This window comes from Saccharopolyspora sp. 6M (assembly GCF_020176775.1).
GTDB classification, from domain to species: Bacteria; Actinomycetota; Actinomycetes; order Mycobacteriales; family Pseudonocardiaceae; genus Saccharopolyspora_C; species Saccharopolyspora_C gregorii.
This window is the reverse complement of record NZ_JAIUJZ010000021.1, coordinates 59993-116025: the sequence shown is the minus strand read 5'-3', so window position 1 is coordinate 116025 and position 56033 is coordinate 59993. Positions and strand designations below refer to the sequence as shown.

Annotated in this window: 59 protein-coding genes (1 of these 59 cut by a window edge); 35 read left to right on the top strand and 24 right to left on the bottom strand. The window is 73.0% G+C overall.

The features are described from left to right. Both LCD31_RS04035 and LCD31_RS04030 read left to right on the top strand, forming a co-directional pair. A protein-coding gene (locus LCD31_RS04035) for an iron ABC transporter permease (RefSeq protein ID WP_224956075.1) crosses the window boundary here: on the top strand, nt 1–910 show its 3' portion. Its footprint begins 689 nt before the window's first position; only the last 910 of its 1599 coding nucleotides appear in the window; its start codon lies beyond the left edge, outside the window; its stop codon occupies nt 908–910. Further along, on the top strand, nt 910–1947 hold the full coding sequence (locus LCD31_RS04030) for an ABC transporter ATP-binding protein (protein WP_224956074.1): 1038 nt from the start codon (nt 910–912) through the stop codon (nt 1945–1947). Before LCD31_RS04035 ends, LCD31_RS04030 begins: the two co-directional genes overlap by 1 nt. A 96-nt stretch (nt 1948–2043) precedes the next feature. On the opposite strand, the gene LCD31_RS04025 is transcribed toward LCD31_RS04030, so the two are convergent. The 3 genes from LCD31_RS04025 to LCD31_RS04015 are packed head-to-tail and all read right to left on the bottom strand — an operon-like array spanning nt 2044 to nt 5014. Next, nucleotides 2044–2907: an ABC transporter permease gene (locus LCD31_RS04025; RefSeq protein WP_224956073.1), complete on the bottom strand. Its 864-nt coding sequence runs from the start codon at nt 2905–2907 to the stop codon at nt 2044–2046. Then, nucleotides 2904–3881 (bottom strand): ABC transporter ATP-binding protein, encoded by a 978-nt coding sequence (locus LCD31_RS04020; protein ID WP_224956072.1) that lies wholly within the window; start codon nt 3879–3881, stop codon nt 2904–2906. The genes LCD31_RS04025 and LCD31_RS04020 overlap by 4 nt, the downstream gene beginning before the upstream one ends. Continuing rightward, a complete protein-coding gene (locus LCD31_RS04015) occupies nt 3881–5014 on the bottom strand; it encodes an outer membrane lipoprotein carrier protein LolA (protein WP_224956071.1) in 1134 nt (377 codons plus the stop codon). Before LCD31_RS04015 ends, LCD31_RS04020 begins: the two co-directional genes overlap by 1 nt. A gap of 139 nt (nt 5015–5153) precedes the next feature. Between LCD31_RS04015 and LCD31_RS04010 the strand changes: the two genes are divergently transcribed. The 3 genes from LCD31_RS04010 to LCD31_RS29465 all read left to right on the top strand — a co-directional run bounded on the left by LCD31_RS04010 (nt 5154) and on the right by LCD31_RS29465 (nt 8264). Next, nucleotides 5154–5897, top strand: a complete 744-nt coding sequence (locus tag LCD31_RS04010; protein WP_224956070.1) for a response regulator transcription factor — start codon at nt 5154–5156, stop codon at nt 5895–5897. Further along, nucleotides 5894–7282 (top strand): cell wall metabolism sensor histidine kinase WalK, encoded by a 1389-nt coding sequence (locus LCD31_RS04005; RefSeq protein ID WP_224956069.1) that lies wholly within the window; start codon nt 5894–5896, stop codon nt 7280–7282. The genes LCD31_RS04010 and LCD31_RS04005 overlap by 4 nt, the downstream gene beginning before the upstream one ends. 142 nt (nt 7283–7424) lie before the next feature. Continuing rightward, entirely contained in the window at nt 7425–8264 is an 840-nt protein-coding gene (locus LCD31_RS29465) for an NUDIX domain-containing protein (protein WP_308015819.1), read from the top strand. Between the two features lie 244 nt (nt 8265–8508). Here the strand turns inward: LCD31_RS29465 and trpS are convergent, their stop codons facing one another. After that, on the bottom strand, nt 8509–9474 hold the full coding sequence (trpS, locus tag LCD31_RS03995) for a tryptophan--tRNA ligase (protein WP_224956068.1): 966 nt from the start codon (nt 9472–9474) through the stop codon (nt 8509–8511). A gap of 310 nt (nt 9475–9784) precedes the next feature. On the opposite strand from trpS, the gene LCD31_RS03990 reads away from it, so the two are divergent. Next, entirely contained in the window at nt 9785–10108 is a 324-nt protein-coding gene (locus LCD31_RS03990; RefSeq protein ID WP_224956067.1) for a YciI family protein, read from the top strand. Nucleotides 10109–10154: 46 nt separating this feature from the next. Here LCD31_RS03990 and LCD31_RS03985 read toward each other — a convergent pair whose 3' ends face one another. Then, nucleotides 10155–10325 (bottom strand): hypothetical protein, encoded by a 171-nt coding sequence (locus LCD31_RS03985; protein WP_224956066.1) that lies wholly within the window; start codon nt 10323–10325, stop codon nt 10155–10157. A gap of 397 nt (nt 10326–10722) precedes the next feature. On the opposite strand from LCD31_RS03985, the gene typA reads away from it, so the two are divergent. The 8 genes from typA to dapC all read left to right on the top strand — a co-directional run bounded on the left by typA (nt 10723) and on the right by dapC (nt 19163). Continuing rightward, nucleotides 10723–12648, top strand: a complete 1926-nt coding sequence (typA, locus tag LCD31_RS03980) for a translational GTPase TypA (RefSeq protein ID WP_224956065.1) — start codon at nt 10723–10725, stop codon at nt 12646–12648. A 148-nt stretch (nt 12649–12796) separates the two neighbouring features. Then, nucleotides 12797–14530: an ABC transporter family substrate-binding protein gene (locus LCD31_RS03975; protein ID WP_224956064.1), complete on the top strand. Its 1734-nt coding sequence runs from the start codon at nt 12797–12799 to the stop codon at nt 14528–14530. Nucleotides 14531–14563: 33 nt separating this feature from the next. Beyond that, nucleotides 14564–15163, top strand: a complete 600-nt coding sequence (locus LCD31_RS03970; RefSeq protein ID WP_224956063.1) for a hypothetical protein — start codon at nt 14564–14566, stop codon at nt 15161–15163. A gap of 126 nt (nt 15164–15289) precedes the next feature. After that, nucleotides 15290–16201: an N-acetyl-1-D-myo-inositol-2-amino-2-deoxy-alpha-D-glucopyranoside deacetylase gene (gene mshB / locus LCD31_RS03965; RefSeq protein WP_224956062.1), complete on the top strand. Its 912-nt coding sequence runs from the start codon at nt 15290–15292 to the stop codon at nt 16199–16201. Then, nucleotides 16198–16563: a hypothetical protein gene (locus tag LCD31_RS03960; RefSeq protein ID WP_224956061.1), complete on the top strand. Its 366-nt coding sequence runs from the start codon at nt 16198–16200 to the stop codon at nt 16561–16563. The genes mshB and LCD31_RS03960 overlap by 4 nt, the downstream gene beginning before the upstream one ends. 10 nt (nt 16564–16573) lie before the next feature. Beyond that, nucleotides 16574–17575, top strand: a complete 1002-nt coding sequence (locus LCD31_RS03955) for a hypothetical protein (protein ID WP_224956060.1) — start codon at nt 16574–16576, stop codon at nt 17573–17575. 167 nt (nt 17576–17742) lie between these two features. Further along, the gene (fdxA, locus tag LCD31_RS03950) at nt 17743–18063 is read left to right on the top strand and encodes a ferredoxin (protein ID WP_224956059.1); all 321 of its coding nucleotides are present in this window, start codon (nt 17743–17745) and stop codon (nt 18061–18063) included. Further along, nucleotides 18060–19163: a succinyldiaminopimelate transaminase gene (gene dapC / locus LCD31_RS03945; protein WP_224956058.1), complete on the top strand. Its 1104-nt coding sequence runs from the start codon at nt 18060–18062 to the stop codon at nt 19161–19163. The genes fdxA and dapC overlap by 4 nt, the downstream gene beginning before the upstream one ends. Before the next feature lie 35 nt (nt 19164–19198). Here the strand turns inward: dapC and LCD31_RS03940 are convergent, their stop codons facing one another. Together LCD31_RS03940 and dapD are read right to left on the bottom strand one after the other, a co-directional pair. Continuing rightward, nucleotides 19199–20116, bottom strand: coding sequence for a CHAD domain-containing protein (locus LCD31_RS03940; protein ID WP_224956057.1), 918 nt, complete (start codon nt 20114–20116; stop codon nt 19199–19201). A 66-nt stretch (nt 20117–20182) separates the two neighbouring features. Then, nucleotides 20183–21169 carry a 2,3,4,5-tetrahydropyridine-2,6-dicarboxylate N-succinyltransferase gene (gene dapD / locus LCD31_RS03935; protein ID WP_224956056.1) on the bottom strand — a complete coding sequence of 329 codons (987 nt, stop codon included), beginning with the start codon at nt 21167–21169 and terminating at the stop codon, nt 20183–20185. 196 nt (nt 21170–21365) lie between these two features. Here dapD and dapE point away from each other — a divergent pair, with 196 nt between their 5' ends. Then, a complete protein-coding gene (gene dapE / locus LCD31_RS03930; RefSeq protein WP_224956055.1) occupies nt 21366–22442 on the top strand; it encodes a succinyl-diaminopimelate desuccinylase in 1077 nt (358 codons plus the stop codon). On the opposite strand, the gene LCD31_RS03925 is transcribed toward dapE, so the two are convergent. After that, nucleotides 22423–23337, bottom strand: coding sequence for a slipin family protein (locus LCD31_RS03925; protein ID WP_224956054.1), 915 nt, complete (start codon nt 23335–23337; stop codon nt 22423–22425). The two genes, dapE and LCD31_RS03925, sit on opposite strands and share 20 nt — an antisense overlap. Before the next feature lie 202 nt (nt 23338–23539). Here LCD31_RS03925 and LCD31_RS03920 point away from each other — a divergent pair, with 202 nt between their 5' ends. Genes LCD31_RS03920 through folP form a run of 3 tightly spaced genes read left to right on the top strand, consistent with a single transcriptional unit; the run spans nt 23540 to nt 25811 of the window. Next, nucleotides 23540–24316 (top strand): TIGR00730 family Rossman fold protein, encoded by a 777-nt coding sequence (locus LCD31_RS03920; RefSeq protein ID WP_224956053.1) that lies wholly within the window; start codon nt 23540–23542, stop codon nt 24314–24316. Continuing rightward, nucleotides 24313–24876 (top strand): TIGR00730 family Rossman fold protein, encoded by a 564-nt coding sequence (locus tag LCD31_RS03915; protein WP_224956052.1) that lies wholly within the window; start codon nt 24313–24315, stop codon nt 24874–24876. The genes LCD31_RS03920 and LCD31_RS03915 overlap by 4 nt, the downstream gene beginning before the upstream one ends. A 56-nt stretch (nt 24877–24932) precedes the next feature. After that, entirely contained in the window at nt 24933–25811 is an 879-nt protein-coding gene (gene folP, locus LCD31_RS03910; RefSeq protein ID WP_224956051.1) for a dihydropteroate synthase, read from the top strand. A gap of 92 nt (nt 25812–25903) precedes the next feature. On the opposite strand, the gene LCD31_RS03905 is transcribed toward folP, so the two are convergent. Continuing rightward, complete coding sequence (locus LCD31_RS03905) at nt 25904–26269, bottom strand: hypothetical protein (RefSeq protein WP_224956050.1); 366 nt, start codon at nt 26267–26269, stop codon at nt 25904–25906. Between the two features lie 341 nt (nt 26270–26610). Between LCD31_RS03905 and LCD31_RS03900 the strand changes: the two genes are divergently transcribed. The 3 genes from LCD31_RS03900 (at nt 26611) to LCD31_RS03890 (ending at nt 27870) form a co-directional block, all read left to right on the top strand. Beyond that, nucleotides 26611–26961, top strand: coding sequence for a PadR family transcriptional regulator (locus LCD31_RS03900; protein ID WP_224956049.1), 351 nt, complete (start codon nt 26611–26613; stop codon nt 26959–26961). Between the two features lie 106 nt (nt 26962–27067). Further along, on the top strand, nt 27068–27409 hold the full coding sequence (locus LCD31_RS03895; RefSeq protein ID WP_224956048.1) for a DivIVA domain-containing protein: 342 nt from the start codon (nt 27068–27070) through the stop codon (nt 27407–27409). Between the two features lie 5 nt (nt 27410–27414). Continuing rightward, nucleotides 27415–27870, top strand: coding sequence for an SRPBCC family protein (locus LCD31_RS03890; RefSeq protein ID WP_224956047.1), 456 nt, complete (start codon nt 27415–27417; stop codon nt 27868–27870). Between the two features lie 43 nt (nt 27871–27913). Here LCD31_RS03890 and LCD31_RS03885 read toward each other — a convergent pair whose 3' ends face one another. Next, the gene (locus tag LCD31_RS03885) at nt 27914–28702 is read right to left on the bottom strand and encodes an enoyl-CoA hydratase-related protein (protein WP_224956046.1); all 789 of its coding nucleotides are present in this window, start codon (nt 28700–28702) and stop codon (nt 27914–27916) included. Between the two features lie 375 nt (nt 28703–29077). Between LCD31_RS03885 and LCD31_RS03880 the strand changes: the two genes are divergently transcribed. Both LCD31_RS03880 and LCD31_RS03875 read left to right on the top strand, forming a co-directional pair. Then, nucleotides 29078–29245 (top strand): DUF3117 domain-containing protein, encoded by a 168-nt coding sequence (locus LCD31_RS03880; protein ID WP_009949794.1) that lies wholly within the window; start codon nt 29078–29080, stop codon nt 29243–29245. Between the two features lie 112 nt (nt 29246–29357). Then, on the top strand, nt 29358–30956 hold the full coding sequence (locus LCD31_RS03875) for a M17 family metallopeptidase (protein ID WP_224956045.1): 1599 nt from the start codon (nt 29358–29360) through the stop codon (nt 30954–30956). A gap of 58 nt (nt 30957–31014) precedes the next feature. Here the strand turns inward: LCD31_RS03875 and LCD31_RS03870 are convergent, their stop codons facing one another. After that, a complete protein-coding gene (locus tag LCD31_RS03870) occupies nt 31015–31932 on the bottom strand; it encodes a LysR family transcriptional regulator (RefSeq protein WP_224956044.1) in 918 nt (305 codons plus the stop codon). 63 nt (nt 31933–31995) lie between these two features. On the opposite strand from LCD31_RS03870, the gene LCD31_RS03865 reads away from it, so the two are divergent. Continuing rightward, nucleotides 31996–33222 carry an MFS transporter gene (locus tag LCD31_RS03865; RefSeq protein WP_224956043.1) on the top strand — a complete coding sequence of 409 codons (1227 nt, stop codon included), beginning with the start codon at nt 31996–31998 and terminating at the stop codon, nt 33220–33222. Here LCD31_RS03865 and tatB read toward each other — a convergent pair. From tatB to sigE, 4 genes are all read right to left on the bottom strand, one after another. Then, nucleotides 33201–33614, bottom strand: coding sequence for a Sec-independent protein translocase protein TatB (gene tatB, locus LCD31_RS03860; RefSeq protein WP_224956042.1), 414 nt, complete (start codon nt 33612–33614; stop codon nt 33201–33203). The genes LCD31_RS03865 and tatB overlap by 22 nt on opposite strands. 104 nt (nt 33615–33718) lie before the next feature. Then, entirely contained in the window at nt 33719–35362 is a 1644-nt protein-coding gene (locus tag LCD31_RS03855) for a S1C family serine protease (protein WP_224956041.1), read from the bottom strand. A 139-nt stretch (nt 35363–35501) separates the two neighbouring features. After that, entirely contained in the window at nt 35502–36254 is a 753-nt protein-coding gene (locus LCD31_RS03850; RefSeq protein ID WP_224956040.1) for a zf-HC2 domain-containing protein, read from the bottom strand. Then, nucleotides 36251–36838, bottom strand: a complete 588-nt coding sequence (gene sigE / locus LCD31_RS03845; RefSeq protein WP_224956039.1) for an RNA polymerase sigma factor SigE — start codon at nt 36836–36838, stop codon at nt 36251–36253. The genes LCD31_RS03850 and sigE overlap by 4 nt, the downstream gene beginning before the upstream one ends. 336 nt (nt 36839–37174) lie before the next feature. Here sigE and LCD31_RS03840 point away from each other — a divergent pair, with 336 nt between their 5' ends. Then, entirely contained in the window at nt 37175–37801 is a 627-nt protein-coding gene (locus LCD31_RS03840) for a class I SAM-dependent methyltransferase (RefSeq protein WP_224956038.1), read from the top strand. Nucleotides 37802–37885: 84 nt separating this feature from the next. Here the strand turns inward: LCD31_RS03840 and LCD31_RS03835 are convergent, their stop codons facing one another. Beyond that, a complete protein-coding gene (locus LCD31_RS03835; protein WP_224956037.1) occupies nt 37886–39022 on the bottom strand; it encodes an Mrp/NBP35 family ATP-binding protein in 1137 nt (378 codons plus the stop codon). A 277-nt stretch (nt 39023–39299) separates the two neighbouring features. On the opposite strand from LCD31_RS03835, the gene LCD31_RS03830 reads away from it, so the two are divergent. Beyond that, nucleotides 39300–39791, top strand: a complete 492-nt coding sequence (locus LCD31_RS03830; RefSeq protein WP_224956036.1) for a MarR family winged helix-turn-helix transcriptional regulator — start codon at nt 39300–39302, stop codon at nt 39789–39791. A 22-nt stretch (nt 39792–39813) separates the two neighbouring features. Here LCD31_RS03830 and LCD31_RS03825 read toward each other — a convergent pair whose 3' ends face one another. Both LCD31_RS03825 and LCD31_RS03820 read right to left on the bottom strand, forming a co-directional pair. Beyond that, the gene (locus LCD31_RS03825) at nt 39814–40338 is read right to left on the bottom strand and encodes a DUF1003 domain-containing protein (protein WP_224956035.1); all 525 of its coding nucleotides are present in this window, start codon (nt 40336–40338) and stop codon (nt 39814–39816) included. Beyond that, nucleotides 40331–41626, bottom strand: coding sequence for a magnesium transporter MgtE N-terminal domain-containing protein (locus LCD31_RS03820; protein ID WP_224956034.1), 1296 nt, complete (start codon nt 41624–41626; stop codon nt 40331–40333). Before LCD31_RS03820 ends, LCD31_RS03825 begins: the two co-directional genes overlap by 8 nt. A 102-nt stretch (nt 41627–41728) precedes the next feature. Between LCD31_RS03820 and LCD31_RS03815 the strand changes: the two genes are divergently transcribed. The 4 genes from LCD31_RS03815 to LCD31_RS03800 all read left to right on the top strand — a co-directional run bounded on the left by LCD31_RS03815 (nt 41729) and on the right by LCD31_RS03800 (nt 48153). Then, entirely contained in the window at nt 41729–42703 is a 975-nt protein-coding gene (locus LCD31_RS03815) for a CoA ester lyase (protein ID WP_255617149.1), read from the top strand. Between the two features lie 134 nt (nt 42704–42837). Next, on the top strand, nt 42838–46527 hold the full coding sequence (locus LCD31_RS03810) for a patatin-like protein (protein WP_224956032.1): 3690 nt from the start codon (nt 42838–42840) through the stop codon (nt 46525–46527). Nucleotides 46528–46535: 8 nt separating this feature from the next. Further along, entirely contained in the window at nt 46536–47546 is a 1011-nt protein-coding gene (locus LCD31_RS03805; RefSeq protein ID WP_224956031.1) for a CPBP family intramembrane glutamic endopeptidase, read from the top strand. Nucleotides 47547–47625: 79 nt separating this feature from the next. Next, nucleotides 47626–48153, top strand: coding sequence for a general stress protein (locus tag LCD31_RS03800; RefSeq protein ID WP_224956030.1), 528 nt, complete (start codon nt 47626–47628; stop codon nt 48151–48153). 61 nt (nt 48154–48214) lie between these two features. On the opposite strand, the gene LCD31_RS03795 is transcribed toward LCD31_RS03800, so the two are convergent. Continuing rightward, the gene (locus tag LCD31_RS03795) at nt 48215–48475 is read right to left on the bottom strand and encodes a Txe/YoeB family addiction module toxin (RefSeq protein WP_224956029.1); all 261 of its coding nucleotides are present in this window, start codon (nt 48473–48475) and stop codon (nt 48215–48217) included. After that, the gene (locus LCD31_RS03790; RefSeq protein ID WP_224956028.1) at nt 48472–48723 is read right to left on the bottom strand and encodes a type II toxin-antitoxin system Phd/YefM family antitoxin; all 252 of its coding nucleotides are present in this window, start codon (nt 48721–48723) and stop codon (nt 48472–48474) included. The genes LCD31_RS03795 and LCD31_RS03790 overlap by 4 nt, the downstream gene beginning before the upstream one ends. A 230-nt stretch (nt 48724–48953) precedes the next feature. Here LCD31_RS03790 and LCD31_RS03785 point away from each other — a divergent pair, with 230 nt between their 5' ends. The 3 genes from LCD31_RS03785 to LCD31_RS03775 are packed head-to-tail and all read left to right on the top strand — an operon-like array spanning nt 48954 to nt 51945. Beyond that, the gene (locus LCD31_RS03785) at nt 48954–50225 is read left to right on the top strand and encodes an ABC transporter substrate-binding protein (protein ID WP_224956027.1); all 1272 of its coding nucleotides are present in this window, start codon (nt 48954–48956) and stop codon (nt 50223–50225) included. A gap of 47 nt (nt 50226–50272) precedes the next feature. Further along, entirely contained in the window at nt 50273–51118 is an 846-nt protein-coding gene (locus tag LCD31_RS03780; protein WP_304612886.1) for a carbohydrate ABC transporter permease, read from the top strand. Then, on the top strand, nt 51115–51945 hold the full coding sequence (locus LCD31_RS03775; protein ID WP_224956025.1) for a carbohydrate ABC transporter permease: 831 nt from the start codon (nt 51115–51117) through the stop codon (nt 51943–51945). The genes LCD31_RS03780 and LCD31_RS03775 overlap by 4 nt, the downstream gene beginning before the upstream one ends. 50 nt (nt 51946–51995) lie before the next feature. On the opposite strand, the gene LCD31_RS03770 is transcribed toward LCD31_RS03775, so the two are convergent. The 4 genes from LCD31_RS03770 to LCD31_RS03755 form a co-directional block, all read right to left on the bottom strand. Continuing rightward, complete coding sequence (locus LCD31_RS03770) at nt 51996–52484, bottom strand: CAP domain-containing protein (protein ID WP_224956024.1); 489 nt, start codon at nt 52482–52484, stop codon at nt 51996–51998. Nucleotides 52485–52820: 336 nt separating this feature from the next. Further along, nucleotides 52821–53000, bottom strand: a complete 180-nt coding sequence (locus LCD31_RS03765) for a hypothetical protein (RefSeq protein WP_224956023.1) — start codon at nt 52998–53000, stop codon at nt 52821–52823. A gap of 145 nt (nt 53001–53145) precedes the next feature. Then, the gene (gene corA, locus LCD31_RS03760) at nt 53146–54225 is read right to left on the bottom strand and encodes a magnesium/cobalt transporter CorA (protein WP_224956022.1); all 1080 of its coding nucleotides are present in this window, start codon (nt 54223–54225) and stop codon (nt 53146–53148) included. A gap of 367 nt (nt 54226–54592) precedes the next feature. After that, complete coding sequence (locus tag LCD31_RS03755) at nt 54593–55030, bottom strand: NUDIX hydrolase (protein ID WP_224956021.1); 438 nt, start codon at nt 55028–55030, stop codon at nt 54593–54595. A 144-nt stretch (nt 55031–55174) separates the two neighbouring features. Between LCD31_RS03755 and LCD31_RS03750 the strand changes: the two genes are divergently transcribed. Beyond that, nucleotides 55175–55336, top strand: coding sequence for a hypothetical protein (locus LCD31_RS03750; RefSeq protein WP_224956020.1), 162 nt, complete (start codon nt 55175–55177; stop codon nt 55334–55336). 21 nt (nt 55337–55357) lie between these two features. Continuing rightward, nucleotides 55358–55927 carry a PH domain-containing protein gene (locus LCD31_RS03745; RefSeq protein WP_224956019.1) on the top strand — a complete coding sequence of 190 codons (570 nt, stop codon included), beginning with the start codon at nt 55358–55360 and terminating at the stop codon, nt 55925–55927. Nucleotides 55928–56033: the final 106 nt, after the last annotated feature.

Here is a 56033-nt window from a genome sequence, read left to right as displayed (position 1 = left end):
GCTGGTCGCCGTCGTCGCCGCCCTGCTCGTGGCCACCATCGCGCGCCGCCGTCGGGAGACCGCGCTGCGGCTGCGCGCGCCCGCGACCACCGCCCGGCCGCCGCAAGGCGCCGAGTGGTGGATCGTCGGGCTCGCCGGTGCGGTGCTGTGCGGGCTGCTCGCGCCGATCGTCTCCCTGCTGGCGCGGTCGGTGTCCACCAGGGACGGGTGGGGGCTCGCGGGCTACCGCGCGCTGCTGGGCACCGGGCAGCCCGGGACCCTGGAGGTCACCGGGCTCGAAGCCGCGCTGAACTCGGTGCGCACCGCGGTCGACGCCACCTGGATGGCGCTGCTGCTCGGGCTGCTCGCCTCGTTCGTGCTCGTCGCCGTGCGCCGCAGGTTCGTCGCGGAGAGCCTCGACCTCGCGCTGATGCTGCCGCTGGGGGTGTCCGCGGTGACGGTCGGCTTCGGCTACCTGATCACGCTCGGCTCGCTGCCCGGCGAGCTGCGCACCTCGCCGCTGCTCGTGCCGTTCGCGCAGGCCCTGGTGGTGACACCGCTGGTGATCCGCACCGTGCTGCCGGTGCTGCGGGCCATCGACGACCGGCTGCGGCAGGCCGCGGCGACGCTCGGCGCCGGGCCGTGGCGGGTGCGGCGCGAGATCGACTTCCCGCTCGCGGTGCGTTCCGTGCTGGCCGCCGCCGGGTTCGGGTTCGTCGTGGCGCTCGGGGAGTTCGGCGCCACCAGCTTCCTCGCCAGGCCCGATGCGCCGACGCTGCCGGTGGCCATTGCGCGGCTGCTCGGCAGGCCGGGCGAACTCAACTCGCAACTCGCCTACGCCGCCTGCGCGCTGCTGATGGTCGTCACCGTGCTCGGCGTGGTGCTCATCGAGCGGCTGCGGGTGGGCACCGACGCCGTGGAGGACTTCTGATGGGGCTGGAAGTGCAAGGGCTCACCGTCCGCTTCGGCGGCACCACGGTGGTGCGCGACGTGCGGCTCTCCGTGCTGGACGGCGAAGTGCTGGCGCTGCTCGGACCGTCCGGCTGCGGGAAGTCGACCCTGCTGCGAGCGGTCGCCGGGCTCGAACGGCCCACCGCGGGCGAGGTGCGGTGGAACGGGCGGGACCTCGCCTCGGTGCCGGTGCACCACCGCCGGTTCGGGCTGGTCTTCCAGGACGGGCAGCTGTTCCCGCACCGGAACGTGGCGGGCAACGTGGCGTTCGGGCCGCGGATGCGCGGCGTCGGCGGTGCGGAGCGAACGGCGCGCGTCGCCGAGCTGCTGGAGCTGGTCGGGCTGGCCGGCTACGAGGACCGCCGGGTCACCGACCTGTCCGGAGGCGAGGCGCAGCGGGTCGCGCTGGCCCGCGCGCTCGCCGCCGATCCGGAGCTCCTGCTGCTGGACGAACCGCTCTCCGCGCTGGACCGGATGCTGCGGGAACGGCTCGCGGTGGACCTGGCGGCGCTGCTCGGCCGCGGCGACTCGACCGCACTCGTCGTCACGCACGACCACGACGAGGCGTTCACCCTCGCCGACCGGGTCGCCGTGATGTCCCGCGGCACGATCTTGCAAGCCGACACTCCCGACCTGTTGTGGCGGCACCCGGCGGACGAGGAGGTGGCCGCGTTCCTCGGCTGCACCACGTTCCTGCCCGCGGAGGTCCGCGACGGCGTGGCGACGTGCGCGCTGGGCACCGTCGACGTGACCGCGAAGGACGGTCCGGCGCGGCTCGGGCTGCGCGCCGCCGGAGTTCGCGCCCGGGGCACCCGGCCCGGAAATCCCGGTGCGACGGGCCCGCTGGGGGAGGTGCGGGAACGGGTGCACCGGCACGACCACGTCCGGCTCGCGGTCGCCGTACCGGAACTCGGTCAGGTGGAGGCCGTCGCGCACATCGCCGACGCCCCCGCGGTCGGCGACGAGGTCGGACTGCGCCTCGACCCCGACGGCGTCGCGCTCGTCGGTGGCGACTGACCGAGCCGGGTCGCCCCGGCCTCGCGCGCCCGATGGGGTACGCGCACCGGCGCGGTGGTCCCCGGTCGTGGACCCACCGTGCCGGCCCCGCCCGGGTCAGACGTCCCGGGTGACCATGCGCAGCACCGTCGCCGAGAGGCCGATGGCCAGGTAGCACCCTGCGCGCAGCAGTCCCGTGGACAACGTGTCCGTGAAGATCGGATCCCGCAGCACGTCGATCACGGCCGACCAGTCGGTGGTGATCAGCAGCGGACGCATCCACTCCAGCGAAGGCACGGTCCCCAGCACGCCGAACACGATCAGCCCCGCCATCGTCCCGGTCATCACCACCAGCGGGTGCTCGGTCAACGAGGACAGCGCCAATGCCACCGCCCCGACCGCAGCCATCTGCGCCGCGCACCACAGCACCGCCAGCAGGATGCGCACCAGCGCCGCCCCGATCGACAGCGTGGTGCCGGACAACGTCACCAGGCCGTCACCGCCGACGATGATCAAACCGGTGAGCAGGCCGCTGACCGCCAGCACGAGCACCGACAGCAGCACCATCAGCAGCACGCCCGCCGCTTTCACCCCCACCAAGCGGACCCGGCCGATCGGCGCGATCAGCAGCCCTCGCAGCGTGCCGTGCGAAGCCTCGCCCGCGATCGCGTCCGCCGCGACCATCGCCACCACCAGCGGCAGCAGCATCGTCTGCGCCAGCACGATGCTCGCCACCGGCAGCACCAGCCCGTTGCCCGCGACCGCGCTCAACACCGACGGCCCGCCACCACCACCGGGCCCGCCGGTCAACGCGATGCCCACGCCGATCAGCACTGGCAGCCCCGCCAGCATCAGCAGTGCGAGCAGGTTCCGCGGTCGCCGCAGCACCCAGCGGAACTCCGCGAACAGCACCCGCCCCAGCGGTGCTGAGCGGCGCGCCTTCGGCGCCTCGGCCACCTCGGCCGGTGCGGTGGCGGTCATGATTCCTCCTCGGTGAGCCGGGCGAACAGGTCTTCCAGGCCCGCACGTCCGCGTCGTGCCTCGTGCACCCCGACTTCGGCGCGGACCAGCGTCGCCACCACTTCTGGAGCGTCCACTTCGGACAGCTCCACGCGCAGCGCGCCCTGCTCCGCCCGGGCGGAGATCCCGCTGTCCCGCAGCGCGTCCAGCCCGGCATCGAGGTCCGGGGTGGAGATCATCAGGTGCGGTCCGCCCGATTCCAGCAGGCTCGCCAGCTCGCCTTGCGCGACCAGCGTGCCCCGGTGCAGCACCGCCACGTGAGTGCAGGTCGCCTCCACCTCGGACAGCAGGTGCGAGGACACCAGCACGGTCGTGCCGACGGCGTGCAGCTCGGCGATGATCTGGCGGATCTCCCTGGTGCCCGCCGGGTCCAGCCCGTTGGTGGGCTCGTCGAGCACCACCAGTTCCCGCGGCACCAGCAGGGCCGCGGCCAACCCCAGCCGTTGCTTCATGCCCAGCGAGTAGCCGCGGAACCGGCGGCCCGCGGCGGCCGTCAGCCCGACGCGGTGCAGCGCTCCGTCCACCGCCGCCCGGATGTCGGCACCCGCCAGGTCGGGCTCCATCGCGGCGCACCGCAGCAGGTTCTCCCGGCCGGACAGGAACGGGTGGAAGCCCGGTCCCTCGACGAGCGCCCCGACGCGGGGCAGCACCCGGTCAGCTTCGTCCGGCAGCGCGCGACCCAGCAGTTCGACCGAGCCCGCCGTGGGCCTGATCAAGCCCAGCAGCATCCGGATCGTGGTGGTCTTGCCGGATCCGTTCGGCCCCAGCACCCCGACCACCGCGCCGCGGGGAACGGCGAGGTCGATGCCCGCGACGGCCACGGTGTCGCCGTAGGTCTTGCGCAGGCCGGAGGTCCGCGCGGCGTACACCTCGACCGCGGGGGGGGCGGACGTGGCCGCCCCCGCCTGCTCGGCCTGTTCGGCCACTCCGGTCATCACGGAGTCCCGACCGCGGTGGTGAGCACCTGCTCGGGAACCGCACCGGCCGCGACGCGGCCGTCGGAGGTGACCAGGGCGGACCCGACCTTCGTGCTGATCAGCCAGCCGTCGCCCCACGGTCCGCTGACCGGCTTGCCCAGCTGCTGCGCCAGCGCCTGCGGGTTCGCCCGCTCACCACCGCGCTGCCCGTCCTCGCCGCGCGGCGACTCGGCCCGCTCCGGCTGCTGCGGCAGGTGCGCGACGAGCACCGTGTCCCAGCCGTCGCCGACGACGGTCGGGTGCTGCCCGGCGTGCTCCGGACGGCCCTCCGGCCGGGCTTCCCGGCGGTGCCGATCCCCGGCCGGGGCCTCTTCGACCTTCGTGCCGGCCGGTGGGGTGAAGCGGAACATCGCCGGGTCCGGCTGGGACAGGTCCAGTTCGGAGAACCCGGCGCGCAGCGCCGGTTCGTCCGAGCCGTTGGTCAGCACGGTGACCTCCAGCGGCGAGCGGGTCTCCGCGTCCACCGCCAGCCGGACCTCCCGCAGCACGGTGCGCTCGGTCGGCTTCGGTGTCAGCACGAGCTCGTAGGCGTCCCGGCCCGCGACGGTCGCGGTGCCGTCCACGGCGACGTCGCTGGTCTGCCGCAGCTGTTCGACGATGCTCCGGGAGAGCGCCGCCGGGTCCTGGTCCGCCGCACCGCGGCCGTGGCCGAGCGGGCCGCGAGCATCCTCGTCCCCCGCGTTCGCGGGCTTGGTGGCCCGGGTCGCGGTGCGGGATTCCGAGTCCCACTTCCACAGCGCGGTCCCGTCGTCGACGACGGTCACCTCGCCGGAGGACGAGGGCAGCGCGGCGCGCTTGTGCCCCTGCCCGTCGTTCCACACCCGGAGCGTGCTGGTCCCGTCGCCCAACATCGAGCCGGCGCCGCCGTCGACGCCGGGCAGCGCCGGGAGGCCGAGCGCGTTGTCCACCCGCACCGTTCCGGTCAGCGCCGGGGTAGTCGAGGTCAGCACCGATTCCACCAGCGCTTCGGGCGCGACCGGCGGCAGCTGCGGGTCCTCGTCCGCGCCGGCAGGCAGGCTCAGCGCGGTGAGGCCGAGCAACCCGGCCAGCCCGCCCGCCGACGCGGCGACTACGACGTTCCTGCGTTTCATGCGGTCCTCCTGGTGATCCGATCCGCTGCCCCGAGCGTGATCCCGCGCAGCTGAGATGGTCCTGAGAGCGGTCCGATCGAGCTGAGAAGGATCTCAGGGGTGGCTGCGCGCGGTGGTGCGGCGACGGCATGCTGAGCAGATGCAGCCGCGGGTGTTGGTGGTCGACGACGAACCGGGAGTCCGGACCGCGCTGCGGCGCGGCCTGACCGCCGAGGGCATGGAGGTCGCGGTCGCGGTCGAGGGAGTGGAGGCGTTGCGGCTCGCCGCCACCGGGTCCTTCGACGTCGTGGTGCTGGACGTGATGCTCCCCGGCCTGTCCGGGTACCGCGTGCTGGAGCGCCTGCGCGGCCAGGGGATCACGACCCCGGTCCTGCTGCTGTCCGCGAAGGACGGCGAGGTCGATCAAGCCGACGGGCTGGACCTCGGTGCCGACGGCTACTTGGTCAAGCCGTTCTCCTTCCTGGTGCTGACCGCGCAGGTCCGGGCCCTGGCACGTCGCGGCGAGAGCTCCGCGCGGCACGCCAGGTTGCGCGTGGGCGAGCTGGAGATCGACCGCGATGCCCGTGAGGTGAGCTGGGCCGGATCACCGGTGGCGCTCTCCCCGCGCGAGTACGGGTTGCTGGTCGCGCTGGCGAGCCGTCCGGGCACCGTGGTGCCCAAGGAGGACCTGCTGCGCCAGGTGTGGGGCGCGGACCAGTTCGTCACCCGCAACGTGGTCGAGGTCTACGTCGGTTACCTGCGGCGCAAGCTCACCGCGGCGGGCGCCGGGCACCTGGTGCGCACGGTCCGCGGCCACGGTTACCAGGTCAGCGTCGAACCGGACCAGGACGAGGTCGCCGCCGCCGAACCGACGAAGCCACGCGGTGGGGACGGCTCCCGGTGAACTGGTCGACCCTGCGGCGGCTGCGGACGTGGTGGTCGCGCCGCACCCTCCGGTTCCGGACCAGCGCGGTCGCGACGGCGGTGGCCCTCGTCGGGTTCGGCGTGCTCGCGCACTTCGGCGTCGGCTTGATGAGCTGGCTGCTCGTCGAATCCGTGGACGCGGAGTTGAACGGCAAGGTCGAGGTCGCGGCGCGGCAGGTCGCCACCGGGACACCGCCGCGCGAGGTGGCGGGCGGTGAGGTCCGGGTGCTGGACACCTCGGGCGTCCCGGTCGATTCCCTGCCGGACCCGCGGCTGGGGCGGTCGAACATCAGCGAGCTCAAGAGCGGCGAGGGCGTCGTCGAGTGGTCCGCGGACGGCCCGGCCCGTGGCCTCTACCGCTGGGTCGGGACCGTGGTGCCCGACCCAGCGGGCGATCCGCGGCTGGTGCTGGGCGGCGCGCACCTGATCGGCCATTCCGACACGGTGCGCTCGGCGGGCCGCGCCCTGGCGCTCGGCTCGATCATCGCCGCGGGTGCTGTCGGCGTCGCGACCTGGTTGGTGGTGCGCCGGTCGCTGCGCCCGGTGGAGCGGATGCGGGTGGCCGCGGTGCGGTTGCCGGAGGGGCGTCGACTGCCGGTGCCGGCGGCCGACGACGAGCTGCGCGCGCTCGCGGAAGCGCTCAACGAGATGCTGGCCCGCCGCGACGGCGACACGGAGTGGCTGCGCCGGTTCACCGGCGATGCCGCGCACGAGCTGCGCAACCCGGTCGCCTCGATCCGGGCGCAGGCCGAGGTCGCCGTGGTGCACCCCGACCCGGAGCTCGCGCAGGAGACCCTCCAGGACATCGCCGCCGAGGCGCAGCGGATGTCGGAGCTGGTGGACGGACTGCTCGCGCTGGCCAGGGCCGAGTCCGGTTCCCAGCCGCCGCAGCAGCCGATCGAGCTCGGCAGCGCCGTGCGCGCGGCCGCCGACCGGGCCAACCTGCGGGGCGGCCGACCCCGGGTCCAGGTCACCGCGCCCACCGGGAGCGTCGTGATCCTCGCCGGTGCCGCCGAGGTGGCCACCGTGCTGGACAACGTGATCGGGAACGCGCTGCGGCACGCGCGGGCGCTGGTCCGGGTGTCGTTGCTCCCGGCGGCCGAGAGCGTCCGGCTGGTCGTGGACGACGACGGGCCGGGGATCCCCGCCGAGCACCGGACGCGGGTGTTCGACCGGTTCCACCGGGTGCAGCCGGACCGGGCCCGCCGCACCGGCGGCGCCGGGCTGGGACTGGCTCTGGTGGCCGAAGCCGTGCGCGGCCGGGGCGGTTCGGTGCACGCGGCGGAGTCGCCCGAAGGCGGTGCCCGCATCGAGATCCGCTGGCCGCTGCCCGGCCCGCTGCGCCCCGCGCCCCGCGGGGGTTGAGACCGTCGCGAGCGCGCCGCGCAGCCGACGGGCGACCGCGCGCAGCCGGTGGAACGCGCCCGGGGCTCGGGCGCGGGACGCCTCCCGGAACGGGAACCACCCCGGGGACCGGTCCGCGCGGCGTGCGGCAGGATGTCCCCACGTGTCGGTGTTGCGAAGCACAGGTCTGGTGGCGGCCCCGCTGCGAACGGTCGGGGCGGCGTTGCGCCACACCCGCACCGCGGAGGAGGGCCTGCGGCAGCTGGGCATCCAGGGCCGGGCGCTGACGCCCGCCGCCGAACTCCTCGTCCCGGGGGACGACCTCGCCTTCCGGTGGACGAAGTTCCCGGCGGCACGGCTGCGCACCCGCATCGTGCGGGCCGACGCGGATCGGTTGGAATCGGTGCTCATCGCTGGTCCTCTCCAGGAGTTGCGGCACGAAACGGTGCTGGCCGAAGCCGGTGGCCACACGCTGCTGACCGACTCGCTGCGCTGGACGACGCCGTTCGGCGCGCTCGGGCGGCTGGTCGACGTGGCGCTGGCCCGTCGCGTGGTGCTGGCGGTGCTGGCGCGCCGGATGCGCGCGGTCGGTGCGCTCGCCGAGTCCTGGGCGGCGCGGCCGGTCGGGGTGGGGACGGCGATCACGCGGCGGGGGCGGCTGCTCGTGCAGCAGCGCCGGTTCCCCGCGCGGGACGCCGGTCGGTGGGAACTGCCCGGTGGCCGGGTGGAGCCGGGGGAGAGCGAGCAGGACGCGGTCGTCCGGGAGTGCAAGGAGGAGCTGGACGTGGAGGTGGTGCCGACCGGACGCGTCGGCACCGACGTGCCGCTGCGCGGCGGGATGCTGCTGCGGGTGCACACCGCGGAACTGGCCGACCCCGGCGTCGAGCCGCGGGCGGTGGAGCACCGGGCGGTGCGCTGGGCGACCCGGTCCGAACTGGGCGGGCTGGACTGGCTCGAAGCCGACCAGGTGCTGGCGCACTCGCTGCGCGAGCTGCCGCTGTGAGGTCTCGGCCGCCGCGTCGGAAGCCGTTCCGGCCGTGGTGTGCGTTCGCTGCGTTCATGCAGCAAGATTGCCGCGTTCGACCACCTGTTCGCCACGTTTCCAGCCCGAATTACTCGAACTGGTGAACGAACGCCCGGGCGGAGGCGATTCGGCGGTGCGGGTCGAGAACCCAGGTCAGGGGCCCGTGGGGCGCGCGGCGCCCGATCCCGGGCCCCCGGCCTCGGCTCGTTCGATCAGGGGACGTTCAACGCAACCCGGCGACCCGCATCGCGGCATCCAGCCGCGGCCGGGCGCGCTCGGCCGCGCGGGCGGCGCCCTTCTCCCGCACCCGGTCCAGCTCGGCGGGGTCGTCCAGCAGCTCGCGGGCGCCGTCCCGGACCGGCCGCAGCAGTTCGACCACCGCCTCCGCCACGGTGTCCTTGAGCTGGGCGTACGTGCTCGCGGCCGAGGTCGCCGCGTACGGGCTGCCACCGGTGCAGGCGGCGAGGATCTCCAGCAGGTTCGCCACCGCGGGCTGCTCGTCCGGGTCGTAGCGGACCGAGGCCCGGTCGTCGGTGACGGCGCGGCGGAACTTGCGGCGCACCACGTCCGGTTCGTCCAGCACGAACACGACGCCCGCCTGCTGCTGCGCGGACTTCGCCATCTTGCGGGCCGGATCGGACAGGTCCCGGACCGAGGCGGCCGTCTTCGGCACCACGGCGCGCGGGACGACGAACACCTCCCCGCGGCCGCCGTTGAACCGCCTGGCCAGCGTGCGCGCCAGTTCGACGTGCTGGTTCTGGTCCACTCCGACCGGGACCTCGGTGGCGCCCTGCAGCAGGATGTCCGCCGCCATCAGCACCGGGTAGGTGAGCAGGCCGAGGCGCGCGCTGTCCTGCCCGGCGCCCTTCTCCTTGAACTGGATCATCCGGGCGGCCTCGCCGAAGCCGCAGGTGCACTCCAGGACCCAGTTCAGCGCGCCGAGCTCGCCCGCCAGGTCGGACTGCACGAACACCGAGTCGGCGGTGATGCCGCTCGCCAGCAGCACGGCCAGGTTCTCCCTGGTGAGGGCGCGCAGCCGCTCGGGCCGGTACGGCAGCGTCATCGCGTGCAGGTCGGAGATGAAGTACAGGTCCTCCGGGCCGCCCCCGGTCGCCCAGCGGCGCAGCGCGCCGAGGTGGTTGCCCAGGTGGACGTGGCCGGACGGGGTGATGCCGGACAAGCGGGTCACGATCTCTCCTCGGATCGACGGCCGCTCACCAGCCTGCACCGCGCATCGCCCGGTCGCCTGGTGGCGACCGATGTGCGTGCGGTTCAGCGCACGACGAGCCGGGGGGGGGGGGGGGGGGGGGGGGGCGGGGGGGGGGGGGGGGGGGCGGGGGGGGGCCGTCCGATGGTCGGGGGCACCCCCCCCCCCCGCGCGGCGCCGGCCGGCCCCCCCCCCACCACATGCTCAGACGCGGATGCGACATTTCGTGCACGGCACGCACATTATCAGAAGGGTATGGGCACTCGTGCCGGAGGAGGACTATCGTGGATTCATGTTCGTCGTATTGCTGAACTACACGGCTCCGCAATCGGACATCGACGGCGCATTGGTGGATCACTATGAGTGGGTGAGCAGACATTACGAGGCCGGTGACTTCATCACGACCGGCCACCGCGCTCCGGAACCGGGCCGCCCGCTGACCGGGGGCGTGCTCATCGCCAGATCCATGTCCCGCGGCAGGCTGGAGGCCATCCTCGCCACCGATCCCTTCGAGCTGCGAAAACTCGCCCGGCACGAAGTGATCGAATTCCAGGCGCTGCGCACCGTGCCGGAAATGGCGAAGTACGCCGACCAGCTCGTCCCGACCAGCGAATAAAGCGTTCGCGCTGATCCGCGCCTGGGCTGCCGCGCCGAGGAGCGGATCAATGCGATCCCTTTTCCTTCGACTCCTTCTTCGCCTTCTTCTGCGCTTTCTTGACTTCGCGTGCTTTCGCGTCCTTCAACGCTTCCCGCAGCACCACGATCGGGCATTGCTTGCACGGCGGTTTCGAAAGGCAGCACTTCCGCTTGACCTTGATCGTTTTCTTGCCCACGACTGGCTTCCCGCTGCCGGAGGGGTCCGCTCGGGGACCGGACACCGCCACCCTAGGTCGGTCCCGCTGGTTCCGGCGAACCAGCGGCCGCGGGTGTTGCGCTCAACACCTGTCCGCGGCCCCGTTCGGGAAGTGCTCTACGCTGGACTAGGCCGCGTGTCGACAACGCACCGAGCCTCAGCAAGTGTCGGGCCTTCGACAATGACGGCCCCGCCGTCCGCGATCGGCCGCCTTCTCACGATGGGTGAGCCTGCCGGAGCACGGGGTTCTCGGAACGCGGGTCCGCGCCGGGGGCCGCAACTTCCCGCAGCGGCGGCAGCGGGACGGCGGCCGGCCGAGGTCGACTAGCGCCCGCCGCCAGACCTGATCTTCGTCTTCCAACTCATGGAGTGCTCGCGTGCCCGCCACCAGCGTCGCCGAACCGAACCAGCGGATCCGCAATGATCTGCGCAACGTCGCGATCGTCGCGCACGTCGACCACGGTAAGACCACCCTGGTGGACGCCATGCTGCGGCAATCCGGCGCCTTCTCCGAACGTGCCGAACTCGTCGACCGGGTCATGGACTCCAATGACCTGGAACGGGAAAAGGGCATCACGATCCTGGCCAAGAACACGGCCGTCCGGCGGGAGACCGAGGACGGTCCCGTCACCATCAACGTCATCGACACCCCGGGCCACGCCGACTTCGGCGGCGAGGTCGAGCGCGGCCTGTCCATGGCCGACGGCGTGGTGCTGCTGGTCGACGCCAGCGAAGGCCCGCTGCCGCAGACCCGCTTCGTGCTGCGCAAGGCGCTGGCCGCGAAGCTGCCGGTGATCCTCGTGGTGAACAAGGTCGACCGCCCGGACGCGCGCTGCGCCGAGGTCGTCGAAGAGGCCCACGACCTGCTGCTGGACCTCGCCTCCGAGCTCGACGACGGCGAGGGCTCGGTGGACATGGACGCCGTGCTGAACCTGCCGGTGATCTACGCCTCCGCCCGCTCCGGGCGCGCGAGCCTCACCCAGCCCGCCGACGGCGACCTGCCCGAGGACGAGGACCTCACCGCGCTGTTCGACGTGCTCATGGAGCACGTGCCCGCGCCGGTCGGCGACTACGAGGCACCGCTGCGCGCCCTGGTCACCAACCTCGACGCCTCCGCCTTCCTGGGCCGCATCGCGCTGTGCCGCATCCACGCTGGCACCATGCGCAAGGGCCAGACCGTCGGCTGGTGCCGCGAGGACGGGTCCGTGGAGAAGGTGCGGATCACCGAACTGCTCATCACCGAGAACCTGGACCGGGTACCGGCCGCCGAGGCGCACGCCGGTGACCTGGTGGCGATCGCGGGCATCCCGGACATCACCATCGGCGACACCCTCGCCGACGCCGACGACCCGCAGCCGCTGCCGCGGATCACCGTGGACGACCCGGCGATCTCGATGACCATCGGCGTGAACACCTCGCCGATGACCGGCCGCAACGGCGGCACGAAGGTCACCGCGCGGTTCGTGAAGAACCGCCTCGACGCCGAGCTGATCGGCAACGTCAGCATCAAGGTCGTGCCGACCGAGCGCCCCGACACCTGGGAGGTGCAGGGACGTGGCGAGCTGGCGCTGGCCGTGCTCGTGGAGACGATGCGCCGCGAGGGCTTCGAGCTGACCGTGGGCAAGCCGCAGGTGGTCACCAAGACCATCGACGGCAAGCTGTGCGAGCCGTTCGAGCGGCTCACCATCGACTCCCCGGAGGAGCACCTGGGTGCGATCACCCAGCTGCTGGCCGGGCGCAAGGGGAAGATGGAGACGATGGAGGGCCACGGCACCGGCCGCATCAAGCTCGACTACGTGATCCCCTCGCGCGGCCTGATCGGCTTCCGCACCGAGTTCCTCACCGAGACGCGCGGTACCGGCATCGCCAACCACGTCTTCGAGGGCTACTTCCCGTGGGTCGGCGAACTGCGCACCCGGCACAGCGGCTCGTTGGTGGCGGACCGCACCGGCCCGGTCACCAGCTACGCGATGATGCAGCTGGCCGACCGCGGCACGTTCTTCGTGGAGCCCGGCGCCGAGGTGTACGAGGGCATGGTCGTGGGCGAGAACCCGCGCGCCGAGGACCTCGACATCAACGTCACCAAGGAGAAGAAGCTCACCAACATGCGCTCCGCCACCGGCGACGAGCTGGAGCGGCTGGCCCGGCCCCGCACGCTGGGCCTGGAGGAAGCGCTGGAGTTCTGCTCCGCCGACGAGTGCGTCGAGGTCGGGCCGGACGCGATCCGGGTCCGCAAGGTCGTGCTGGACGCGACGACCCGCGGCCGGGAGCGTTCCCGGGCCAAGGCTCGCGACAACGGCTGAGTTCCCTGAGCAGAAGCTGAGCGTTTCCACCCCGGTGTGCGGCGCCGCGAGGACGCGCGGAACCATGAGTGCTTCCCCGCGTCCTCCGACAGGGGGACATCGCGTCCGCCTGCGATCGGCGACCGGGAACGAGGGGAGGTTCGGCAGCGTGCACCAGGGTCGACGTCCGCTCACCGTGGTCAGCTTGCTGGTGACGATCGGGAGCTTGGTGGTGGCGTGCACCGACGCGCCGCCGCCTCCGCTGGTCGCGCCGCCGGAGCCGAGTCCGCAGACGGCTCCGTCGACGCAGCCGATGCCGACCGAGGTCGTCGTCGGCGTCGACTCGCTGGAGGGCGGGTTCAACCCGCACACGCTCGCGGACCTGTCGCCGACGAGCTCGGCGCTGTCCAGCCTGATGCTGCCCTCGGTGTTCCGGCCCGGGCCAGACGGGGCGAACGCGCTGGACACGACGCTGATGGAGTCGGCGGAGGTCGTGCCGGAGGCGGAGCGGTTCACGGTGCGCTACCGGATCCGCAAGGAGGCGGCCTGGTCGGACGGCGCGCCGATCGCCGCCGAGGACTTCGTCTACCTGTGGGAGCAGCTGCGCTCCCAGCCCGGCGTGTCGGATCCCGCCGGGTACCAGCTGATCGACGACGTGCAGTCGCGCAACGGCGGCAAGGCCGTCGAGGTCACCTTCGAACGGCCCTACCCGGGCTGGCAGAGCCTGTTCGCGAACCTGCTGCCCGCGCACCTGCTGCGGGACGCGCCGCGCGGGTGGACGACGGCGCTGGACAACGGCTACCCGGCCTCGGGCGGGCCGTTCGCGATCCGCCAGGTCGACCTGCAGCGCGGGGAGATCATCCTGGAGCGCAACGACCGGTTCTGGGGCAAGCCCGCGGTGTCCGACCGGATCGTGCTGCGGGCCAGCGACCAGGCCGGTCAGGTCGCCGCGCTCCGCAGCGGGGACCTGCACATGGCGGTGTTCGGCGCGGACCGGAACACCATGGGCGCGCTGCGCGACCTGGGGTCGTCGGTCCAGGTCAGCACCGTTCCCCGCCCGGCGACGATGCAGGTGCTGCTGCGGCCGACCAGCGCGCAGCTCGCCGACGCCCGGGTGCGGAACGCCGTCGTGGCCGGTCTGGACCGCGAGGCGCTGATCGACGTCGGCAGCGGTGGCGGGCCGGGGGACCAGCTGCACGCGCACGCCCAGGTGCTCGCGCCCTCGGAACGCGGGTACACCCCGACCGAGCCGCCCGGCACCGACGGACCCGATCCGGCGCGCGTGCAGCGGCTGCTCACCGAAGCCGGGTACGAGCACCGCGCCGGGGCGTGGACCAAGGACGGCCGCACGCTGAACCTGGTGATCGCGGCCCCGTTCGAGCACGAGCAGTACATCCGGATCGCCGAGGACGCGGCGGCGCAGCTGCGGGCCCAGGACATCCAGGCCACCGTGGTCACCCCCACCGGCGACCAGCTCTTCGGCGAGATGCTGCCGGCGAATCCGCTGTCGGAGGAACCCGGTGCGGCGAGCTCGGTGGACATGGCGATCGCGCCGCGCCCGGCCGACGGAGATCCGGCGGCGATGATGGCCACCTCCTACGGCTGCCCGGGCGTCGACTCGGACGACCAGCCGTTCCCGTTCACCGCCACGGGGTTCTGCGACCAGCTGCTGCAGCCGACGATCGACGCCGCGCTCAGCGGGGCGCTCCCGTTCCCGGAAGCCTCGGCGAAGGTCGAATCGGTGCTGTGGTCGCAGGCCGTGGCGCTGCCGCTGTACCAGCAGGCGCAGGTGCTGGCGTTCGGCCGGGACGTGACCGGGGTGCAGCGCGGGAACGGCCTGTCGGGCCCGTTCTCCACCGCGGCCGATTGGAAGGGCACCCCCAGCGACAACGACGGGTACTGACCTCCGGCCGGGCCGGGACAGCGAGGAGAGAGCGTGGATTCGGGGCCGTTGCAGCAGATCAGCACGTTCCACATGCGCCAGCGCATGACGTTGATGGTCAACCGGTACGAGATCCGGGCCGACGACGGCCACGGCGGCGAAGGCGAGCTCGTCGCGTTCGCGCAGCAGAAGCGGGTCGCGCTCAAGGAGCAGGTCACGCTCTACGCGGACACCGACAAGACCCGGCCGGTGGCGGGTTTCCGGGCGCGGAAGGTGATGGATCTGGCCTCCGGCTACGACGTCACCGACGCGGCGGGCGCGCCGATCGGCTCGTTCCGCAAGGACTTCCGCAAGTCGCTGACCCGGTCCACCTGGCACGTGGAGCAGCCCGGCCACCCCGGCTGCGTCGGGCACGAGCGCAGCAAGGCGATCGCGCTGCTGCGCCGCGGGTGGGAGTTCATCCCGTTCATCGAGAACATCCCGTTCTTCTTCCCCTACCACTTCGACTTCACCGTGGACGGGGAGGTCGTGCTGTCCGTGGAGAAGAAGTTCGCGCTGCGGGACCGCTACGTGATCACGGTCCGGGACGACCGGCTGGACCGGCGGGTGGTGTTCGCGCAGGCGGTCGCGCTGGACGCGCTGCAGGGCCGCTGAGCTGATCGTCCGGGGGATCCGGTCCACCGGCTCGGGTGAAAGTTGATCGACGCTGGTTGACAGGGCGCGTCGCCGGCTGCTCGACCACCGCGCGGAGGGGCGCGCCGCGCCGATTACGCTGTGCAGGTGACGCTGACGGCTCCTCCCCGGTTGTTGCTGGTGCACGCGCATCCGGATGACGAGACCCTCTGGACCGGCGGGACGATCGCCCGCTACGCGGCGCGCGGTGTCCAGGTGACGGTGGTGACCTGCACCCTCGGTGAAGAGGGCGAGGTCATCCCGGAGAGCCTGCGGGGACTGGCCGCCGACCAGGCCGACCAGCTCGGCGGCTACCGGGTGGGCGAACTGCGCTCCGCCTGCGCGGCGCTGCGGGTGGCCGACCACCGCTTCCTCGGCGGCATCGGCCGGTGGCGAGATTCCGGGATGCTGTGGGAGGAACCCGGCCGCGCCGGGGCGCTGCCCTCGGCGCACCCGCGGGCGTTCGCCGTCGGCGACCTGGCCGAGCAGACCGATGCGCTCGCCGAAGTCCTGCACGAGGTGCGGCCCCAGGTCGTGGTGACGTACGCGGCTGACGGCGGCTACGGCCATCCCGACCACGTGCGCGCGCACGAGGTGACGATGGCCGCGGCCGAACGCGTCCCGGACGTGCTGCGGGTGTTCCACGCGGTGCCGTCCCGGGACCGGATCCGCGCCGGGCTGGTCGAGCTGGCCACCGCCGAAGCACTGCCGTTCGAGCTCCCCGACCCGGCGGACCTGGCGAGCGTGCCCGACGAATCGATCACCACGGTGATCGACGTCGCGGACCACCTCCCGGCCAAGATCCGCGCCCTGCGCGCCCACGGCACCCAGGTCCGGGTGTGGGTGGACGAGTGGAACAACGAGGACGGCCCCGGCGCCTACGCGCTGTCGAACGGAGTGGCGCACCCGCTGACCGGGACCGAGCACTACGTGCTGGCCACCGGTGATCCGGCGGGCGGCGAGCAGGACCTGTTCGGCGGGCTCGGGGTGAGCGGGACCGAACCGGTGGAGCCGAGGTGAGCGGCCTCGACCGGTTGGTGTTCGGCTTCCTGCTGCTCGACGCGGTGGTGCTGGCGCTGGTGGAGGTGCTGTACCTGCCGCTGTGGATCGGGAGCACGCCGTTCCCGATCACCACTGCGGTGGCGGCGGTGACGACGCCGATGCTGGTCTCGGCGGCGGGCCGGCTCGCGCCGAGCAGGCGGGTGGCGGCGGCCCCGCTGGTGGTGTGGTTCGCCACCATCTTCGTGTTCGGCCTCTTCGGCCCCGGCGGCGACGTCATGCTGATGGGCAACGACTGGCGCACGTTGTTGCTGATCGGAGCGGGGACGCTGCCGTCGGCGATGATGCTCGGGATCGTCCTGGGCAGGTCCGCCGGCAGGTGAGGGGGCGGCCGTGGCCGAGGTGCTGACCGACGAGCGGGTCGCGGTGGTGCTGCGCCCGTTCGTGCGCGCGACGACGCCGCTGCTGGAGGTGCTCCGGGAGTCCGATCCGCTGCGGCTGCGCGGCCGGTTCGCCGACGCCGCGGCGGGAGCCGAGGCCGCGGATGTCGTGAACGCAGGCACCGAGAACGCGGGCGTCGGGAACGCGGGCGTCGGGAACGCGGGCGTCGGAAGCGCGGGAGCCGAGAGCGCGGATGCCGAGAACGAGACCTCTTCCACCGCCCCGCGGGCCCCGGCACCGGACGAGTCGCCGGAGAGCGGGCCCGCCGCGGCCGAGCCGTCCCGCACCCCGGACGACTCCGCGGCGGACGCGCCCGGGGTGCTGCACAAGCTGCTGCGCCAGCTGGACGGCATGCGCCTGCCGGGCAGCTCCACCTGGGACGCGATGAGCGTCGACGAGCGCTGCGACTGGTGGGCGCAGCGGGTGGGCAGGCTGGTCGCGGTCGTGGCGGGCCTGCCGCGGTTCGGCGGCGCGCTCACCTCGCGGCTGCCGATCCGCAACGCGCTCGGGATGGCCGGGCAGGGCCTGGTGCTCTCGGCGATCGCCGCCGAGCACGGCGTGGCGGACCGGGCGACCCGGGTGCGGCTGATCGCGAAGGTGCTGCTGGACCGCGATCTGCCCCCGGAGGTCGCGTCCGGGGAGCGGGGCGGTGCGCAGGCCGAGGAGGACGCGATGACGGCCGAGCTGACCGAGGAGCTCGACGAGGCCCGCCGCACCGGCGGCACCCGGGTGCGGGCGGTGGTGCGCACGGTGTGGCGAATGGCACGTGCCCTCTGGGAGATCGACTCCGAACTGGACAAGCGGCCGCAGGGCCGCTTCTACCACGAGTGGATCGGCAACGTGCCCGTCGTCGGCGTCGTGGGTGGTTACCTGGGCGAACGGTCCGCGCTGCGCCGCATCGCGAAGCAGGGTGCGAAGTGGTTGCGGGCGGATGCCCACGGGGCGGGACACTAGCGATCCGAGGAGTTCATGGCGTTTACCGCCCTCGGCGCCCCGAAGTATGGTCGAAATGGTGCCCGCGCGACGGGACCACCTTGGTTCGCGGCGGTGGGCCCGGGGGATACTGGCATCGGCCGGGTAGCGGAAGCCTGGTCCGGATCGAAACTAGCAGGAGAGCAACCGTGACCTACGTGATCGCCGAGCCCTGCGTCGACGTGCTCGACAAGGCATGCATCGAGGAATGCCCTGTCGACTGCATCTACGAGGGCGGGCGGATGCTCTACATCCACCCCGATGAGTGCGTCGACTGCGGTGCTTGCGAACCGGTCTGCCCGGTGGAGGCCATCTACTACGAGGACGACGTCCCGGACGAGTGGGGCGCCTACACGAAGGCGAACGTGGACTTCTTCGACGAGCTCGGTTCGCCCGGCGGCGCGGCCAAGGTCGGCAAGGTCGACAAGGACGTCGAGCCCGTGACCAGCCTGCCGCCGCAGGGAGAATGAGCTCCGGGACGCGCGAGCCGCGCGGTCCGCGGCTGCCGGATTTCCCGTGGGATTCCCTGGCCGCCCAGACCGCGACGGCCCGCTCGCACCCGGATGGGCTGGTGGACCTGTCGGTCGGGACCCCGGTCGACCCGGTGCCGGAGCCGCTGCGCGCGGCGCTGGCCTCGGTCGCCGAGGTGCCCGGCTACCCGGCGACGCACGGCACGCCGGAACTGCGCGCCGCAGCCGTCGAGGCGCTGGCCCGCAGGCACGGGGTGACCGTCGACCCGGCGGCGGTGCTGCCGACGATCGGCTCCAAGGAGCTGGTCGCCTGGTTGCCGACGCTGCTGGGCGTGCGGGCCGGTGACGTGGTGGCGATCCCGGAGCTGGCGTACCCGACCTACGAGGTCGGTGCGAAGATCGCCGGCGCCGAGGTGGTGCGGCTCGCGCCGGGGGAGGCCCCGCCCGCGGGGACAGCGCTGGTGTGGCTGAACTCGCCGTCCAACCCGACGGGCCGGGTGCTGGACGCGGCCGCGCTGGCCGAGTCGGTGCGCGCGGCGCGCGAGGCAGGGGCCGTGGTGGCCTCCGACGAGTGCTACCTGGCGCTGGGGTGGGAAGCCGAGCCGGTGTCGGTGCTGCACCCGTCGGTGACCGGCGAGGACCCCACCGGGGTCCTGGCGGTGCACTCGCTGTCGAAGTCCTCGAATCTGGCCGGCTACCGCGCCGGGTTCATCACGGGTGACCCGGACCTGGTGGCGCGGCTGCTGGAGCTGCGCAAGCACGCGGGCATGATCATGCCGCGGCCGGTGCAGCAGGCGATGACGGCGGCGCTGCTCGACGACGAGCACGTCGAGGCGCAGCGCGAGCTGTACGCGGCCCGCCGCGCGGTGCTGCGCCCCGCGCTGGAGGCCGCCGGGTTCACCATCGAGCACTCGCGCGCGGGCCTGTACCTGTGGGCGACGTGCGGGGACGACGCCTGGGAGACGGTGGGCCTGCTGGCGCAGCGCGGCATCCTCGTCGCGCCCGGCACGTTCTACGGTCCCGGCGGGCAGCGGCACGTCCGGATCGCGCTGACCGCACCGGACGAGCGGATCGAGGCGGCCGCGGCGCGGCTGGGCTGAGCGGCGGGCGGCCGCCGGTCGAGCGCGCCGCCCGCTCACACCTTCGCGGCACTGCTGCGCAGCTCGCGCCAGCGCTCCCACCACTGCTCCCGGTGGTCGACCCGGCGGGCGTGCTCCCGTTCGACGAGGCGACCGGACACGAACGCGAGCCGGACGTCCGGCCCGAGGTCCGCGAGCAGTCGCCGCACCTGTTCTTCGGCGTTGCGAGCGTCGTGGAGTTCGCCGAGCACGTCCTGGAACCGCTTCGCGGCGGCGAGCAGCTGCCGCATCGGCTTGCCGGACACCGGCTCGGCGAGTTCCGCGGTCCACCGCAGCCGCTTGCCGAGGAGGCGGAGCTCGTGCAGCTCCTCGTCGGTCGCGCCGGGGCCCACCTCGTCGACCGCGCGGCGCAGCCGGCGGTACTGCTCGGCGACGAGGGCGCGGAGCTCGCGCATCCCGCTCTGCTCCACGGCGGAGGCGGGCAGCGGTTCGCGCACGGCCGAGGTGAGCGCGTCGACCAGCGCCCGGTAGCGCTGCCCGGCCAGCACGGCCAGCAGCGCCTCCCGCGCGGCGCGGTGCTCGCGGCTCGCGGCGTCGAACAGCCTGCCCGCCGATTCCCGTTGCGCCGCGTCGAAATCGGCGGCGTCCCGGTGCAGCCGCGCCAGCAGCACGTCCAGGTCGCGGACCACGCCGAGCTCGCGGCCGAGCCAGCCGAGCTCCGCGCGCAGCGGTTCCGACCAGCGCTGGTCCAGGAAGGGGGCGGCGGAGCGCAGGACCACTCGCATCCGGCGCACCGAGATCCGCATCCGGTGCACCGGTTCGGCGGTCTTCTCGCGTCCGGCCCCTGCTTCGCCGTCCAGCAGGGCGCGGGTGCTGAGGTCCAGCGCGGCGCGGACGTGCTCGGCGATCGGGTCCGCCCGGCCCGCCACCAGCGGTTCGGGTGGCAGGCCGGGCGTACCTGCGGGGCGGTCCATACCACCAGTGTCGCCGATCCGGGCCCGGTGAACCCCCGCCCTTCGGCGGTCGGATCGGCGTAGTGGTCAGTCGTTCGCGTGCAGCGCCGCGTTCAGCTCGACCTTCCCGCCGGTGCGCGGGCGGACCTCCACCGCGCCGGTGGCGGAGTTGCGCAGGAACAGTAGACCGTCGGATCCGGACAGCTCGCGCGCCTTCGTGAGGGTGCCGTCCGGCAGCGAGACCTTGGTGCCCGCGGTGACGTACAGCCCGGCCTCCACGACGCAGTCGTCGCCGAGGGTGATGCCGACGCCGCCGTTGGCGCCGATCAGGCAGCGCTCACCGATGGAGATGACCTCCTTGCCACCGCCGGAGAGGGTGCCCATCACGGACGCCCCACCACCGACGTCGGAGCCGTCCCCGACGACGACCCCCGCCGAGATCCGGCCCTCGACCATCGACGCGCCGAGCGTGCCCGCGTTGAAGTTCACGAAGCCCTCGTGCATGACGGTGCTGCCGCTGGCCAGGTGCGCGCCCAGCCGCACCCGGTCCGCGTCGCCGATGCGCACGCCGGACGGCGTCACGTAGTCGACCATCCGGGGGAACTTGTCGACGCTGTGGACGGTGACCGGGCCGCGGGACCGCAGCCGCAGCCGGGTCGCCTCGAAGCCCTCGACCGGGCAGGGGCCGTGGTTGGTCCACACGACGTTGGACAGCAGCCCGAACATGCCGTCCAGGTTCTGCCCGTGCGGGCGGACCAGGCGGTGCGAGAGCAGGTGCAGGCGCAGGTAGATGTCGTGGGTGTCGGCGGGCTCGTCGGAGAGCCTGCCGATCTCGGTGCGCACGGCGACGACCTCCACGCCGCGGGCGTCGTCGCGGCCGAGCAGTGCGGCCCCGGCCTCGCCCAGGGACCGCACCGCTTCCTCGCCGGTCAGCCGGGTGGTGCGGGATTCGCCGGGCTCACCGAGCTTGACGGTGGGGAACCAGGTGTCCAGCACGGTGCCGTCGTCGGTGACGGTGGCCAGGCCGATGCCGTGGGCGCCGGTGCTCTGCGGGTCGGGTGTCTGCGCGCTCATGCGAAAAACGGTAATCGGCGCATTCCGGCACCGCCCTGCAGGGGTCGGCTCGGCAGGCGGCACCGGCACTGTTCGTGATCGCGCGATTGCCGGGAGCGAGCGCGGATTCCGGCCGCTGGACCGTCCACCGTGGACTCCGCGGGTGCGGCGGCGTCGGGGGGGGGGGGCGCGCACCGCCGCGGGTAGCCTGCCTCGGGTGACCGACCTCCTCGATCTCCGCGCCGATCCCGTCGAGCTGACCGCCGCGCTGGTGGACATCCCCAGCGTCTCCCGGGACGAGCGGCGCCTCGCCGACGCCGTGGAGCACGCGCTGCGCGCCCAGGCACCGCACCTGGAGGTGGTGCGCAACGGCGAGGCCGTGCTGGCCCGCACGAACCTCGGGCGCGCGTCCCGGGTGTTGCTCGCCGGTCACCTGGACACCGTGCCGATCAACGACAACCTGCCGTCCCGGCGCACCGGTTCCGGGGCCGACGAGGTGCTGCACGGTTGCGGGACCGTGGACATGAAGGGTGGCGACGCCGTCCTGCTGCACGTGGCCGCGGCGCTGCCGGAACCGCGCCACGACCTCACCTTCCTGTTCTACGACTGCGAGGAGATCGCGGCCGAGCACAACGGGCTGAACCGGATCGAGCGGGAGCTGCCGGACTGGCTGGACGGCGACCTGGCGATCGTCGGCGAACCGTCCAACGCCAGCATCGAAGCGGGCTGCCAGGGCACGCTGCGGGTGGAGATCCGCACCAGCGGTGCCCGCGCGCACACCGCGCGCGCGTGGATGGGGGAGAACGCGATCCACGGGGCCGAGCCGATCCTGCGCAGGCTGCTGGACTACGTGCCGCGGCAGCCGGTGATCGACGGCCTCCAGTACCACGAAGGCCTGCAGGCGGTGCGGATCGAAGGCGGGGTCGCGGGCAACGTCGTGCCCGACTCGTGCCTGGTCGCGGTCAACCACCGCTTCGCCCCGGACAAGTCGCTGGCGGAGGCCGAAGCCCACGTCCGCGAGGTGTTCGACGGTTTCGACCTCACCGTCGTGGACGGCTCCGGCGGCGCGCTGCCCGGCCTGGGTTCGCCCGCCGCGGCCGAACTCGTGGCGGCCGCGGGCGGGGAACCGGTGGCGAAGCTCGGCTGGACCGATGTGGCCCGGTTCGCCGCGCGGGGGCTGCCCGCGGTGAACTTCGGCCCCGGCTCGCCGACCCTGGCGCACACCCAGCAGGAGAACGTGCCCACCGCCCAGATCCGGAGCTGCGCCGAGGCGCTCACCCGCTTCCTGAGCTGAGGCCGGGGGCGATGCGGGCGTCGCGCACCTGCGGGACGCCCTCGACGTCGGGGACCCCGGCGGGGTCCGGGATCTGGTCGAGCGCGGCCGGATCCGCGGTGGGTCGCCGGGTGGGCCGCTCGTCCGGGTGCTGCTGCCCGGCCTGGGACTGGGCGTGCTCCACGAAGCGCAGCAGCTCCACCGGGAACGGCAGCACCAGCGTCGAGTTCTTCTCCGCCGCCACCTCCACCACGGTCTCCAGCAGGCGCAGCTGCAGCGCCGCCGGGGCGTCGGCCATGACGCCCGCCGCGTCGGAGAGCTTGCGGGACGCCTGGTACTCGCCGTCGGCCGCGATGATCCGGGAGCGTCGCTCCCGTTCCGCCTCGGCCTGCCGGGCGATGGAGCGCTTCATCGACTCCGGCAGCGAGACGTCCTTGATCTCCACCCGGTCGATGTGCACGCCCCAGTGCAGCGCCGGGCTGTCGATCATCACTTCGAGGCCCTGGTTGAGCCGCTCCCGGTTCGACAGCAGGTCGTCCAGGTCGCTCTTGCCGATGATGGAGCGCAGCGACGACTGGGCGACCTGGCCCATCGCGAACAGGTAGTCCTCCACGTTGACCACCGCGCGCGCCGGATCGGTGACGTTGAAGTACACCACCGCGTCCACCCGCACCGTGATGTTGTCCCGGGTGATGCCCTCCTGCGCGGGCACCGGCATGGTGATGATCTGCAGGTTCACCTTCCGCAGCCGGTCCACGCCCGGGATCACGAAGGTGAGGCCGGGTCCGCGCACCGACTCCTGGAGCCTGCCGAAGCGGAACACGACGCCCCGCTCGTACTGCGTGATGATCCGCGCCGCGGAGGCCGTGCAGATCACTCCGATGACCAGGACGATGACGAGCAGTTCGATGAGCATGGCCGCCCCCTGACCGCGGCGCCGCCGACGTACCGGGGCACCGCTCGGGTCCCGTCGTACCGCCCACGGTACTCCCGGGAGCCGCTTCGCGGGCAGGTCGGCGCAGGTCAGCACGGCCCTTCGGCCCTATCGGCACCGGACGGCACCACGTGGTCACCGGCGCGGCACCCGGTGTTCTCCGGCGGCTGCATACCCTCGAACCATGACCATCGAGGGTTCACCGAACGGCGCCGAGCGCCCGCAGGAGAAGCGGCGCGGGCCGGTCGTGCTCCGCCGCTCCCGCCTGCACGAACCGACGACGACCGATCAACGCCTGCTCGATTCGCGCGGCCCCACCGACTGGGTGCACACCGACCCGTGGCGGGTCATGCGCATCCAGTCGGAGTTCGTGGAGGGGTTCGGCGCGCTGGCCGAGGTGCCGCGCGCGGTGACCATCTTCGGCTCCGCCCGGACCCCGCGCGAGCACCCCGAGTACGAGATGGGGGTGCGGCTCGGCGCGGCCATGGCCGACATCGGCTGCGCCGTGATCACCGGTGGAGGGCCGGGCACCATGGAGGCGGCGAACCGGGGCGCCTCCGAGGCGGGCGGGCTGTCCGTCGGCCTCGGCATCGAGCTGCCCTTCGAGCAGGGGCTCAACCCGTGGGTGGACCTCGGGGTGAACTTCCGGTACTTCTTCGCCCGGAAGACCATGTTCATCAAGTACGCCCAGGCCTTCGTCTGCCTGCCCGGCGGGTTCGGCACGATGGACGAGCTGTTCGAAGCGCTCACCCTGGTGCAGACCAAGAAGGTGACGAAGTTCCCCGTGGTGCTGTTCGGCCGGTCCTACTGGCAAGGCCTCTACGACTGGGTGCGGGACACGATGCTCGCGTCCGGCAAGGTCGGCGAGAAGGACCTGGCCCTGCTGCACCTGACCGATGATGTGGAGGATGCGGTGCGCATCGTGGAAGAGGCCTACCAGGCCTGGGAGGAGGCGCATTGAGCGCGGAGGAGACCACCGGGAACGCGGTGTGCGTGTACTGCGCCTCCGGGCCGGTGGACCAGCGGTACCTGGCCCTCGCCGCCGAGGTCGGCACCGGCATCGCCAAGCGCGGCTGGACGCTCGTCTCCGGCGGCGGACGCGTCTCCATGATGGGTGAGGTGGCGCGCGCGACCCGCGCGGGCGGCGCCCGCACCGTGGGCGTCATCCCGCGGGCCCTGGTGGACCGGGAGGTCGCCGACGACGACGCCGACGAACTGCTCGTGGTCGACACCATGCGCGAGCGCAAGGGCCTGATGGACGCGCACGCCTCGGCGTTCCTGACGCTGCCCGGCGGCATCGGCACCTGCGAGGAGCTGTTCGAGGTGTGGACGTCCCGGTACATCGGCATGCACGACAAGCCGGTGGTGATCCTCGACCCGGACGACCACTACCGCGGGATGCTGGAGTGGGTGCGCGGGCTCGTCGCCGACGGTTTCGCCTCGCAGCGCTCGCTGGACTCGCTGGTCGTCGTCACCGACGTCGAGTCCGCCCTGGACGCCTGCGCGGTGCCGGCCCGCTGACCCGGCCGCCGCCGGTCCGAGCCGGGCCGCGCGGTGGACGTGCCAGGATCGGGAGCATGACGCCTCAGCCCGCGCTGCGCTTCGGGGACAAGGACGTGGCGGCGGACCGGCCGCTGGTCATGGCCATCGTCAACCGCACCCGCGACTCGTTCTTCGACCGCGGCGCCACGTTCGCCGCCGACGCCGCGCTGGCGGCCGTGGACGCCGCCGTCGCCGACGGCGCCGACATCGTCGACATCGGCGGGGTCCGCGCCGGTGCGCAGGGCGAACGGGTGGGTGCCGACGAGGAGTCCCGCCGGGTGGTGCCGTTCGTGGCCGCGGTCCGCGAGCGGCACCCCCGCCTGGTGATCAGCGTCGACACCTGGCGCGGCACCGTCGCCCGCCGGGTGTGCGAGGCGGGCGCCGACCTGCTCAACGACACCTGGGCCGGCGCCGACCCGGAGGTGGCGCGAGTCGCCGCCGAGTTCGGCGTGGGCGTCGTGTGCTCGCACACCGGCGGTCTGCCGCCGCGCACCGACCCGTACCGGGTGCGCTACTCGGACGTGGTCGCGCAGGTCGTCGCCGAGCTGGTGGAACGCGCCGAATCCGCGGTGGCGCTCGGCGTGCCGCGCGGCGGCGTGCTGATCGATCCGACCCACGACTTCGGCAAGAACACCTGGCACGGGCTGGAACTGGTGCGGCGCGTCTCCGAGCTCGTGGACACCGGGTGGCCGGTGCTGATGGCGCTGTCGAACAAGGACTTCATCGGCGAGACCCTCGACGCGGAGGTGTCCGAGCGGCTGGAGGGGACCCTCGCCGCCACCGCGATCGCCGCGTGGGGCGGCGCCCGGGTGTTCCGCGCGCACCACGTCGCCGCGACCCGGCGGGTGGTGGACATGGTCGCCGCCATCGCGGGCACCCGGCCGCCGCACCAGGTCCTGCGCGCCCTCGCCTGAGCCCGCCTCCGCGCGCTCGCCCCGGTCGACGGGGCGCGGGCCGGGAGGCGCCGCATCCGCCGCGCGCGTTCGACGGCGGGCGGTTCAACGGTTCAGAAGGCGTCGTCGATCATGCGCCCGGTGGCGGCGACGGGGAGCGCGGCATCGAGCTCGGTGAGCAGCGGGGCGAGCCGCAGCCAGCGGGAACGCACCCGCGGTGGGCTCGGGTACGGGCGGTTGATCTCCTGGGCGAGCTCGTCGATCCGCCACTGCGCCTCGTCCAGCTCCAGGCCGGTCGCGGGCAGGTTGTGCACCGCCTCCACCAGCGCGGCGATGCGAACTCGCAGGTCATCGAGGCTCGACCGGACCGACAGCGCGCTCGGTGCCGGTGCGGCGTCGGGCTGGCGGCGGGGAACGGGCAGGACGACCTCCCGATCGTCGATCGAACCGGTGGCTTGTCGTTCGCTGTCGTCGCGCACGCCGACCTCCTGGCCTCCTCGTCGGCACGCGCCCGGCTCAAGGGCGCGTCTGGTGATCCGCAGTGTGCTGCCGCCGGGCGGCGGCGATGAGGGCCTCATGAATCGATCCACTCGTTCGGTCGAGCAATGCCCCACGAACGGGGCGATGGTGCCGCGGGCCCGGTCACGAACCGCGATCTACCTGCCCGCCGCTCGGCCGAACCGGGGCGACTCCGTTCGCCGCGAACTCCGGCCACCCGGGTGAGTGATCGAACTCACCCGCGGGGGAATCGGGAAAGGACCAAGGTCCCCTTGTATCGGGACGGTGACAGTGGTGGCGAATGACCGTAGAGTCGCTACCTGTGAAGGCTGATGCGCTCCGCGGCCACCTCGACGCTCTGCTGCTGGCCACCCTCGACGGCAGACAGCTGCACGGGTACGCGATCATCGAGGCGTTGCAGCAGCGCAGCGGCGGCGCGCTGGACCTCCCCACGGGCACCGTGTACCCGGCGCTGCGCCGGTTGGAGCGCGCGGGCTACGTCACCAGCGCCTGGAGCACCGTCGGCGGCAGGCAGCGCCGCACCTACCGGCTCACCTCCTCCGGCGTGGAGGCGCTGCACGCGGAACGCCGGGCTTGGCGCGAGTTCACCTGCGCCATCGAAGGCGTCCTCGAAGGCAAGGCCGTTCCCGCCCAGGCGCCCGCCAAGGCCTGATCGCCCGTCGACGCGGGACGGCCGGCCGCCGGGGCACGAGCAGCGCCACGCGAGCCGTGCCGAGGTCTGCTGCCGCCCGGCGGGGCGGGCGTGCCACGATCGGAGCGTGGCTAGTGCGCTGATCTACCTGTTCGTCGTGCTCGTGGTCGCCGCGGTGATCTACCTGCTCGCTGCCCTGGTCTTCGGCCGGGGGGAGCAGCTGGAGGCGCTACCGCCCGGAGCGACGCCGACCAGACTGCCCGCCGTCGACGTCGAAGGCGCCGACGTGCGCTCGCTGCGGTTTCAACAGGTGCTGCGCGGGTACAAGGCTGCCGAGGTGGACTGGGCGCTGGAGCGGCTGGCCAACGAGATCGACGACCTGCGCGGCCAGGTCGCCGTCCTGCAGCGGCAGCTCGACATCGCGGGGGATCAGCTGCAGCGCGCCCGGTCGGTCGACCGGGAGGAGTGAGTCGGGTGGGCAACGCGCAGCTGCGGCTGGAGGTGCCGGTGCGCGCCGCACCGGAGCAGGTGTGGGCGGCGGCGACCGACTGGTCGCGGCAGGGCGAGTGGATGCTCGGCACCTCGGTGCACGTGGTCAGCGGTGACGGCGGCCTCGGCTCCACGCTGGCCGCGTTCACCGGGCTGCGCGGCGTCGGCTTCCTGGACACCATGGAGATCATCGAGATGCGGCGGCCGCTGTGCTGCCGGGTGCGCCACACCGGTGGCCTCGTGTCCGGCGAGGGCGGTTTCCGGGTGATCGGGCACTGCCAGGCCGACGAGTCGACCTTCGTGTGGTGGGAGGACCTGTCCGCGCCCACCGGCACCGGCGCGCTGTGGCCGGTGGTGCGGCCCGCGGTCAGCTGGGGCCTGCGGCGGTCGCTGGACCGGTTCGCCGAGTTCTGCCCGAGCTACCGGCCGCGCACCGGGTGAACCGGCGCGGGGGGGGCGACCGGCGGACGGCCCGCGGTGCGGCTCAGCGCCCGATGAAGTTCGGCGTCCGCTTCTCCACGAACGCGGCCACCGCCTCGCGGTGGTCGGCGGTGCTGCCCGCCTCGTTCTGCGCGCCCGCCTCCACGTCCAGCGCCTCGTCGAGGCCTTCGGCGGCGGCCGCCCGCATCGTCTCCTTGATCCGCGCGTAGGCGCTGGTGGGGCCGGTCGCCATCCGCGCGGCGAGTTCCATCGCCGCCTCGGTCGCCTGGCCCGCGTCCACCACCCGGTTGACCATGCCGATGCGCAGCGCCTCGTCGGCGGCGACCGGTTCGGCCAGCAGCAGCAGTTCCATCGCCCGTCCGTAGCCGATCAGCCGCGGCAACGTCCAGGACGCGCCCGAATCGGTCGACAGCCCCACGTTCGCGAAGGCCATCAGGAACTTCGCGTCCGCCGCGGCGATCCGCAGGTCGCTGGCGAACGCCAGCGAGGCGCCCGCCCCGGCGGCGCTGCCGTTGACCGCGGAGATGATCGGCTTCGGCATGGTGGCCACCGCTCGGATCAGCGGGTTGTAGTGCTCCTCCACCGTCTTCAGTGGACTGGGGTCGTCCGCCTGCAGCTGCGCGATGTGCTCCTTGAGGTCCTGGCCGGCGCAGAACGAGCGCCCGCTGCCGGTGAGCACCACCGCGCGCACCGCGTCGTCGGCCGCGGCCTCCCGCAGCGCGCCGACCAGCGCGAGCTTCAGCTCGACGTTGAGCGCGTTGAACGACTCCGGCCGGTTGAGCGTGATCAGTCGCACGCCACCGGTGTCGCGGGTCAGCAGTACATCGGACACTTCTCGCCCTTTCGTCGCCTGGGAGGTGCGGGCCGCGCCCGCCCTGACCAGCGCATCCACAGTGGACCGCGCACGGTCGGTGCCGGGTCGATCACGGAGCGCGGTTCCGGGGTGGTCCTGACTGGACGGTCGACCGGAAATGCCGCTGCCGCCGCACGACGCCCGCACGGGTGGCCGTGCGGAGAGCCGAAAAGCCCGGAAAACGCCCGCACGACGGCTGAGTCTGCCACCTGCCACGGGCATTCGACCAGCGCAACAGCGACACGAGTTGATCGGTTCGGTTTCGCGGCTGCGTCCGGATGGGGGAGAATGGAGCCGGACCCGGCTGGTTGTGGGCGATCAGTGGGTGGGAAGAGTTCACGGAGGGAGCACGCTATGGCGGCCATGAAGCCCCGGACCGGTGACGGTCCCCTCGAGGTGACGAAGGAGGGTCGCGGCATCGTAATGCGCGTCCCCCTTGAGGGCGGTGGGCGGCTCGTCGTCGAGATGTCGGTGGAGGAGGCAAAGAACCTGGGCGATGCCCTGGAATCTGCCACCGGCTGAGGCCGCTGCGCAAGCGATCGGCGTGCACCCGATCGTCTCACCGGCTCTGGCATCCGAGTTCGATGCCGGAGCCGGTGTCCGTGGAGTGGCCGAGACGGCCTTGTCTCTTTGAATGCGGGAAGGATCTCAATCCGTGTCCGATTCCTCGGTGTTCGGTTCGTCGCGGTCGCCGGAGCAGGCAGCGCTCCCGGTGATCCCGACGGCACTGGTCGAAGTGGACGTGGTCTCGCGGTGGCGGGACGGCGTGCCGACGGCGGTGCCGGTGTTCGACGGGGCCTCCGGGCCCGACCTGGCCGCCGCGGCCGAACCGTGGGGAGCGGACGTCTCGCTGCTCGAAGCGCTGGGTGTGACCGCGTCCGTGGGCGAGGTGCGCACCGTGCCGCTGCCGGACGGGCGGTTCGGCTGGGTCGTCGGGGCGGGCTCCGGCGAGCCCGGCCACTGGCGCGCGATCGGCGCGTCGATCGCACGGGCGGCGCGCGCCAAGCTCGGCGAAGGGGTCGCGTCGGACGACGATCCCGCCGACCTGGGCGACGCGGCGGACGCGGAGTACGTCCAGGTGCTGCTGCCCGCGGACGCCGACGTCGAGCTCGTCTCGGCGTTGACGCTCGGGCTGTCGCTGGGCGACTACCGGTTCCGGGTGTCGGCGGAACCGGCCGCGCCGCGGATGCGCAAGGCATTGCTGGTGGTTCCCGGAGGGGCGGACGCGGACGCGTTCCGCGTGGCCGTGGCCCGGGCGGAGGAGCTGGCCGCGGCCACCTCGCTGACCCGGGACCTCGCCAACGCCCCCTCGAACGTGAAGAACCCGGCTTGGCTGGCCGGTGCGGGCACCGCGCTCGCCGGTCCGCTGCAGGGCGTCACCGCGACCGTGCGCGACGAGAAGTGGCTGGCGGACAAGGGGTTCGGCGGAGTCCTCGCCGTCGGGGGTGGTTCGGTGAGCCCGCCGCGGCTGCTGGAGCTGGCGTGGCGTCCGGACGGCGTGAAGTCCGGCCCGCACCTGGTGCTGGTCGGCAAGGGCATCACCTTCGACACCGGCGGGCTGTCGCTGAAGCCCGCCGACGGCATGCACCTGATGCGCACCGACATGGCCGGGGGCGGCGCGGTGCTCAGCGCACTGCTGTCCATCGCCCGGCTGCGGCTGCCGGTGCGGGTGACGGCGCTGGTGCCGTCCGCGGAGAACCACGTGTCGGGCAGCAGCTACCGGCCCGGTGACGTGGTGCGGCACTACGGCGGGAAGACCACCGAGGTCGGCAACACCGACGCCGAGGGCCGCATGGTCCTGGCGGACGCGCTGGCGTACGCGGTGGACCGCCTCGAACCGGACTACCTGGTGGACGTGGCCACGCTGACCGGAGCGATGAAGGTCGCGCTCGGGCTGCGCACCGGTGGCCTGTTCAGCACCGACGAGCGGCTCGGGAAGGCGCTGCGGGACGCGGGCGAGCGGGTCGGCGAGTCCTGGTGGCCGATGCCGCTGCTGGAGGACCACGCGGCCGACGTGCGCGGCGAGCTCGCCGACGTGCGGCAGGCGCCGCAGGGGCCCGGCGGGATCACCGCCGCGCTGTTCCTGCGCGAGTTCATCGGCGACGTGCCGTGGGCGCACCTGGACATCGCGGGCCCGGGACGCGCGGACAAGTCCTACGACGAGGTCGTGCCGGGCGCGACCGGCTTCGCGGCCCGCACCCTGGTCGAACTGGCCGCCTCCCTCGCCGCGTGAGGTAGGCGCTGCTCCGACGATCCCGCGGTGGACCTGGTCCCCGCGGGATCGTCGCGCGTCAGGGCCGGGAGGTGGCGTGGTCGCGGAACGCGCGCACCACCGGCGGCGGGGTGCGGCCCGCGGGCCAGGCCATCCCCACCGTGCGGTGCGCGGCCGGGGACAGCGAGATCTCCACGGTGCCCGCCACCTCGCCACCGACGGCCCGGGGCAGCAGCGTGACGCCGAGACCGGCGGCGACCAGGCCGCGGAGCGTGTCGACCTCTTCGGCTTCCCAGCTGGGCCGCAGCGGAACATCGGCCGCCTCGGCGAGTTCGGTGACGATGTGCCGCAGTCCGTAGCCCGGGCCCATCAGCGCGAACTCCTCGGCGGCCAGCTCCGCGAGCCGCACCTCCGCGCGCTCGGCCAGCGGATGGGCGGGCGGCACCACCGCGACCAGCTCGTCGCGCGCCACCGCCACCGACTCCCACTCGGCTCCGGTCGGCAGCGGCGAGACCAGGCACAGGTCGAGCCGGCCGTCCAGCGCGCCCGCCAGCATGTCGTCCCTGGCGCCCTGCACGAGCCGGAACCGCACCCCGGGATGCCCGGCGCGGAACCCGCGGATCAGTTCCGGCACCAGGGCGCTGCCCATGGTGTGCTGGAAGCCGAGCGAGATGCGGCCGCGGTCCGGGTCCAGCTCCTCGACCACCTCGCGGCACCGGTCCGCCAGCTCCGCGTAGGCGTGCTCGGCCGCGGCAGCGAGCTGGGCGCCGGTGCGGGTGAGCCGGACCCCGCGCCCTTCCTTCGTGACGACATCGGTGCCGAGGCGATCGGCGATCCTGGCCAGCGCGCGGCTCACCGTGGGCTGCGGGACGCCGAGCCGCGCCGCCGCGCGTGTGAGATGGCCCTCGGCGGCGACGGTGCGCAGCAGGTTCAGCGTCGGGGCGAGATCGGCGGTGAGCTGGGCGGCGTCCAGCGGCAGCTCGGATTCATGCGACACGGCATGAATCGTGCCCTCCTCGCGCATTGGACGCATTAATTAGCCCGGCTTACGGTCGCCCACGTGCTCACCGACGACCTGAACCGGATCCGCCGCATCAGGATCGCGCTGCTCATCGGCGCCCTGGCCCTGTTCGCGCTGCTCTACGCGCCGCAACCGGTGCTGCCCCAGTTCTCCGACGCCTTCGGCCTCGCGCCAGGCACCGTGGCGCTGCTGGTGTCGGCGGGCACCCTCGGCCTGGCGATCGCGGCGATCCCGCTCGGCACCCTGTCCGAGGTGTACGGCAGGCGGCGGATCATGGTCGGCTCGCTGCTGCTCGCCGAAGCGATCGGCGTGCTGCTGCCGTTCATCGGGTCTTTCCCGCTGCTGGTCGGGCTGCGGCTCGTGCAGGGGGCCGCCGTCGCGGGCATCGCCGCCGTCGCCGCCGCCTACCTCGCCGACGAGACGGGAGGACGGGACCTCGGCACCACCATGGGCCTGTACGTCGCGGGCACCACCGTCGGCGGCATGTCCGGCCGGCTGCTCGGCGGGATCGCCGGTGACTACGCGGGGTGGGCCGGTGGCGTCGCGGCCGTCGCCGTCCTCGGCGCGATCTGCACCGCCGGGTTCGTCCTGCTGCTGCCGCAGGAGCGCCACCAGCGGCGCCAGGAACTGCGGTGGAAGCCGCTGCTGGTCGGAGTGCGGGCCGCAGCCACCGATCCGGCGCTGCGGCCGCCGTTCCTCGTCGCCGCGCTCGGCATGGGGGCGTTCGTGGCCGTCTACAACGTGCTCGGGTTCCGGCTGGTCGAGCCGCCGCTGTCGGTGCCGCCCGCGCTCGCCGCGCTCGCGTTCCTGGCCTACGCGGCGGGCACCGTGACCTCGGCGGTCGCCGGCCGGCTGGCCGACCGGTGGGGGAGGCCCCGAGTGCTGCTCGCCGGGCTGGGCACCGCGCTGCTGGGGCTGCTGCTGATGCTGGCCGGGAACCTGGTGGTGATCCTGGTCGGGCTGGTCGTGTTCACCGGCGGGTTCTTCGCGGCGCACTCGGTGGCCAGCGGCTGGGTGGGCCTGCTCGCGTCACCGTCGGCGCGCGGCCAGGCCTCGGCGATGTACCAGCTCGCCTACTACGGCGGCAGCAGCGTCGGCGGAGTCGTCGGCGGCGTCGCCTACGCGGCCTGGGGCTGGAACGGGATGTCGGCCGTGCTCGGCTGCTCGATGCTGCTGGCCGGGATCGCGGTGCTGAGCGGCAGGCGCTCCGAGCGCCGACGGGCGAAGCCGGTGGTGGCTCCGGCTCAGGTCGCGTCGGAGTCGTAGGGCGGCCGCTCGCCCTGTTCCAGCGGGCGCTGCGGCTTCGGGGGCTGCGGCGGCTTCGGTGCGGTGGTGCCGCCGTTCGTCCCGCTCCCGTTCCCGTTGCCGTTCAGCGGCGGGTCGAGCGGGTTCTCCCCGTCGAACAGGTGCTTGGTGACGGCGCTGCGCGGGTTGAAGTCGCGGATGCCGCGCAGGTCCTCCAGCGGCTTGCGCAGCTCGTCGAACTCGGGGCCCAGTTCGGAGCGGAGGTGGTCCCTGGCTCCGGTCGCGTACTGCTTGACCTGGCGGATCGTGCGGCCCAGCCACGCGGCGCCCTCGGGCAGCCGGTCCGGGCCGAGGATGAACAGACCGGCGACGATGAGGACCAGGATCTCACCCCAGCCGATGCTGTCGAACACCTCGGATCACCTTTCACTCCCGTGCTTCGCGCTGCGCGCGCCGCCCAGCCTACCCATCGGGTGGTGCCCGGTGGAAACGCCACTTTTCCCAGAACTGCGCGCGATCAGCGCAGCGCCACGTCCAGCACGAGCTCCCGTCCCTGCCGCACCACCGTCACCGGTACGGTCTCGCCGACGCGGTGCCGGTCCACCGCCACCACCAGCTCGTCCGCGGTGCTGACCTTGCGGTCGCCGACCCGGATGATCACGTCGCCCTCGGCGATGCCCGCCCCCGCGGCGGAACCGCCGTCGCGCACGTTGAGCACCTGGGCGCCGTCGGTGGTGCCGTCGTTCACGGACTTGGCGTTCACGCCGAGGTCGGCGTGCGCGGCCCGCCCGGTGCGGATCAGCTCCTGCGCGATGCGCCGCACGTCGTCGATGGGGATCGCGAAGCCCAGCCCGATCGAACCGCCCTCGCCACCGGAGCCGATGGTGCGGATACCGCTGTTGATCCCGACCACCGCGCCGTTGCCGTCCACCAGCGCGCCACCGGAGTTGCCCGGGTTGATCGCCGCGTCCGTCTGGATCGCGTCCACCACCGCGTTGGTGTCGGTGCCCTCCCCGGCCAGCCGCACCGGCCGGTGCACCGAGCTGACGATGCCGGTGGTGACCGTGCTGGCCAGGCCCAGCGGAGAACCGACGGCGATCACCTGGTCGCCGACCGCGAGATCGCCGGAGCGGCCCAGCTGTGCCACCGTCGGGTTCGCCACCTCCACCTTGATCACGGCGAGGTCGGTCTTCACGTCCCGGCCCACGATCCGCGCGGGCACCCGGCTGCCGTCGCTGAACACCGCCGAGACGGTGGCCCCCGGCGTGTCCGCGGCCATCGACACCACGTGGTTGTTCGTGACGATGTAGCCGTCGCCGTCGATGACCACCCCGGAACCGCTGCCGCCCTGCGCGCCGACGTGCACCTCCACCGAGACCACGGCGGGCACGATGCGGCGGGCCACGGCGGACACCCCGCCGCTGGGCCGGTCCACGCCCGGCTCCACCTCGGCGAGCGTCACGTCCGGGTTGGTCAGCGGATTGCCCTCCTCAGCGGTGATCCGGCCGACGAAACCGCCGACCCCGGCCAGCAGCACGGCGACCCCGGCGAGCGCGGCCAGCGAGCGCGGCCGGACCCGGCGGCCGAACAGCACCTCGCGGGCGCTCAGCAGCGGACCGGGCCCGGGCTCGGGCGCCGCTTCCGGAGTGGCTTCGGGGACCGCGGGCGGGCCGATCACGGAGCTCGCCGACGGGTTGCGCCACGGGTCCTGGTCGCCGCGGTCGCTCCAGAACGAGGCGGGTTCGGCGGCCGGGTGAGCGGGCGGGGTCTCCCCGGGTTCGCGCTGCAGCGATTCGGCGGAACCCTGCGGACGGCCGAACGCCTTGACCAGCGCGTCCGGCGGGGGCGGGGCCTGCTCGACGCCGGGTGCGCGCTCGTCCGACCCGGGCTGGAAGCTGCCGGAGACGCCGACGGGCCTGCCGAAGACGGCGGCCTGGGCGGGATCGACCTCGGGGTGCCGCGGCGGCGCGTCCTGGGCCGGGCGGGAGACGTCCGCCGCGGGAACTCCGCGGGCGGGGGCGGTCGAACCCGGTCGCCACGGGTGCACCGCGTCGCCGTCGGGTGCGGATGGGACCTCGTGGCGCTGGTCGTCCTGCGGCCGAGCCTGATCGGGTCGCACCGGGTCGGATCCCTGCGCGGGTTTCCTCGGCTGCTCGCTCATCGCTCCCCGGGCCTGCGAAGTCGTCGACACATCGGCATGCGAGTGGATCACACGAGGGCGACCGCCCGCGCACCGGTACGTCCCCATCCTGCCCAGTGCCAGGTGAAGTCCGCGTAGGAGCGGGGCGACGGCCCGGTGATCAGGGCTGCGCGGAAGCGGAGAGCAGCGGCGCGCCGGATGGCGTCACCGGGGCGTCGGCGCCCGGCGTCGCATCGGACGGCGGCGCCGGCGTCGTGGTCGAGGCGGGCGCCTCGGAGGGCGGAGTTCCGCCTCGCTCGTCGAAGCGCGCCGAAGCGGGGATCAGCGCCGAGTCGTAGGCCTCGCCGGGCAGCGGCAGCGGCGGGCCCGCGTCGGTCGGTGGGAGCTGGTCGTCCGGAATGCTCACCAGCGCCAGCGCGCCGAGCACCAGCCCGGAGAACACGACCCCCGCACCCGCTCGCCTGCCGCGACCACCGCGCGGTTCATCATCGGGCCGGGTCGAGCCGAGCGGTGCGCTGGACCCCATCGGCTGCCTGCCACCGCCGAGGGGAGTGCTGGAACCGAGCGCCGCGCCGGAACCGAACCGGCCGGGGCGCGCGCCCGGGTTGACCGCGACGAGCTGCCCCTCCTCGGTCAGCGCGAGCCCGTCGGGCTGCGCGGGGAGTTCGGCGCTCGACGGTATCGACTGCAGGGCTTGCAGCAGTCCGGCGGACATCGACGGGCACGACGCGGAGCGCACCGCCGCCCGGGCCTGCCGTTGGGCGGTGGCCTCGGCCGCGCAGGCCGGGCACCTGGCGAGGTGGGCGGCCGCGCGGTCGTGGGCGCCGGCGGTCAGCTCTCCGTCCACGAATGCCACGAGCGCGTCCAGTGCGAGGTGCTGTTCGGACAGCCCCCACCCCCGCCGAACCGTCATGCCGAGTCCTCCCGAGCCTGCTCCCGCCTAGCTTCCAACGTGGCCTTCAACATCTGCCTGCCGCGGTGGATCCTGCTGCGCACAGTACCGAGCTTCACCCCGAGGGTGGTCCCGATCTCCTCGTACGACAGCCCTTCCACGTCGCACAGCACCACGGCCGCGCGGAACTCCGGCGGCACCTCGTCCAGCGCGGCCTGCAGGTCCGGGTCCAGGTGCGTGTCGTAGAACACCTGCTCGGGGCTGGGGCCGGTGCTGGGCAGCCGGTCGGTGTCCTCGGGCAGGCCCTCCATGCGCAGCCGGGAGCGGCGCCGGGCCATGTCCAGGAAGAGGTTCGTGGTGATCCGGTGCAGCCAGCCCTCGAACGTGCCGGGCTTGTAGGACGCCAAGGAGCGGAAGACGCGGATGAACGTCTCCTGCGTGAGGTCCTCCGCGTCGTGCTGGTTGCCGGTGAGCCGGTACGCCAGCCGGTACACCCGGTCTGCGTGCTCCCGGACCACCTCGTCCCAGGACGGCGGCGTCCACGCCGCCTCCGCGACGGGTGCGGTGGCGACGGCGTGCTGGTCGGCTCGAACGGCCGGACTCATCGACTGTGTTGGCATCGGACGAGAAGCCACCTCCTGCGGCGTGTGCATCCGGGGAACGAACGCGGCCGCCGGTTTGTTCCCCGGCGGAGGCCGGGCGTGGCCGGTGGGACGCGCGTTCCGCGTGCTGCCCTCGTTGCTGGGAGCGGCGGTCCGCTCCCGGTCGATACCCACTCTCGCGCGCGCTCGTGAGGGACGGATGAAAAGGCCCTGAGAGCAGCCTGAGAACCTGACGTTCACCTGATCGGCGCAAGATCCGACGTGATGCCGGAAACAGCCGTCTAACGATGTGCCGAACGGGGGCAACCGAACCGGCCGCTGAAGATAATCTTGCGCCTCGTGATACCCGAGACGTCGATCGGCACCGGTCCCCTGGACCGGCCGGGCAGCATGCTCGGCGACGCCCGCGGATCCATCGGGCACGCGGCCGACCCAGCGGAAGAGTCCATCGACGGGTCCGCGGGCGCCGCGCTGCGCTTCCTGGCGACCGTGCTGCGCGCGAAGTCCGTCGTCGAGGTGGGCTCCGGCACGGGCGCCTCGGCGAGCTGGCTGCTCCGCGGCATGGTGCCCGAAGGCGTGCTGACCTCGATCGACATCGACGCCGCCGCGCAGCACATCGCGCGCGAGGCGCTGGCGGCCGAAGGCGTCCCCCGGTCCCGCACCCGGTTCATCGCCGGGCTGGCCGAGCGGGTGCTGCCGAAGCTCACCGAGGGCGCCTACGACCTGGTGTTCGTCGACGCGATGCCGACCAAGTACCCGGCGTTCCTCGAACTCGGCGCACCGCTGCTGCGTCCGGGCGGGGCCATCGTGTTCGCCGGGCCGGTCGACGCCGCGCAGCGGCAGGAGCCGCGCGCCCAGGCGCTGCGCGAGCTGACCAGGGCGGTGCGCGCGGACGAGTCGCTGGTGCCGGTGGCGCTGCCCGTCGGCGACGGCCTGCTGGCCATCGCCCGCACCGAGCAGTCGTGACCGCCGAGCAGCGGTGACCGCGCGAGCGCAGCGACCGCGGTGAGCCCGCGCGGCGGCGACCTCTCCTGAACGCTCGCGGATCGATCAGGCCGGGGAGACCGACAGGAGTTGACCGGCGAGGCCGCGGGCGCGGGTGGACAGGCGCTTGGCGACGTCGGTGAGCACCTGCGCGGCGGGCGACTCGGGGGCCTCGACGACCAGCGGAGTGCCGCTGTCGCCCGCTTCGCGCAGCCGGGTGTCCAGCGGCACCTGGCCCAGCAGCGGGACCTCCGAGCCGACGGCGCGGCTCAGCGAGTCGGCCACGATCTGGCCGCCGCCGCTGCCGAAGACCTCCATGCGCTGCCCGTCGGGCAGTTCCATCCAGGACATGTTCTCCACGACGCCGGCGAGCCGCTGCCGGGTCTGCATGGCGATGGCGCCCGCGCGCTCGGCGACCTCGGCCGCGGCCTGCTGCGGAGTGGTGACGACGAGGATCTCGGCGTTCGGGATGAGCTGGGCGGTGGACAGCGCGATGTCCCCGGTGCCGGGCGGCAGGTCCAGCAGCAGCACGTCCAGGTCGCCCCAGAAGACGTCGGAGAGGAACTGCTGCAGGGCGCGGTGCAGCATCGGCCCGCGCCACACGACGGGCGTGTTGCCGGGGGTGAACATGCCGATGGAGATGACCTTCACGCCGTGCGCCTGCGGCGGCATGATCATCTTCTCGACCTGGGTGGGCTTGCCGCCCGAGCCGAGCATCCGCGGGACCGAGTGGCCGTAGATGTCGGCGTCGACCACGCCGACCGACAGCCCGCGCTTGGCCATCGCGGCGGCGAGGTTCACCGTGACGCTGGACTTGCCGACGCCGCCCTTGCCGGAGGCCACGCAGTACACGCGGGTCATCGAGCCGGGTTCGGCGAACGGGATGCGGGGTTCGTCGGCGTTGCCGCGCAGCTTCTTGCGCAGCTCGGAGCGCTGCTCGTCGCTCATCACGTCGAGCTCGACGGTCACCGCCCGCACGCCTTCGACGGCACCGACCGCGGTCTCGACCCGCTGCGTGATCGTCTCCCGCATCGGGCAGCCCTGGACGGTCAGGTACACGCCGACGGCGACCGCGCCGTCCTCGACGGCCACGGATTTGACCATGCCGAGATCGGTGATCGGCTTGTGGATCTCCGGATCCTCGACCTGGGTGAGGGCCTGGCGGACGGCCTCTTCGGTGGGAGCGGAGTGCGTGCTGGTCACGGTTGCGGTGACACCGACCCTTCCTGCGGCTGTGCTTGCCCTCGATGCTACGGGCCGACCGTCGATGTTACGGGCCGGTAGCTCCGGGAACACCGGCGAGGTGCGCAGCGCGTGACGGCCCGCCGGGGCGTCCGGATCGCGTCCGCGGGTGCGCTCGGAGGTGGCGGAACAGCCCTGTGCGCTGGTTTATTCCAGGCACCGGCCCCGACGTGCTCACATCTGGGAAATGCGGGGGCGCTTCGCATTCGTGTGACTGCCCTCCGTAGTATCACTCATCGTGACCGAGACGGGTCTTGATCGATTACCCACTCGTGGCGAGCTGCTGGCCTATCGAACCTTCCTGCGCGCGCACGCCCGCGTCACGCGCTGCCTGGAAGGAGATCTGATCGCCGAGCAGCGGCTGACGCTGGCCGCCTACGACGTGCTGCACGCGCTTTACGAAGCGCCCGAGCGCAGGCTGCGCATGACCGAGCTCGCGGACGCCGTGCTGCTGTCCAGGTCCGGCGTGACGAGACTGGTCGACCGCCTGGAGCGGATCGGTCTGGTCAGTCGCGTCCGGGTCGATTCGGACGGCAGGGGGGTGCTCGCGGTGATCACCGAGGCCGGCGAAGGCCGGTTGCGCACCGCATCCAGAACGCACCTCGGTGGAGTGACCCAGTACTTCCTTTCGGTGACCGAGCCGCGGGAGCTGGAGGAGTTCGCCCGGACCTGCGAGAAGCTCGCCGCCGGCGGCGTTCCGGCCCCGCCGGGGCAGCGCGCCCAGGCCTGATCGCGCGTTCGCCGCCGCGCGATCACGCGTCCTCGCGGCCCTCCGCGCCCTGGCGGCGGCGCCGCGCGCCCGCGCTCTCGGTGCCGGGCAGCTCGTCGCGCAACCGGTCGAGCTCGCCGCGCAGGTAGTCGCGGGTGGCGACCTCGCCGATCGCCAGCCGCAGCGCGGCCAGCTCCCGCGCCAGGTACTCGGTGTCGGCCTTCGTCTGCTCGGCCCGCGCGCGGTCCTCCTCCAGCGACACCCGATCCCGGTCGTCCTGCCGGTTCTGCGCCAGCAGGATCAGCGGCGCCGCGTACGAGGCCTGGGTGGAGAACGCCAGGTTCAGCAGGATGAACGGGTACGGGTCCCAGCGCAGGCCCACCGCGAACAGGTTCATCGCGATCCAGCTGATCACGAACACCGTCATCCAGAACAGGAACTTGCCGGTGCCGAGGAAGCGGGCCACGCGTTCGGAGATCTGGCCGAACAGCTCCGGGTCGAAGTCCACGGTGAACCGGCGCGGCATCCGGGGCTGGTCGAGCCGCCGCCGGGACAGCAGTTCAGGCATCGTCGCTCGCTTTCGGTGCGTCCGGGGAGTTCCGGTCGTCGGGCAGCCCGCTCTCCCGCCAGTTCTCCGGCAGCAGGTGGTCGAGCACGTCGTCCACCGTGACCGCGCCGATCAGGTGCTCCTGGTCGTCGAGTACCGGACCGCACACCAGGTTGTAGGCGGCGAAGTAGCGGGTCACCTCGGCCAGCGTCGCCGTCGGCGGCAGGCTCGCCAGGGTGGTGTCCAGCGCGCCCGCCACCAGCGTCGACGGCGGTTCGCGCAGCAGCCGCTGGATGTGCACGCAGCCCAGGTAGCGGCCGGTGGGCGTCGCCGACGGCGGGCGGCAGACGAAGACCATGCTGGCCAGCGCCACCGGCAGCTCCGCGTTGCGCACCATCGCGAGCGCCTCGGCGATGGTGGCGTCCGGGCCGAGGACCACCGGCTCCGGTGTCATCAGGCCGCCCGCGGTGTCCGCCGAGTAGGCGAGCAGGCGCTTCACCGGGGCGGACTCGGCGGGCTCCATCAGCTCCAGCAGCCGGTTCTTGTCCACTTCGGGCAGTTCGGCGAGCAGGTCGGCGGCGTCGTCGGGGCTCATGGCCTCCAGCACGTCCGCGGCCCGGTCCTCCCCGAGGTGCCCGATCAGGTCCTTCTGGTCGTCCTCGGGCAGTTCCTCCACGACGTCGGCGAGCCGTTCGTCGTCGAGCGCCTCGGCCACCTCGTAGCGGCGCTTCGCGGGGAGTTCGTGCAGCGTGCTGGCCACGTCCACGGCGCGCATCGTGTCCAGCAGGGCCAGCAGCTGCGCCACGCCCTGCGGCCGGTCGGTGAGCTCCGCGGCGGCGAGCCCGGTGATCTGGTCCCACTCCACCACCTGCACCGGACCGCGCCTGCCGAGCCGCCCGGTGCGCTCCCGGACCGCGAGCCTGCTGATCCGCCAGTCGCGGGTGCGGGTCTGCTCCAGCGCCGCGTCCACCAGCACCGCCGAGGCGCCGGTGGCGGCGAGGGTGACCTTCGCGTCCAGCAGCTGCCCGAGCACCAGCACCTCGTTGGGCCGCTGGTGGAACTGGCGGGTGTTGACCGAGCCGGTGGCGAGGGTGACCGCGTTCGGCTCGACGCGCACCACCCGCAGCATCGGCACGAAGATCCGCCGCCGCGCCGCCATCTCCATCACCAGGCCGAGGATCCGCGGCGGCTGCCCGGCGGCGCGCAGCCCGGCGACGACGTCGCGCACCTTGCCGATGGACTCGCCGTCCGGGCCGAACACGGCGAGCCCGGCGACCCGCGCCGCGAAGACCCTGGTTGTGGCTGCCACGCTGATCAGGCTAGTCGCCGGGCCGGTGCCGGGCAGTCGCGGCGACCGGGGTCACAGCCGGTGCGGTGCGGGCCGTGGTAGAGAGCTGGGTGCCCGTGCCCGATGAGGAGGTTCCCCGTGGTCGATCGCCGACGTGCCCGCCGCAGCTGCCTGGCCGTTCCCGGTTCCAGCGCCAAGATGATCGACAAGGCCCGCGGACTGGCGGTGGACTCGTTCTTCCTGGACTTGGAGGACGCCGTTGCCCCGCTGGCGAAGGCGGAGGCCCGCGGCCGGGTCGCGGCCGCGCTGAACGAGGGCGGCTGGGACGGCAAGATCCGTTCGGTGCGGGTCAACGACCTCACCTCGCAGTGGACCTACCGGGACGTGGTGGAGGTCGTGGAGACCGCCGGGGAGAACCTGGACACCATCGTGCTGCCGAAGGTGTCCACGCCGGACCACGTGCGCTGGCTGGACCTGACGCTGACCCAGGTGGAGCGCGCCACCGGCCTGGAGGTCGGCCGGATCGGCGTCGAGGCGCAGATCGAGGACGCGCGCGGACTGGCCGAGGTGGACGCCATCGCATCGGCATCGCCGCGCGTCGAAGCGCTGGTGTTCGGCCCCGCCGACTTCATGGCCTCGATCGGCGTGCGGTCCATGGTGGTCGGCGAGCAGCCGCCCGGCTACGACGTGGGCGACGCCTACCACTACGTGCTGATGCGGATGCTGGTGGCGGCGCGGGCGCACGACGTGCAGGCGATCGACGGGCCGTACCTGGCGATCAAGGACGTCGAGGGGTTGCGGCGGGTCGGCGGCCGCTCGGCGGCGCTGGGCTTCGACGGCAAGTGGGTGCTGCACCCGGCGCAGGTGGACGCGGTGAACGAGCTGTTCTCGCCGCGCCAGGCGGACTACGACCACGCGGAGAACGTGCTGGACGCCTACGAGTGGCACACCTCGGAGGCGGGCGGCAAGCGCGGCGCGGCGATGCTCGGCGACGAGATGATCGACGAGGCCTCCCGGAAGATGGCGTTGGTCATCGCGGGCAAGGGCCGCGCCGCGGGCATGTCCCGCACCGACCGCTGGACCCCGCCCACCGGGTGATGACCTGCGCCGCACCGCCCGTGTGGGCGATCCCGGGGCCGGTGCGGCGCGGTACGTTCTGATCAACAGTGATCGCCGGAGCCGCCGCTGGACGAACCGGCCCCGGCGTGCGGGTCGACCGAGGGGGCGGCGACGTGGCGGATCAGGAACCGGTGGACGAACCGGGGGAGCGCGAACCGGACGCGGTGTCGCGGACCGGCGCGGAGAACGACCAGGAGCTCCGGCTGGCGCTGGCGATGCGCGGCGGGGCGAGCCTCGCGGTGTGGATCGGCGGTGCCGTCGCCGAGATCGACCTGCTGCGCTGCGCGACGTCCCGGTCGGACCGGCCGGCCGTGGACCGGGCGGCCGCGGACCGGGCGGGACGGGTCGAACCGCCCCGGGCGGAGCGGACCGACGACGACGCCGAGCACCCGTGGGCGGCGCTGGCCGGGCTCGCCGGCTACGACTCGGTGTCGGTGGACGTGCTCGCCGGGGCGTCGGCGGGCGGGCTGAACGCGACGCTGCTGGCCGCCTCGATCGTCTACGGCATGCCGTTCGAGGACATGCGCGAGCTGTGGGTGCGGCTCGCCGATCTGGAGGCGATGAGCCGCGCGGTGCCGAAGTTCTGGCACCGCAGGCCCGATTCGCTGCTGGAGGGCGACGACTACTTCCGCGCCGAACTGGCCCGGCTGATCACCGAGCTCACCCCGCATCCGCGGGACGCCCGCAACCTCGGGTCCCGGCTGGACCTGCTGCTCACCGCGACCCTGCTGGACCCGGTGCTGGAGCGGCACTTCGACGGCCGCTCCGGGCCGCTGGTCGAGCAGCGCCGCACCGCCATGTTCCGGTTCCGGCACCGCGGTCGCTCCGGGCAGCCGCTGTCGGACTTCGGCACCGGCCCCGACTTCCCGGCGACCGCGCTGCGGATGGCGCAGGCGGCGCGCGCCACCTCCTCGTTCCCGTTCGCGTTCGAACCGGCACAGGTGCACGCGAGCATCGGCGGGGCACCGGCCGGACAACCGGACATGCTCGGGGTGTTCTCCGAGACGACCACCGATCCGCGCCCGTACCGGGTGATCGACGGCGGGGTGCTGGACAACATCCCGGTGACCGCGGCCGTGGAGGCGATGGCCGCGGTGCCCACCGAGCGGCCCAGCTCGCGCTGGTTGCTGTACCTCAACCCGGAACCGGAGACGGTCGGCGAGGGCAGGCCGCTGAGCAGGCAGCTGGCGCTACCGGTGGCCTCCACCGCGATGAGCGCCCGCATGTCGCAGGAGTCGCTGCTGGCCGACATCCACGCGCTCGACGAGCACAACGCGGCGGTGCAGCGCACCGAACTGCGCCGCAGGTCCGTGTTCGCGCCGCTGCTGGCCGCCGCCCCCGCCGTCCGCGAAGCGGAGCTGCTGGCCCAGGCCGCGCGGGTCGAAGCGGAGTACGCGGTGGTGCGCGCGGAGCTGGACGCCCAGGCGGTGGTGCGGCTGCTGGTCGAACCCGCGGGCAGCGAGGACGGCAGGCTGCTGCCGCCGGTGGTGGGCGAACCCCTCGAAGGCTGGTCCCCGCAGGTCCGCACCGTGCTGGGGCGTCGGCTGGGCGCGGTGCTGGCCGGGATGGCGCTGGCGGAACCGGGGCGGGTGTTCGACGACGTGCGCGGGCTGCACTCCGGGGTGCAGGAGTGCCTGGACTGGGCGCGGGACATCGGCCGCTGGGCCGAGGCGGAGCAGCTGCCGGTGATCGGGCGCTGCAAATCGGAGCTGTACCGGCTGCGCACCTTCGCCCAGGTCCTGGAGGGCCACGCCGACCGGTACTGGGTGGACGGCGCCCGGCACGAACCGATCGTCGAGCTCGGCGAGATGTCGGACTGGGTGCTGCGGGTCGCCGACCGCCGGGACCGGCTGCAGCACCGGCTGCCGTCCCCGGTGCGGCCGCTGCTGGGCGCGGTGCTCGACGAGGTGGACCGGGGGGAGCGGTTCCAGCGCGCGCTGGAGGAGTTCGCCGCCGAGCTCTCGTCGATCGCCGAGTCCTCCGGCGCCGACGCGGTGCCCGAGGACGAGCACGGGGTGGACGCGGTGGCGGAGGCGCGGGTGGTGCTGCACCGCATCGCCGACCGGCTCGCCGCCGCGGCTCCGCCGCGCGGGGACGGCGAGCGGTCCGGGGCGCGCTCGCCCGGGCACGCCCCGGAGCGCACCGCCTCCCCCGAGCAGGTCGGCTACGCGCTGCTGGAGCGCACCGAGCGGCGCGCCGCCGTGCTCCGCGCGCTGGTGGTGCTGACCGCGCCGCTGGACGTCGGCCGTTCGCCGGGCGACCGGATCAACCTGCTGCGCGTCGTCAGCGATGCGCGCTCCCCGCTGCCGTTCGACGCGCTGCGCACCGGCGGCGAGCTGCACGTCGAGGACAAGGTGCGCGGTGGCGACCTGGGCAACTTCGGCGCGTTCCTGTCCGCGCGGTGGCGCGCGAACGACTGGATGTGGGGGCGGCTCGACTCGGCGTCGGCGCTGGTGGGGCTGCTGCTGGTCCCGGCGCGGCTGCTGCGGCACAGCGGCGGCCTCGGCCCGGAGGGCATCGCGGACCGGCTGCGGGAGATCGTCACCACCCCGACCCGCGCGGAGCTCGGCGACGCCGCCGGTTCCGAGCGGTGGCGGGCGTTCCTGGCCGAGCTGTGGGAGCGGCACGCCGACCAGGTGCGCGCCGAGCTGGCGGCCATGTTCGCCGACCCGGTCGACGAGCACCCGCTGACCCGCACCAAGGAACTCGTCGTGGAACGGCTGCACTGGACGATCGCCGCCCAGGAGGTGCCGTTCGTCGCGACCGTCGCACCCGGCGCCGACCCGGGCGAGCCCGCGCTGCCGGACATCCCCGAACCGGAGCCGCTCGCCGACGAGGTGCGGCGCTACTCGGTCGGCCGCGAGCGGGTGGCGGACCTCGGCGAGCCCCGGCTCGCCTCGATGGCGACCCGGGCCGGGCTGGTGGCCTACCGCGCGGTGCGGCCGGGCACGGCGGGCGTGCTGCGGCTGCTGGGGCGGGTGGCGACGACCGTGGTGAAGCCGGTGCTGCTGCTGGCGGTGCTCGCGGTCGCCGCGCCGCGCCGCGTGGCGCTGGCGGCGTTGCTCGGCGCGACGGCCGTGGTGCTCAGCGGGGTGGCCCCGGCCGGATCCGATGCGCTGTTCCCGCGGGAGGTCTCGCTGAGCTGCCCGGCCGTGCCGCCGGCGGATTCGGACGGCACGACCTACTGCATGGGCTGGTACCCGGGCGCGTCGGCCGGGGACCGGATCGCGGTGCTGCCGCCGGACTCCTCGGCGGTCGCGGCGCTGCGGCCGTTCACCTTCGATCCGTTCCAGATGAACGCGGGTGTGCTGCTGGCGCTGATCGTGGTCGCCGCTTCCGCGCTGTGGCTGGGCTTCCGGTCGCTGAGCCGGGGCCGGAGCGCGGCCCGCTGGCTGCCCGCCGCGATCACCGCGGTGGTGGTGACCGCGGCGGTGGTGTGGATCGCCGACACCGGGCTGACGCTCGGACCGCAGGGGCTGGTGCTGACGGCCGTGGCGGTGAACTTCCTGCTCTCGCTGGGGCTGCGGCCGTGGGGCCGGGCCGTGGCGGCGCTGCTGTCGGCGGCCGTGTTCACCACGGCGCTGTGGCTGGTGGACCCGCCGGTGGGCGAGGTCGGGTGGCTGGTGCCCACCGCGATCGCGGCCGCCTACGCGCACATGGTGCTGCTGTCCACGGTGGACCTGCTGCGGCCCCGCCCGCGCCCCGAGCACGGCGCCGAGCGGTCCGGGACGGCGGGCGGCACCGGTTCCGCCCGATCGGAGGTGGTTCGCGGCGAACCGGCCGCCGGCCCCCGAACACTATGATCAGCGAGGTGAGCGACTACCCGGCCGGCCCGGTGCAGGCAGGCGTCCCGTACCAGCTGCTCGCCCGCGACGCCCGGCACCGCTGGTGGCGGCCGCTGGTGGCGCTGCTGGTGTTCGCGGTGCTGGCCTTCGTGCTGCTGCTGGTCGCCATGCTGGTGCTGGCCGCGTTCGTGCTGTACCCGGCGGGTTTCGGGGACGTGCGGATCGCGGCGCTCGTGCGGGACCCGGAGTCGGTCGAGGCGCTGGTGCGGGATCCGTTCGTGCTGCTGTTCGTCTCCTTCGGGGCGCTGGTCTCGCTGATCCCGGCGGCGGTGCTCACCGCGCTGTGGGTGCAGCGGCGCAGCCCGCGGCAGCTGATCGGGGTCACCGGCCGGTTCCGCCGGCGGTGGTCGGCGGAGTGCCTGCTCGCCGCCCTCGCGGTGTTCGCCGTCGCGTTCGCGGTCTCGGCGCTGCTGACCTGGGTCACCGGGGGTTCGTTCGGCCCCGGGTTCCCCGGCTGGGCCGACTACGGGCGGGTGGCGCTGCTGGCGCTGGTGGTGGTGCCGGTGCAGAGCGCCGCCGAGGAGTTCGCCTTCCGCGGGTTCCTGCTGCAGGCGGTGAGCGCCTGGTTCCGCACCCCGTGGCCCGCGATCGCGCTGACCTCGCTGCTGTTCCTGCTCGGCCACGGCTACACCGATCCGCTGGTGTGGTGCCAGCTGCTGGTGATGGCGGTGTCGATGTGCTGGCTGGTGGTGCGCACCGGCGGCCTGGAGGCGGCGATCGCGCTGCACGTGGTGAACAACTCGCTGAGCCTGCTCGTCGGCGGCCTCGGCGGGGTACCCGGGGTGGAGCAGGCCGGGGACTTCCCCGTCGGCGACGTGCTGCCGTTCATCGCGGCGATCCTGGCCTACGCCTGGTGGGCGGATCGGCGGGCGGCGCGCCGCGGCGCGTGGAACGTCACCGGCGGCCGGGTGGAGCTGCGGCCGTGGTCGCTGCGCCCCGCCACCCAAGACGATCTCCGGCCCGAGGTGTCGGGGTAGCCTGGAGGTGGGGACGATAGGGGACGAATCGGGCTCCTGCCGGTCCCGCCAGGAAGTGCGCTCCACGGAGGTGTCAGCGGTGTCCTACCCGTTTTCCGGCTCGGCTCGGCCGGCGCCGGGTTCACCGAGCAGCATGCCCACCCCGCCGACGGGGTGGCCGATCGGCTCGTACGGCACGTACGAGGAGGCGCAGCGCGCGGTCGACCACCTGGCCGGCTCGGACTTCCCGGTGCGGGAGGTGACCATCGTCGGTGTCGACCTGATGCTCGTGGAGCGGGTCACCGGCAAGTTGACCTGGGGCAAGGTGCTGGCCGGTGGAGCGGCCTCCGGGGCGTGGATCGGGCTGCTGATCGGCCTGGTCATGAGCATCGCGTCGCCGCAGGGCACCGGCGCGCTGAGCTCGATGCTGGCCGGACTGGGCGGCGGCATCCTCATCGGCGTCGGGTTCGCCGCCGCCGGGTACGCGGCGATGCGCGGGCGGCGGGACTTCTCCTCGGCGAGCCAGCTGGTCGCGGGGCGCTACGACGTGCTGGCCCAGCCCCGGCACGCCGAGCACGGCCGGAACCTCCTCGCGCACCTGGCGATGCGCCCGCAAGCGTCCCCGTGAGCTCGTCTCTCCGGGGCTCGTCCGGGGTCCCGCCGCGGCGGAGCATTCTGGCGGACGGCGGTCAGCCGTCGTAGTGGTAGCGGCAGGCGGCGATCTGGATCTGGTCCTCCTGGACCCGGTAGACCAAGCGGTGCTCATCGGTGCTGCGGCGCGACCAGAACCCGTGGAACCCGTGCTCGAGCGGTTCCGGTTCGCCGATGCCCTCGTTCCCGTTCCGTTCGACGTCCTTGAGCAGCGTGTTGATCCTCGTGCGTACCTTGCGGACCTGGCTCCGCCACCAGACGTGATCCGCCCACGCGTTCGCATCCCGGACGAACTTCATTCGACGAGGTCCCGCGTGACGCCCCCGCCGTGCTCGAGCCGTTCGATCGAGGACAGCAACCTGCGGGCGTTCTCCGGGCTCTCGAACAGGTAGGCCGTTTCCTTCAGCGACTCGTAGTCGTCCAGCGCGACCAGGACGACCGGCTCGTGCCCGGCCCTCGTGATCACGACCTCCTCGCGGTCGTCGACCACGGAGTTCAGCGTTTCGGCGTACTCGGCGCGGAACTCGGAGCAGGACATCGTCTTCATCGGTCACCTCCTCGGCGTGTGGAAAGTTGTACGCCTCTTCCGCTCGTGTCGGGACCCCGCACCGTTCGCGGACACCGGCGGTGCGCACGGTTGGGGGCTTGTCGCGGGTGTCGGCGGCGCCCTAGGTTGCTGTCACCGCGCTGATCATCGGTGCGGCGGTGGCGTGCGGCGGGGCGCGGGCACTCGGCCTCGGGCGCACCTGCGCGAGCAGACCGGGAGGTCCGACCACGGTGAGGGTGCGCAGACGCGCTGGGGGCGCGGTCCGGCTGGCCGCGGCGTGCGGGACGGCGGTGCTGGCCGTCTCGGCCCTGAGCGCCTGCGCGGCCCCGCGGCACGACGACGTCGTCAACCTGTACTACGCGCCGGAGGAGAACCTCCAGACCGTCGTCGACCGGTGCAACGACCAGGCCGACGGCCGGTACCGCATCGTCTACCACAAGCTGCCGCGCGACGCGGACGGCCAGCGCGAGCAGCTGGTGCGCAGGCTGGCCGCGCAGGACGACGGCATGGACGTGCTCGGCCTGGACACCACCTGGACCGCGGAGTTCGCCCGCGCCGGCTGGGTCCGCGAGTGGACCGGCGCGGACCGGCGGCGAGCCGAGGACGGCACCCTCGCCGGACCGCTGGCCTCGGCCCGCTACGGCGGGAAGCTGTTCGGGGCGCCGAAGAACACCAACGTGCAGCTGCTCTGGTACCGCTCCGACGTGGTGGACCGGCCTCCGCGCACCTGGGACGAGATGATCGAGCAGGCGAAGCGGTTCGAGGCCGCGGGCGAGCCGTCGACGATCCTCGTCCCGGGCGCCCAGTTCGAGGGCTACGTGGTGCAGTTCAACACCCTGCTGGCCTCCGCGGGCGGGAAGCTGATCTCCGACGACGGCACCCGCGCCGTGGTCGACGAAGGCGTGGTGCGCGCGCTGGAACAGCTCAAGGCCCTCGCCGACTCCGGGCTGACCAGCCGGTCCATGTCCAACTCGCAGGAGGACGACGTCCGGCTGGAGTTCCAGCAGGGCGACGCGGCGTTCCAGCTGAACTGGCCGTTCGTCTACCCGTCGATGCAGGAGGACGCGCCGGACATCGCGCGGAACGTCCGCTGGGCCCGCTACCCGAGCTCCGACCCGGCGCGGCCCAGCAAGGTCACCCTCGGCGGGTTCAACCTCGCCGTCAGCGCCCACTCGCCGAACCCGCAGGCGTCCTTCGACGCGGCGCTGTGCCTGCGCAGCCCGGACAGCCAGCGGTTCTCCGCGATCCACGACGGGGTGCCACCCACCATCGAATCCGTCTACGCCGCACCCGAGATGGCCGCCGAGTACCCGATGCGCGACACCATCCTGGAAGAGCTGCGGGACCCGGCGATCCGACCGATCACGCCCGCCTACCAGAACGTCTCGACGGTGCTGTCGAAGCTGCTGTCCCCGGCGTCGCGGATCGACCCGCCGCGCACCGCCGAGCGGATCCGCACCGAGGTGCAGAATGCCCTGGATTCGCGGGGGGTGCTGCCGTGACGTCCGCCGTCGACCAGGCGAAGCGCGCCGAGCGCAGGCTCGGCTGGATGCTGTGCGCACCGGCCGCGCTGGTGATGCTCGCCGTCACCGGCTGGCCGATCCTGCACGCGGTGTGGCTGTCGTTCCAGCGCTACGACCTCAAGTACCCGGACCAGCGCGAGTTCGTGGGACTGGAGAACTACCTGACGGTGCTGTCCGACCAGTACTGGTGGACGGCGTTCGGCACCACGCTGCTCATCGTCGCCACCCAGCTGGTCATCGAGTTCGTGCTGGGCATGGCGTTGGCGCTGATCATGCACCGGGCTGTGCTCGGGCGCGGCCTGGTGCGCACGGTCAGCCTCATCCCGTACGGCATCGTCACCGTCGTCGCCGCGTTCAGCTGGCGCTACGCGTGGACCCCGGACACCGGCTACCTGGCGAACCTGGTCACCGACGGCGCGCCGCTGACCGAGCGCGGCAGCGCGCTGGCGATCATCGTGCTGGCCGAGGTGTGGAAGACGACGCCGTTCATGGCGCTGCTGCTGATGACCGGACTGGCGCTGGTGTCCGAGGACCTGCTGGAGGCCGCGCGGATCGACGGCGCCTCCCCCTGGCAGCGGTTCACGAAGGTGATGCTGCCGGTGATGAAGCCGGCGATCCTGGTGGCGGTGCTGTTCCGCACGCTCGACGCGTTCCGGGTCTTCGACAACATCGTGGTGCTCACCGACGGCGCGCAGGACACCTCCTCGGTGTCGGTGCTGGCCTACAACAACCTGATCAAGGGGTTGAACCTCGGCATCGGCTCCACCATGTCGGTGCTGATCTTCCTGGCGGTGGCGCTGATCGCGTTCCTGTTCGTGAAGCTGTTCGGCGCGGCCGCGCCCGGCGCCGATGAGGACGGGGGCCGCCGATGAGCCGGAAACCGGCCGACACCGCCAAGTGGACGGTGCTCAACGCGGTGGTGGTGACGTACGCGCTGGTGCCGGTGCTGTGGATCGTGTCGCTGTCGTTCAAGACCTCCGCGGGGCTCAGCGACGGCCGGTTCATCCCGGCGGAGTGGACGCTGGCGAACTACGCGGCGATCTTCCAGACCGGCGAGTTCCTGCGCGCGCTGCTCAACTCGATCGGCATCGCGCTGATCTCCACGGCGATCGCGGTGGTGCTGGGCGCGATGGCGGCCTACGCGATCGCGCGGCTGGACTTCCCCGGCAAGCGGGCGCTGGTGGGAGTGTCGCTGCTCATCGCGATGTTCCCGCAGGTCTCGCTGGTCGCACCGCTGTTCGAGATCGAGCGGACGCTCGGGCTGTTCGACACCTGGCCGGGGCTGGTGCTGCCGTACACCACGTTCTCGCTGCCGCTGGCGATCTACACGCTGTCCGCGTTCTTCCGCGAGATCCCGTGGCAGCTGGAGGAGGCGGCCACCGTGGACGGCGCGACCCCGGGGCAGGCGTTCCGGAAGGTGATCGCCCCGCTGGCGGCGCCCGGGGTGTTCACCACGGCGATCCTGGTGTTCATCTTCTGCTGGAACGACTTCCTGTTCGCGATCTCGCTGACGTCGACGGAGGCGTCCCGCACGGTGCCGGTGGCGTTGCAGTTCTTCACCGGCGACTCGCAGTTCGAGGACCCGACCGGGACGATCGCCGCCGCGGCCGTGGTGATCACGGTGCCGATCGTGCTGTTCGTGCTGCTGTTCCAGCGCCGCATCGTCTCCGGGCTGACGTCCGGGGCGGTCAAGGAATGACCGCGGCCCGCCCGACCGCCGGTCGAACGGGCCGTCCGCGCTCCGCGCGATCAGGTGGTGCCGGCGAACTCCTGGACCCAGTAGTGCCCGTAGGTGCTGCTCGGGTCGTAGGCGTGGCCGACGCCGATGCCGGTGAACCTGCAGTCGAGGATGTTCGCCCGGTGCCCGGGACTGGTGATCCACTGGTGGAAGGTCTCGGCGGCGGCCGCGTTGCCCGCGGCGATGTTCTCGCCCAGCACCTCGGCGCGCGGCAGCACCTCGGCGCGCGGCAGCGCCCGGACGGGGGAGACGGCGTCGGAGTGCGCGAAGTAGTTCTGCTCGGCCATGTCCGCCGCGTGCGCCTGCGCGGAGTGCTCCAGCTCGGGTGCGGGTGCGAGCGGACCGCACCCGGCCTCGGCTCGGACCTGGTTGGTGCGGTCCACGATCTCGGCGGTGAGCGCGTCGAGCCGGGTCTCGTCCGCGTGGGCGGGCGGTGCGGAGGCGAGCAACAGCGAGCACAGCAGGATCGACCGGGCGTACCGGGCCGGGCGAGCGAACATCCGCACCACTCCTCGATTTCAAGGGGTTCCAGGTGCGGACAGTTCTAACCCGCTTTCCGGCGCGCCGACCGGGGAATCCGCGCAACGGGTGATCCGCGAACGCGTGCGGATCACCCGAACGGGAATGCGATCAACGAGGTCCACAGTGGACCCGGGGAATTCAGCCCTGCTGCGCGATGATGATGAACAGCGTCAGGATCCACCCCATCAGCAGGGTGGTCAGCAGGGCGAGCTTGTTGGTGGCGAGACGAGTCATGGCGGTGCCTCCCGGCAGCGTGAGAATGATCGATGCGAATGTCGTCTCACGATGTGGGGGCGGCGGTGCCGCAACGGTGATCAGCGCACGGCGGGCGTGCGCGGCGAGGCGGACAGCGCGTCCCACATCGCACCGGGTTTTCGCCCCCGGCGCGGCGACCTGGGACTTCGCTCCGGTGCCACGTTCCCCGATCCGCTCAGCGGCAGCCTGCGGGTGAACACCCGCCGCCCCATCGCACTGCGGCGCACGACGATCGACATGACTACCTCCTCACTTCTTCCCGACGCGCACCGGAATCCTCACGGCGGCGAATCGTTCGGGGAGAGCGCTCGCGGCGCGGAACCGCGGCGGTCGAGCCTCTGCGGACTACATCGCCCGGGTGATCGAAAACGTTACGGCACGCGGTCACAGCCATTTGTTCCGCCGGAAGATCTTGAACAGCGTCAGGCAGGCCAGCATCATCACCAGCAGCGTCGCCGGATAGCCGAAGGTCCAGTGCACTTCCGGCATGTTGTCGAAGTTCATCCCGTAAATCCCGGCGATCATCGTCGGCGTCGACACGATCGCGACCCACGCGGAGATCTTGCGCATGTCGGTGTTCTGCTGGAGCGTGATCTTGGCCAGCGTCGCGTCCACCAGCGTGGTCAGCAGCTCGTCGAACGAGGCCACCCGCTCGGACACCGTCGTCAGGTGGTCCTCGACGTTGCGGAAGTAGGAGCGCACCTCCTCCGGCACCATCGGCGTGTAGCCCTCGGCCAGCCGCTGCAGCGGTTTCGCCAGCGGCATCACCGCGCGGCGCAGGTCCATGACCTCGCGCTTCATCAGGTAGATCTGCTCGGCCTCGATCTTGGTCCGGGGCGCGAACACGGCGGCTTCCATCTCGTCGATGTCGTCCTGGATGGCCTCGGTGACCTCCAGGTACGTGTCCACCACGTGGTCGGCGATGCCGTGCAGCACCGCGGCCGGACCCAGCTGCAGCTGCTCCGGGTCGGTCTCCAGCTGCGAGCGGACCTGGGCGAGGCTGGCGTGCTTGCCGTGCCGGACCGTGATCACGAAGTCGCGGCCCACGAACGTCATCAGCTCACCGGTCTCCACGATCTCGCTGTTCGCGGTGAGCTTCTCGTTGGCGATGTAGCGCACCGTCTTGAGCACCATGAACAGCGTGCTGTCGTAGCGCTCCAGCTTCGGCCGCTGGTGGGCGTGCACCGCGTCCTCGACGGCCAGCTCGTGCAGCCCGAACGTCTCGGCCAGCCCGTTGAGCTGCGCCTCGTCCGGTTCGTGCAGCCCGATCCAGACGAACCCGGCGCCGCGCCTGCGCACCTCGTCGATCGCCTCGGCGTGCGACCGGTCGCCGGGCAGTCGCACCCCGTCCACGTACACGCCGCAGTCCACGACGTAAGCGGGTGGGGAAGCGGGGGCGGGCGCGGTGCGACCGCTGTGGCGCGCTGCGCGGTTGCGCAGGCCGAGCGAGGGAAGGCTGGGCACGGCGACCTCCAAGGGCGGGAATCGGATCTCGGGTGATCTCGACCGCGCATCCCCACCGGCGCCGATGGGCACCTGGAACCGGCCTAGCCGCAGGCCTCCCAGGCGGGGATGCGATTGGTACTACTCGGAAGCGCGCTGTCGGCACCGCCGCTCACAATCCCTCACCTCCTTCTGCCCGACTCGCCGTGCGCGAGTGGTCCGGACCGGCCAACGGTTCACGATACTCGTCGTTCTCGGTACGGGCGGCGGCGGTGCCGGGTGTGCTGGGACACGGCGAAACGGGTGAACTTCTGCCGCGCGCACGCCTGGAACGCCCTGGATTTCGCCCGGATCGCGCCGATTGTGCGAACCGCCGGATCCGCCGGTTTCAGCTCCGGGCGGACGGGCCCGGGAGCTGCCCCCAACCCCGCAAGGTCGCGGCGAGCCCGTCGGTCAACCGGTGTTCGGCGTCGAGTGTGGCAAAGCTCGCAGCGTCCGCCCACATCGCGTCGGCCGCGTCGTCGCCGGGCGAAAGCACCACGTCATCGGCCCGGCACGCGTAGTCGTGGATGTCGAACGTCCCGGTCGGGGCCGGGCGCAGCACCCGCCCCAGCCACCTGCCGACGATCACGGAGAGTCCCGTTTCCTCCGATAGTTCGCGCCGTACCGCCGAACGATCGGTTTCTCCGGGCTCCACCTTGCCGCCGGGCACCGACCACCGGCCCCTGCCGGGCTCGTTGGCCCGTTTCACCAGCAGCAATCGTCCGCGCGGGTCATGCACGACGGCGCCGACGCACCGGATCAGCGGTCCGTTGGTTATGCTCACCGACACGGAGGGTAGTTGATCCGGACGGTTCGGCTAACGACTGACCCAAGTGCGGGACAATGCTGCCCTACAGCCGCCGAGTGCGGTACAACAGATCGGCAGGCGCCAGCGTGTTCAATGGCTTTTCGGACGGGGTGTATCGCAGTGAACCTTAAGAAGATCCTGACTTGGGCCGGGGTCGCGTTCCTCCTCTTCTTCCTCTTCTCCGCCCCACAGCAAGCCGGTGACCTGGTGAACAACATCCTGGGAAGCCTCCAAGAGGCTGCGCAGGCGGTCATCACCTTCATGCAGAACATCTTCGTGTAGCAGCGCCGAAGGGCGGTTGACGTGTTCGCGCCGAGGGATCCCGACGAGTACCTGCTCGACACCGAACGCCGGGTCATCCGGCTCCGCAGACACTGGGCGAGCCTGGTCTGGGAACTGTTCGAGGCGATCGGGTTGCTGGTCGGCGTGGTCATGGTGTCCCAACTGCTGCCGCAGGACACGAGCCTGCCGCAGAACGTGCTCTGGTACGCGGGCCTCGTCGTGCTGCTCCGGTTCACCTACCAGGTGCTGGACTGGTACGTGGAGCGGATCGTCGTCACCGACAAGCGGTTCCTGATCGCGGAGGGCATCTTCACCACCAACGTGGCGATGATGCCGATCGGGAAGGTCACCGACCTGACCTTCCAGCGGACCCTCGCCGGGCGCATGTTCGGCTACGGCACGTTGGTGGTCGAGTCGGCCGGGCAGATCCAGGCGCTGAACCGGATCGAGTACGTGCCCAACCCGGACGAGGTGGAGGACGCGATCTCCTACCTGGTGTTCGGGGAGAAGAAGGCCCAGCAAGAGCGTTTCTCCATGCTCAAGGCCCGTCGCGCGGCGGTGGGCAAGAAGAAGGCCAAGCTTCCGAGCTGAACCGGTCGCTGCCGAGGCCGGGGGGGGGGGGGGGCCCCCCCCCCCCCGGGGGGGGGTGGGGGGGGGGGGGGGGGGGGGGGGGCCCGGGGGGGGGGGGGGGCCCGGT

Bases quoted from the DNA above. Each gene is read 5' to 3' on its own strand.
- LCD31_RS03765 (WP_224956023.1), bottom strand. From the start codon at position 53,000: ATGTCGATCGTCGTGCGCCGCAGTGCGATGGGGCGGCGGGTGTTCACC.
- dapC (WP_224956058.1), top strand. From the start codon at position 18,060: ATGAGCTCCGGGACGCGCGAGCCGCGCGGTCCGCGGCTGCCGGATTTC.
- LCD31_RS03990 (WP_224956067.1), top strand. From the start codon at position 9,785: ATGTTCGTCGTATTGCTGAACTACACGGCTCCGCAATCGGACATCGAC.
- folP (WP_224956051.1), top strand. From the start codon at position 24,933: ATGACGCCTCAGCCCGCGCTGCGCTTCGGGGACAAGGACGTGGCGGCG.
- LCD31_RS03790 (WP_224956028.1), bottom strand. From the start codon at position 48,723: ATGAAGACGATGTCCTGCTCCGAGTTCCGCGCCGAGTACGCCGAAACG.
- LCD31_RS03875 (WP_224956045.1), top strand. From the start codon at position 29,358: ATGCGGGAAGGATCTCAATCCGTGTCCGATTCCTCGGTGTTCGGTTCG.
- LCD31_RS03770 (WP_224956024.1), bottom strand. From the start codon at position 52,484: ATGTTCGCTCGCCCGGCCCGGTACGCCCGGTCGATCCTGCTGTGCTCG.
- LCD31_RS03775 (WP_224956025.1), top strand. From the start codon at position 51,115: ATGAGCCGGAAACCGGCCGACACCGCCAAGTGGACGGTGCTCAACGCG.
- LCD31_RS03855 (WP_224956041.1), bottom strand. From the start codon at position 35,362: ATGAGCGAGCAGCCGAGGAAACCCGCGCAGGGATCCGACCCGGTGCGA.
- LCD31_RS03850 (WP_224956040.1), bottom strand. From the start codon at position 36,254: ATGACGGTTCGGCGGGGGTGGGGGCTGTCCGAACAGCACCTCGCACTG.
- LCD31_RS03795 (WP_224956029.1), bottom strand. From the start codon at position 48,475: ATGAAGTTCGTCCGGGATGCGAACGCGTGGGCGGATCACGTCTGGTGG.
- sigE (WP_224956039.1), bottom strand. From the start codon at position 36,838: ATGAGTCCGGCCGTTCGAGCCGACCAGCACGCCGTCGCCACCGCACCC.
- LCD31_RS04010 (WP_224956070.1), top strand. From the start codon at position 5,154: ATGCAGCCGCGGGTGTTGGTGGTCGACGACGAACCGGGAGTCCGGACC.
- LCD31_RS03940 (WP_224956057.1), bottom strand. From the start codon at position 20,116: ATGGACCGCCCCGCAGGTACGCCCGGCCTGCCACCCGAACCGCTGGTG.
- LCD31_RS04025 (WP_224956073.1), bottom strand. From the start codon at position 2,907: ATGACCGCCACCGCACCGGCCGAGGTGGCCGAGGCGCCGAAGGCGCGC.
- dapD (WP_224956056.1), bottom strand. From the start codon at position 21,169: ATGAGCGCGCAGACACCCGACCCGCAGAGCACCGGCGCCCACGGCATC.
- LCD31_RS03780 (WP_304612886.1), top strand. From the start codon at position 50,273: ATGCTGTGCGCACCGGCCGCGCTGGTGATGCTCGCCGTCACCGGCTGG.
- LCD31_RS03825 (WP_224956035.1), bottom strand. From the start codon at position 40,338: ATGCCTGAACTGCTGTCCCGGCGGCGGCTCGACCAGCCCCGGATGCCG.
- LCD31_RS03815 (WP_255617149.1), top strand. From the start codon at position 41,729: ATGAGGAGGTTCCCCGTGGTCGATCGCCGACGTGCCCGCCGCAGCTGC.
- LCD31_RS04030 (WP_224956074.1), top strand. From the start codon at position 910: ATGGGGCTGGAAGTGCAAGGGCTCACCGTCCGCTTCGGCGGCACCACG.
- LCD31_RS03925 (WP_224956054.1), bottom strand. From the start codon at position 23,337: ATGCTCATCGAACTGCTCGTCATCGTCCTGGTCATCGGAGTGATCTGC.
- LCD31_RS04020 (WP_224956072.1), bottom strand. From the start codon at position 3,881: ATGACCGGAGTGGCCGAACAGGCCGAGCAGGCGGGGGCGGCCACGTCC.
- LCD31_RS03920 (WP_224956053.1), top strand. From the start codon at position 23,540: ATGACCATCGAGGGTTCACCGAACGGCGCCGAGCGCCCGCAGGAGAAG.
- LCD31_RS04015 (WP_224956071.1), bottom strand. From the start codon at position 5,014: ATGAAACGCAGGAACGTCGTAGTCGCCGCGTCGGCGGGCGGGCTGGCC.
- LCD31_RS03880 (WP_009949794.1), top strand. From the start codon at position 29,078: ATGGCGGCCATGAAGCCCCGGACCGGTGACGGTCCCCTCGAGGTGACG.